General features: G+C 71.6%; 52 protein-coding genes. 29 read left to right on the top strand and 23 right to left on the bottom strand.

Annotation, left to right across the window (positions count from 1 at the left end):
• Window positions 1-117 precede the first annotated feature (117 nt).
• The 3 genes from BMX97_RS32420 to ribB all read left to right on the top strand — a co-directional run bounded on the left by BMX97_RS32420 (window position 118) and on the right by ribB (window position 2873).
• Window positions 118-372: a hypothetical protein gene (locus tag BMX97_RS32420; RefSeq protein WP_143074727.1), complete on the top strand. Its 255-nt coding sequence runs from the start codon at window positions 118-120 to the stop codon at window positions 370-372.
• Window positions 362-1504: a chorismate synthase gene (gene aroC, locus BMX97_RS27865; RefSeq protein WP_091754419.1), complete on the top strand. Its 1143-nt coding sequence runs from the start codon at window positions 362-364 to the stop codon at window positions 1502-1504. Before BMX97_RS32420 ends, aroC begins: the two co-directional genes overlap by 11 nt.
• A 280-nt stretch (window positions 1505-1784) precedes the next feature.
• The gene (gene ribB, locus BMX97_RS27860; protein ID WP_091754450.1) at window positions 1785-2873 is read left to right on the top strand and encodes a 3,4-dihydroxy-2-butanone-4-phosphate synthase; all 1089 of its coding nucleotides are present in this window, start codon (window positions 1785-1787) and stop codon (window positions 2871-2873) included.
• Between the two features lie 130 nt (window positions 2874-3003).
• On the opposite strand, the gene BMX97_RS27855 is transcribed toward ribB, so the two are convergent.
• Window positions 3004-3933 carry a histone deacetylase family protein gene (locus BMX97_RS27855; RefSeq protein WP_091754418.1) on the bottom strand — a complete coding sequence of 310 codons (930 nt, stop codon included), beginning with the start codon at window positions 3931-3933 and terminating at the stop codon, window positions 3004-3006.
• 196 nt (window positions 3934-4129) lie between these two features.
• Here BMX97_RS27855 and BMX97_RS27850 point away from each other — a divergent pair, with 196 nt between their 5' ends.
• Entirely contained in the window at window positions 4130-4729 is a 600-nt protein-coding gene (locus BMX97_RS27850) for a L,D-transpeptidase (protein WP_091754417.1), read from the top strand.
• A 248-nt stretch (window positions 4730-4977) separates the two neighbouring features.
• Complete coding sequence (locus BMX97_RS27845; protein WP_091754416.1) at window positions 4978-5427, top strand: hypothetical protein; 450 nt, start codon at window positions 4978-4980, stop codon at window positions 5425-5427.
• Between the two features lie 76 nt (window positions 5428-5503).
• Here BMX97_RS27845 and BMX97_RS27840 read toward each other — a convergent pair whose 3' ends face one another.
• A complete protein-coding gene (locus BMX97_RS27840) occupies window positions 5504-5908 on the bottom strand; it encodes a type II toxin-antitoxin system VapC family toxin (RefSeq protein WP_091754415.1) in 405 nt (134 codons plus the stop codon).
• The gene (locus BMX97_RS27835; RefSeq protein ID WP_091754414.1) at window positions 5905-6162 is read right to left on the bottom strand and encodes an antitoxin; all 258 of its coding nucleotides are present in this window, start codon (window positions 6160-6162) and stop codon (window positions 5905-5907) included. Before BMX97_RS27835 ends, BMX97_RS27840 begins: the two co-directional genes overlap by 4 nt.
• Before the next feature lie 260 nt (window positions 6163-6422).
• Between BMX97_RS27835 and BMX97_RS27830 the strand changes: the two genes are divergently transcribed.
• The 3 genes from BMX97_RS27830 (at window position 6423) to BMX97_RS27820 (ending at window position 9572) form a co-directional block, all read left to right on the top strand.
• Window positions 6423-6872 carry a hypothetical protein gene (locus tag BMX97_RS27830; protein ID WP_091754413.1) on the top strand — a complete coding sequence of 150 codons (450 nt, stop codon included), beginning with the start codon at window positions 6423-6425 and terminating at the stop codon, window positions 6870-6872.
• A gap of 269 nt (window positions 6873-7141) precedes the next feature.
• On the top strand, window positions 7142-9145 hold the full coding sequence (locus tag BMX97_RS27825) for an acetyl-CoA carboxylase biotin carboxylase subunit (RefSeq protein WP_091754412.1): 2004 nt from the start codon (window positions 7142-7144) through the stop codon (window positions 9143-9145).
• A 10-nt stretch (window positions 9146-9155) separates the two neighbouring features.
• Window positions 9156-9572 carry a gamma-glutamylcyclotransferase family protein gene (locus BMX97_RS27820; RefSeq protein ID WP_091754411.1) on the top strand — a complete coding sequence of 139 codons (417 nt, stop codon included), beginning with the start codon at window positions 9156-9158 and terminating at the stop codon, window positions 9570-9572.
• 236 nt (window positions 9573-9808) lie between these two features.
• Here the strand turns inward: BMX97_RS27820 and hisI are convergent, their stop codons facing one another.
• Both hisI and folE read right to left on the bottom strand, forming a co-directional pair.
• On the bottom strand, window positions 9809-10231 hold the full coding sequence (gene hisI / locus BMX97_RS27815) for a phosphoribosyl-AMP cyclohydrolase (protein WP_091754410.1): 423 nt from the start codon (window positions 10229-10231) through the stop codon (window positions 9809-9811).
• Window positions 10228-10887, bottom strand: a complete 660-nt coding sequence (gene folE / locus BMX97_RS27810; protein WP_091754409.1) for a GTP cyclohydrolase I FolE — start codon at window positions 10885-10887, stop codon at window positions 10228-10230. The genes hisI and folE overlap by 4 nt, the downstream gene beginning before the upstream one ends.
• 275 nt (window positions 10888-11162) lie before the next feature.
• On the opposite strand from folE, the gene BMX97_RS27805 reads away from it, so the two are divergent.
• The 3 genes from BMX97_RS27805 (at window position 11163) to thrS (ending at window position 14113) form a co-directional block, all read left to right on the top strand.
• The gene (locus BMX97_RS27805; protein WP_091754408.1) at window positions 11163-11609 is read left to right on the top strand and encodes an iron-sulfur cluster assembly scaffold protein; all 447 of its coding nucleotides are present in this window, start codon (window positions 11163-11165) and stop codon (window positions 11607-11609) included.
• Window positions 11606-11920 (top strand): membrane protein insertion efficiency factor YidD, encoded by a 315-nt coding sequence (yidD, locus tag BMX97_RS27800; RefSeq protein WP_091754407.1) that lies wholly within the window; start codon window positions 11606-11608, stop codon window positions 11918-11920. The genes BMX97_RS27805 and yidD overlap by 4 nt, the downstream gene beginning before the upstream one ends.
• Window positions 11921-12100: 180 nt before the next feature.
• On the top strand, window positions 12101-14113 hold the full coding sequence (thrS, locus tag BMX97_RS27795; protein WP_091754449.1) for a threonine--tRNA ligase: 2013 nt from the start codon (window positions 12101-12103) through the stop codon (window positions 14111-14113).
• Between the two features lie 317 nt (window positions 14114-14430).
• Here the strand turns inward: thrS and BMX97_RS27790 are convergent, their stop codons facing one another.
• From BMX97_RS27790 to BMX97_RS27770, 5 genes are all read right to left on the bottom strand, one after another.
• Window positions 14431-15867 carry a pilus assembly protein TadG-related protein gene (locus BMX97_RS27790; RefSeq protein ID WP_091754406.1) on the bottom strand — a complete coding sequence of 479 codons (1437 nt, stop codon included), beginning with the start codon at window positions 15865-15867 and terminating at the stop codon, window positions 14431-14433.
• A complete protein-coding gene (locus BMX97_RS27785) occupies window positions 15861-16577 on the bottom strand; it encodes a TadE/TadG family type IV pilus assembly protein (RefSeq protein ID WP_091754405.1) in 717 nt (238 codons plus the stop codon). The genes BMX97_RS27790 and BMX97_RS27785 overlap by 7 nt, the downstream gene beginning before the upstream one ends.
• Window positions 16577-17125: a TadE/TadG family type IV pilus assembly protein gene (locus BMX97_RS27780; RefSeq protein ID WP_091754404.1), complete on the bottom strand. Its 549-nt coding sequence runs from the start codon at window positions 17123-17125 to the stop codon at window positions 16577-16579. Before BMX97_RS27780 ends, BMX97_RS27785 begins: the two co-directional genes overlap by 1 nt.
• A 205-nt stretch (window positions 17126-17330) precedes the next feature.
• Entirely contained in the window at window positions 17331-18278 is a 948-nt protein-coding gene (locus tag BMX97_RS27775; RefSeq protein ID WP_091754403.1) for a hypothetical protein, read from the bottom strand.
• Window positions 18250-20673: a glycosyltransferase family protein gene (locus BMX97_RS27770; protein ID WP_091754402.1), complete on the bottom strand. Its 2424-nt coding sequence runs from the start codon at window positions 20671-20673 to the stop codon at window positions 18250-18252. Before BMX97_RS27770 ends, BMX97_RS27775 begins: the two co-directional genes overlap by 29 nt.
• A gap of 164 nt (window positions 20674-20837) precedes the next feature.
• On the opposite strand from BMX97_RS27770, the gene BMX97_RS27765 reads away from it, so the two are divergent.
• Window positions 20838-21401: a nitroreductase family protein gene (locus BMX97_RS27765; protein ID WP_091754401.1), complete on the top strand. Its 564-nt coding sequence runs from the start codon at window positions 20838-20840 to the stop codon at window positions 21399-21401.
• 74 nt (window positions 21402-21475) lie between these two features.
• Window positions 21476-22099: a flavin reductase family protein gene (locus BMX97_RS27760; protein WP_091754400.1), complete on the top strand. Its 624-nt coding sequence runs from the start codon at window positions 21476-21478 to the stop codon at window positions 22097-22099.
• 299 nt (window positions 22100-22398) lie between these two features.
• Here BMX97_RS27760 and BMX97_RS27755 read toward each other — a convergent pair whose 3' ends face one another.
• Entirely contained in the window at window positions 22399-24066 is a 1668-nt protein-coding gene (locus BMX97_RS27755) for a Na/Pi cotransporter family protein (RefSeq protein ID WP_091754399.1), read from the bottom strand.
• A 141-nt stretch (window positions 24067-24207) separates the two neighbouring features.
• A complete protein-coding gene (locus BMX97_RS27750; RefSeq protein ID WP_091754398.1) occupies window positions 24208-24906 on the bottom strand; it encodes a hypothetical protein in 699 nt (232 codons plus the stop codon).
• Window positions 24907-25130: 224 nt separating this feature from the next.
• Between BMX97_RS27750 and BMX97_RS27745 the strand changes: the two genes are divergently transcribed.
• The 4 genes from BMX97_RS27745 to BMX97_RS27730 all read left to right on the top strand — a co-directional run bounded on the left by BMX97_RS27745 (window position 25131) and on the right by BMX97_RS27730 (window position 31158).
• The gene (locus BMX97_RS27745; RefSeq protein ID WP_048430904.1) at window positions 25131-25682 is read left to right on the top strand and encodes a DUF4337 domain-containing protein; all 552 of its coding nucleotides are present in this window, start codon (window positions 25131-25133) and stop codon (window positions 25680-25682) included.
• Between the two features lie 403 nt (window positions 25683-26085).
• The gene (locus tag BMX97_RS27740; protein WP_244538673.1) at window positions 26086-26724 is read left to right on the top strand and encodes a TetR/AcrR family transcriptional regulator; all 639 of its coding nucleotides are present in this window, start codon (window positions 26086-26088) and stop codon (window positions 26722-26724) included.
• Entirely contained in the window at window positions 26721-28016 is a 1296-nt protein-coding gene (locus tag BMX97_RS27735) for an efflux RND transporter periplasmic adaptor subunit (RefSeq protein ID WP_091754397.1), read from the top strand. The genes BMX97_RS27740 and BMX97_RS27735 overlap by 4 nt, the downstream gene beginning before the upstream one ends.
• 4 nt (window positions 28017-28020) lie before the next feature.
• A complete protein-coding gene (locus BMX97_RS27730; RefSeq protein WP_091754396.1) occupies window positions 28021-31158 on the top strand; it encodes an efflux RND transporter permease subunit in 3138 nt (1045 codons plus the stop codon).
• A gap of 53 nt (window positions 31159-31211) precedes the next feature.
• Here the strand turns inward: BMX97_RS27730 and BMX97_RS27725 are convergent, their stop codons facing one another.
• From BMX97_RS27725 to BMX97_RS27715, 3 genes are all read right to left on the bottom strand, one after another.
• Entirely contained in the window at window positions 31212-31715 is a 504-nt protein-coding gene (locus tag BMX97_RS27725) for an SgcJ/EcaC family oxidoreductase (RefSeq protein ID WP_210187687.1), read from the bottom strand.
• A gap of 181 nt (window positions 31716-31896) precedes the next feature.
• Window positions 31897-33729, bottom strand: coding sequence for an aminopeptidase P family protein (locus tag BMX97_RS27720; protein ID WP_091754394.1), 1833 nt, complete (start codon window positions 33727-33729; stop codon window positions 31897-31899).
• A 167-nt stretch (window positions 33730-33896) separates the two neighbouring features.
• Window positions 33897-35033, bottom strand: coding sequence for a DUF2125 domain-containing protein (locus tag BMX97_RS27715; RefSeq protein ID WP_091754393.1), 1137 nt, complete (start codon window positions 35031-35033; stop codon window positions 33897-33899).
• Window positions 35034-35189: 156 nt separating this feature from the next.
• On the opposite strand from BMX97_RS27715, the gene BMX97_RS27710 reads away from it, so the two are divergent.
• The 5 genes from BMX97_RS27710 (at window position 35190) to BMX97_RS27690 (ending at window position 39155) form a co-directional block, all read left to right on the top strand.
• On the top strand, window positions 35190-35732 hold the full coding sequence (locus tag BMX97_RS27710) for a gamma-glutamylcyclotransferase (protein WP_060848586.1): 543 nt from the start codon (window positions 35190-35192) through the stop codon (window positions 35730-35732).
• Window positions 35733-35970: 238 nt separating this feature from the next.
• Window positions 35971-37278, top strand: a complete 1308-nt coding sequence (locus BMX97_RS27705) for an MFS transporter (RefSeq protein WP_091754392.1) — start codon at window positions 35971-35973, stop codon at window positions 37276-37278.
• A 98-nt stretch (window positions 37279-37376) separates the two neighbouring features.
• Window positions 37377-38219 carry a universal stress protein gene (locus tag BMX97_RS27700; protein ID WP_091754391.1) on the top strand — a complete coding sequence of 281 codons (843 nt, stop codon included), beginning with the start codon at window positions 37377-37379 and terminating at the stop codon, window positions 38217-38219.
• Between the two features lie 9 nt (window positions 38220-38228).
• A complete protein-coding gene (locus BMX97_RS27695) occupies window positions 38229-38642 on the top strand; it encodes an HIT domain-containing protein (protein WP_091754390.1) in 414 nt (137 codons plus the stop codon).
• An 87-nt stretch (window positions 38643-38729) separates the two neighbouring features.
• Window positions 38730-39155, top strand: a complete 426-nt coding sequence (locus BMX97_RS27690) for an acyl-CoA thioesterase (RefSeq protein WP_091754447.1) — start codon at window positions 38730-38732, stop codon at window positions 39153-39155.
• Between the two features lie 595 nt (window positions 39156-39750).
• Here BMX97_RS27690 and BMX97_RS33965 read toward each other — a convergent pair.
• Window positions 39751-40146, bottom strand: a complete 396-nt coding sequence (locus tag BMX97_RS33965; protein WP_244538672.1) for a hypothetical protein — start codon at window positions 40144-40146, stop codon at window positions 39751-39753.
• Window positions 40147-40176: 30 nt separating this feature from the next.
• Here BMX97_RS33965 and BMX97_RS27685 point away from each other — a divergent pair, with 30 nt between their 5' ends.
• The 5 genes from BMX97_RS27685 (at window position 40177) to BMX97_RS27665 (ending at window position 45522) form a co-directional block, all read left to right on the top strand.
• Window positions 40177-42129: a M48 family metallopeptidase gene (locus BMX97_RS27685; RefSeq protein WP_244538671.1), complete on the top strand. Its 1953-nt coding sequence runs from the start codon at window positions 40177-40179 to the stop codon at window positions 42127-42129.
• Between the two features lie 48 nt (window positions 42130-42177).
• Window positions 42178-42690, top strand: a complete 513-nt coding sequence (locus BMX97_RS27680; protein ID WP_091754388.1) for a hypothetical protein — start codon at window positions 42178-42180, stop codon at window positions 42688-42690.
• Window positions 42691-42850: 160 nt separating this feature from the next.
• The gene (nudC, locus tag BMX97_RS27675; protein ID WP_091754446.1) at window positions 42851-43765 is read left to right on the top strand and encodes an NAD(+) diphosphatase; all 915 of its coding nucleotides are present in this window, start codon (window positions 42851-42853) and stop codon (window positions 43763-43765) included.
• A gap of 2 nt (window positions 43766-43767) precedes the next feature.
• On the top strand, window positions 43768-44676 hold the full coding sequence (locus BMX97_RS27670; RefSeq protein WP_091754387.1) for a dihydrodipicolinate synthase family protein: 909 nt from the start codon (window positions 43768-43770) through the stop codon (window positions 44674-44676).
• 48 nt (window positions 44677-44724) lie between these two features.
• The gene (locus BMX97_RS27665) at window positions 44725-45522 is read left to right on the top strand and encodes an inositol monophosphatase family protein (protein ID WP_091754386.1); all 798 of its coding nucleotides are present in this window, start codon (window positions 44725-44727) and stop codon (window positions 45520-45522) included.
• Window positions 45523-45953: 431 nt separating this feature from the next.
• Here BMX97_RS27665 and BMX97_RS27660 read toward each other — a convergent pair whose 3' ends face one another.
• The 7 genes from BMX97_RS27660 to BMX97_RS27630 form a co-directional block, all read right to left on the bottom strand.
• The gene (locus BMX97_RS27660; RefSeq protein ID WP_091754385.1) at window positions 45954-46280 is read right to left on the bottom strand and encodes a DUF3325 domain-containing protein; all 327 of its coding nucleotides are present in this window, start codon (window positions 46278-46280) and stop codon (window positions 45954-45956) included.
• Window positions 46277-47836, bottom strand: a complete 1560-nt coding sequence (locus tag BMX97_RS27655) for a PepSY-associated TM helix domain-containing protein (RefSeq protein WP_091754384.1) — start codon at window positions 47834-47836, stop codon at window positions 46277-46279. Before BMX97_RS27655 ends, BMX97_RS27660 begins: the two co-directional genes overlap by 4 nt.
• Window positions 47833-48141: an iron transporter gene (locus BMX97_RS27650; protein ID WP_091754383.1), complete on the bottom strand. Its 309-nt coding sequence runs from the start codon at window positions 48139-48141 to the stop codon at window positions 47833-47835. Before BMX97_RS27650 ends, BMX97_RS27655 begins: the two co-directional genes overlap by 4 nt.
• Window positions 48142-48149: 8 nt before the next feature.
• The gene (locus tag BMX97_RS27645; RefSeq protein WP_091754382.1) at window positions 48150-50498 is read right to left on the bottom strand and encodes a TonB-dependent siderophore receptor; all 2349 of its coding nucleotides are present in this window, start codon (window positions 50496-50498) and stop codon (window positions 48150-48152) included.
• Window positions 50499-51132: 634 nt separating this feature from the next.
• The gene (gene poxB, locus BMX97_RS27640; RefSeq protein WP_091754381.1) at window positions 51133-52866 is read right to left on the bottom strand and encodes a ubiquinone-dependent pyruvate dehydrogenase; all 1734 of its coding nucleotides are present in this window, start codon (window positions 52864-52866) and stop codon (window positions 51133-51135) included.
• 419 nt (window positions 52867-53285) lie between these two features.
• On the bottom strand, window positions 53286-53564 hold the full coding sequence (locus BMX97_RS27635; RefSeq protein ID WP_091754380.1) for an adenylosuccinate synthase: 279 nt from the start codon (window positions 53562-53564) through the stop codon (window positions 53286-53288).
• 23 nt (window positions 53565-53587) lie between these two features.
• On the bottom strand, window positions 53588-53842 hold the full coding sequence (locus BMX97_RS27630) for a hypothetical protein (RefSeq protein ID WP_060849884.1): 255 nt from the start codon (window positions 53840-53842) through the stop codon (window positions 53588-53590).
• 330 nt (window positions 53843-54172) lie between these two features.
• Between BMX97_RS27630 and BMX97_RS27625 the strand changes: the two genes are divergently transcribed.
• Window positions 54173-54463 carry a hypothetical protein gene (locus BMX97_RS27625; protein ID WP_091754379.1) on the top strand — a complete coding sequence of 97 codons (291 nt, stop codon included), beginning with the start codon at window positions 54173-54175 and terminating at the stop codon, window positions 54461-54463.
• Window positions 54400-55932 (top strand): alkaline phosphatase PhoX (locus BMX97_RS27620; protein ID WP_091754378.1); only part of this gene is annotated, 1533 nt, incomplete at its 3' end. The genes BMX97_RS27625 and BMX97_RS27620, both read left to right, overlap by 64 nt.

Raw genomic sequence — 55932 nt, 5'->3', positions numbered from 1 at the left:
CCGCGTCTCTCTTGCGGGCGCCGAATCGCGGTAGCCTGAAGAGATTCATGTCGCCCCTCGTCGTTGTCAGTCGTGCCGTAGAATTGTTATATATTTTGCTGTTTCATAGCTTGATCGATGGATCGCAGATTCAACGTTGTGATCGTCATCGACATTTTCACGGAACAATATTTTTCGCACTGCAAAAACAAGCGGATGTACGAGCCGGGCCGTCGTGCTGTCAAGCAGCCGGGATCGGCGTGCGCCGACCGGCTCGCCACGGCCGGGCCGCGCGGCGGCCGATCCGGCACGGCCCGCCAGGCGATTTCCCGTGCGGCGCAAAATGCTCTAGAGCGGCGGCGCCATTTCTCGCAGACCCACGATGTCGCATAACAGCTTCGGCCACCTCTTCCGCGTCACCACCTTCGGCGAGAGCCACGGTCCGGCCCTCGGCTGCGTCGTCGACGGCTGCCCGCCGCTGATCCCGCTCGACGTGGCGGAGATCCAGGCCGACCTCGACCGGCGCCGGCCGGGCCAGTCGCGCTTCACCACCCAGCGTCAGGAGCCGGACCAGGTCCGCATCCTCTCGGGCGTCTTCGCCGACGAGCGCACGGGCGGGCGCCAGGTCACCACCGGCACGCCGATCGCGCTGATGATCGAGAACGTCGACCAGCGCTCGAAGGACTATTCCGAGATCCGCGACAGCTACCGGCCGGGCCACGCCGACTACGCCTACGATGCCAAGTACGGCATCCGCGATTATCGCGGCGGCGGCCGCTCCTCGGCCCGCGAGACCGCGGCGCGGGTGGCGGCCGGGGCCATCGCCCGCAAGGTGCTGGCCGGGGTCACCATCCGCGGCGCCCTGGTGCAGATCGGCCCGCACGCGATCGACCGCGCCCGCTTCAACTGGGACGAGGTACCGAACAACCCGTTCTTCTGCCCGGACGCGACCGCGGCGGCGGAGTGGGCCGTCTACCTCGACGGGATCCGCAAGGCCGGCTCGTCGGTCGGCGCGGTGATCGAGGTGGTGGCCGAGGGCGTGCCCGTCGGTCTCGGCGCGCCGATCTACGGCAAGCTCGACGCGGATCTGGCCGCCGCCATGATGTCGATCAACGCCGTTAAGGGCGTCGAGATCGGCGACGGCTTCGCGGCCGCCGCCCTGCGGGGCGAGGAGAATGCCGACGAGATGCGGCCCGGCAACGACGGCCGGCCGTTCTTCGTCGCCAACCATGCCGGCGGGGTGCTCGGCGGCATCTCGACCGGCCAGCCCCTGGTCTGCCGCTTCGCCGTCAAGCCGACCTCCTCGATCCTGACCCCGCGGGCGAGCGTCACCCGCGACAACCGGCCGGTCGACGTGCTGACCAAGGGCCGGCACGACCCCTGCGTCGGCATCCGGGCGGTGCCGGTGGGCGAGGCGATGATGGCCTGCGTGCTCGCCGACCACCTCCTGCGCCACCGGGCGCAGGTCGGGACCGAGCCCGGCACCGTACCGGTGTTTCAGCCCGGGTTGTTTCAGCCTGAGTGAAATTACGGCGATTTCAGTTTGACTGAAATCGCCGCGGGTCTATGACGGGGGCGTGAAACTCGGCGACTGGCTCCGGCAGCAGGGCGTGACCCGCATCGACTTCGCGCGGCGCTGCGGGCTCTCTCCGGCGGCGGTGACGGGGTTGTGCAACAATCCCGAGCCCTGGCTCTCGCGGGAGACGGCCGCCGCCGTGGCGCAGGCGACCGGCGGCGCCGTCACCCCCAACGACTTCCTGGGGCTCGTCCCCTCGGGGCTTGGCCCCTCGCGGCAGGAGATGCCCGTGTCCCACGCATCGATCATCGAGGCCCTCGACGCCTTCGCCCGCGGCGAGATCGTGGTCGTCACCGACGACGACGACCGCGAGAACGAGGGCGACCTCGTCGTCGCCGCCTCGCTCTGCACGCCGGAGAAGATGGCGTTCATCATCCGCAACACCTGCGGCATCGTCTGCGCGCCGATCACGGTGGCGGAGGCCAAGCGTCTGCGCCTCGAGCCGATGGTGGCCTCGAACGACGCGCCGCTCGGCACCGCCTTCACGGTCACGGTCGACGTCAAGCACGGGCTGACCACCGGCATCTCGGCCGAGCAGCGCTGCAACACCGTGCGGGCGCTCGCCAACGGCAACATGGGCGCCGCCGACTTCGTGCGCCCGGGCCACGTCTTCCCGCTGATCGCCAAGGACGGCGGCGTGCTGATGCGCTCCGGCCATACCGAGGCCGCCGTCGACCTCTGCCGGCTGGCCAAGCTCCCGCCCGTCGGGGTGATCTGCGAGCTCGCCAACGACGACGGCACCGTGATGAAGGGGCCGCAGATCACGGCCTTCGCCGAGAAGCACGGCCTCAAGCAGATCTCGGTCGCCGAGCTGATCTCCTACCGCCAGGCGCGCGAGAAGCTGGTCGAGCGGGTCGGTACCTTCCCGGTCAAGACCGAGTGGGGCGAGATGACCGGCTACGCCTACACCACGCCGTTCGAGCCGATGCAGCAATTCGCCTTCGTGCACGGCCGCATCGGCGAGGGCCGCGACGTACTGGTGCGGCTGCACCGCTCGAACGTGGTGGCGGACGTGATCGAGGGCGGCCGCACCATCGAGGCGGTGATGCGCCGCTTCGCCCAGGAGGGCCGCGGCGTGCTGGTCTACCTGCGCGACGGCACCGCCGGCGTGCCGCTGTCGCAGCTGCCCGACGGGGCCGGCGAGGACGGCGCGGAGGCCGCCCGCGTCCGCCAGTGGCGCGAGGTGGGCCTGGGCGCCCAGATCTTGCGCGACCTCGGCGTGGTCTCGATCCGCAACATCTCGAGCGCGGCGCGGTCCTATGTCGGCCTGTCCGGCTTCGGCATCGAGATGGTCGGCGACGAGCCGCTGGAAGGGTAGGGGGCGTCCGTCCCCCGCTTGCCGGTCATCGCGCCGCGTCCGTCGTCCCGGGGCCGCCATGGTGAGCCTTGGGCCGACCTTGCGGAAGTTCAGCGAAGGTCCGGACCCGTCGCGGGCCCGGGTCCGCCGCTCACCGCCCCATCAGCGTCTCGACATGGGCGGCGACCGACTTCGACAGGCCGACGAGGTCATAGCCGCCCTCGAGCAGCGAGACGACCCGGCCGCCGCAGCGGCGGTCGGCCACCTCCATCACCGCCCGGGTCGCCCAGGCGAAGTCGGCCTCGGTCAGCTTCAGGTTGGCGAGCGGGTCGCGCCAATGGGCATCGAACCCGGCCGAGATCACGATCAGGTCGGGCCGGAACGCTTCGAGACGGGGCAGCACGCCGTGGCTGAAGGCCTCCCGGAAGGCGTCGCCGTCGTCGCCCGCATGCAGCGCCACGTTGACGATGGTGTCGTGCTCGCCGCGCTCGGAGGGTGCGCCGGTGCCGGGAAACAGCGGCATCTGGTGGGTCGAGGCGTAGAGCACGCTCGGATCGTCCCAGAAGATGTCCTGCGAGCCGTTGCCGTGGTGGACGTCCCAGTCGACCAGCGCGACCCGGGCGGCGCCGTGGTGCCGGCGCGCATGACGCGCCGCGACGGCCGCGGTGTTGAACAGGCAGAAGCCCATGGCCCGCTCGCGCTCGGCGTGGTGGCCGGGCGGGCGCATCGCCGCGAAGGCGTTGGCGACGCGGCCCTCCATCACCTCGTCGACGGCGCGTACGGCGGCCCCGAGCGCTCGGCGCGCCGCCTCCAGCGAGCCCGGGGACATCACCGTGTCGGAATCGATGCCGACCAGCCCCTCGTCCGGTGCTACCGCCGCGATCGCCGCGACGTAGTTCTCCGGATGGGCGAGCCCCGCGACCGACAAATCGGCGAGCGGCGCCTGCTCGCGTACGAGGGCCGCGAAGCGCTCGTCCTCCAGGGCCCGCTCGATCACCCGGATGCGGTCGGCCCGCTCGGGGTGGCCCGGCGGCGTGTCGTGGTCGAGGGAGGCCGGATGGCAGAGATAGAGCGTCGTCATCGTGCCCGCTTCGCGCGTTCCCCCGGGCCTGTCGTGCGACGGCCCATCCCTGGCCGGCACCGTGGCAGGGCCATGGCCCGGACGCAACACACGGCCGGCATCGTGCACAGCGGCGCGGGTCCGCGCTTCGCGGCCCAACGGCCACGCTTTACCGTCGAGGAAGACTGATTCGCCTGCTCGACAAGGTTCTCTCCCGATGCGCCGCCCCCGCCCCGCCCTCGCGCTCGTTCTGACGGGGGCCCTCCTGGCGCTGCCGGGCTGCATGTACAAGGCCACCCCCGATCCCGAACTGTCCGCCAAGGACAAGGAGTGGATGGCGATGGTGCCGGAGCCCGAGGTCGACCGGCGCTTCGCCCGCTACATGATCGAGGACCCGACCGGCGAGGCCCCCGGCACCATCGTGGTCGAGACGAAGGAGCGCCAGCTCTACTACGTCCTGCCCGACCGCAAGGCGATCCGCTACGGCGTCACCGTCGGCGACGAGGCCTATGGCTGGAACGGCACGGCGCGGATCTTCCGCAAGGCCGCCTGGCCCGACTGGCACCCGCCGGCCGAGATGATCAAGCGCTGGCCCCACGTCCACGCCATGCAGGGCGGCCCCGCCAACCCGCTCGGCGCCCGCGCCCTCTACCTGGCGGACGGCTCCGGCAAGGACACGCTCTACCGCATCCACGGCACCAACGAGCCGGAGCGCATCGGCCAGGCGGCGTCCTCGGGCTGCATCCGCATGCGCAACATCGACGTGGTCGACCTGTACAACCGGGTCGGGGCGGATGCCCGGGTGATCGTGCGGTAGGCCGGCCCCTCTTGACCGGGCCCCGTATGGGGCCGCTTCCCGGCAGACGATCCGGTCTGCCGGGGACCATGCCGGCTCGCATTCGCCCGGTCGTCGCAACGCTTTGGCAACGCCGTCCCGTTGCCGGGCTTTAACCTGAACAGGGATTCAGATCCCCCCGTTAACCTGTCGAAGCCCACCCGCCCCGCATAGTCCTCCTCATACAGGGACAAGCACCGGCACAACAAAGGCCGGGGAGGCATGGACAGATGATCAACGCTTCGCTGCAACACTTCTGCAACCGTATCATCGCCGCCGGCACCCTCGGCCTGGAGGACGTGCGCGAGCTCGGCCGGACCGTGCTGCCCGACGGTCTGACTTGCCGCGACGAGGCCGACATGCTGTTCGGCCTCGACCGCGCGGTCCAGGCTGCCGACGCCGCCTTCGCCGACTGGCTGGTCGCCGCGGTCGTCGACTTCGCGGTCTGGGGCGAGCGCCCGACCGGGCATATCGACGCCGACACCGCCCACTGGCTCGCCGCCTCGCTGGGCTGCGGCCGCGGGCCGACCGCGATCGGCGCCCGCATCGCCGTCGAGGTGGTGCGCGAGGCCGAGACCAACGACGCGGTGCTGATCGGCTTTGCCCTCAAGGCCAACCGGGCGCGGGCCGGGGGCGACGAGGCGGTCGAGGAGATCCTGGCCTACGCGGTCGCTGCGTGAAGACGGGCGCCGCCCTTCTGGGCCGCGTGAAGACGGGCTCCGCCCTTCCGCGCCGCCGTGACGGCATGCCGATGCGTTAAAGCCAGTTCTCGACTGTCAGCCCGCCGACCCGCCGAAACTCCGCCTCGTTCGCCGTCACGAGCGGGATCTCGAGCGCGAGCGCCTGAGCGGCGATGAGGAGATCGTTCGGCCCGATCGGCCGACCTGCAGCCTCGAGATCGGCGCGAATTCTTCCGTAGATGACATCGGCGGGAGTCTCGAACGGCACCACGTCGATCGCCTCCAGGACGGCTTCGACCTGACGGAGAAGGCGAGCCGACCCCCGCTTCGCGCAACCGTAGCGGAGTTCCGCGACCGAGACGATGCTCGTCGCGATGCCTTTGCCGCCGACCCGGGCGATCTGCCGGGCCACGGCACCGGACGGGTTGCGAATCAGATCGGACAGGATGTTCGTATCGAGCAGGAAGCGTGGGCCGCTCATAGCGGATCATCGTCCAGGGGCGGCAGCGTCTCGTCGAAGTCCGGGAAATCCTCCTCGATCGGCTCCAGGGTCGCCAGGACATCCAGAAGGTCCTTCTTGCCGATCGGCTCCAGGATGAGGCGGTCGCCATCGCGGCTGATGCGGACCCGGTCTCCGGGCAAGGCGAACTCGGCCGGGATGCGCACGGCCTGGCTGCGATTGTTGCGAAACAGCTTCACCTCGCGCGGCTGCGGTATCGGGGTCGGTCTCGCCATGCGGGCACCTCGGATTGGCATATGCCAAGCATATGCCTCCCGCTCGTCGCTCTCCAGAGCTTTCGCGTTGGGATCATGCGATCCGCGTCTCGCGTCGATCCATCCTCGCAACGTTTTGGCAACGCCGTCCCGTTGCCGGGCTTTAACCTGAACAGGGATTCAGATCCCCCCGTTAACCTGTCGAAGCCACCCCGCCCCGCATAGTCCTCCTCATACAGGGACAAGCACCGGCACAACAAAGGCCGGGGAGGCATGGACAGATGATCAACGCTTCGCTGCAACACTTCTGCAACCGTATCATCGCTGCCGGCACCATCGGCCTGGAGGACGTGCGCGAGCTCGGCCGGACCGTGCTGCCCGACGGGCTGACCTGCCGCGACGAGGCCGACATGCTGTTCGGCCTCGACCGGGCGGTCCAGGCCGCCGACGCCGCCTTCGCCGACTGGCTGGTCGCCGCGGTGGTCGACTTCGCGGTCTGGGGCGAGCGCCCGACCGGCCACATCGACGCCGACACCGCCCACTGGCTCGCCGCCTCGCTGGCTTGCGGCCGCGGGCCGACCGCGACGGGGGCTCGCATCGCCGTCGAGGTGGTGCGCGAAGCCGAGACCAACGACGCGGTGCTGATCGGCTTTGCCCTCAAGGCCAACCGGGCGCGGGCCGGGGCCGACGAGGCGGTCGAGGAGATCCTGGCCTACGCGGTCGCTGCGTGAAGACGGGCTTCGGCCCGCTGTGCTGCAAAGACGGGCTCCGCCCCGCTGTGCTGCAAAGACGGGCTCCGCCCTTCTGGCCGCATGAAGACGGGCTCCGCCCTTCCGGGCCGCGTGAAGACGGGTTCGCCCTTTTGCGCCGCGTGACGGGGTTCGCCCCTTTGGCCGAGAACAGCCGGCTTTGCGCCGCGCGCGCCATGCTTTAACGGGGATGAGCTTGGGTGTGTCCCACCCCGGCCCGGCTTCTCCTCAAGGCTCGAGTGCGCGCTCCGATGTTCGACAAGATCCTGATCGCCAACCGCGGCGAGATTGCCTGCCGCATCATCAAGACGGCGCGCCGGATGGGGATCAAGACGGTGGCGGTCTATTCCGACGCCGACCGCGACGCGCTGCACGTCGCCATGGCCGACGAGGCGGTGCATATCGGCCCGGCCGCCGCGGCCCAGTCCTACCTCGTCATCGACAAGATCGTGGAGGCCTGCCGGCAGACCGGCGCCCAGGCCGTGCATCCCGGCTACGGCTTCCTCTCGGAGCGCGAGGCCTTCCCGAAGGCGCTCGAAGCCGCCGGCATCGTGTTCATCGGCCCAAACCCGGCGGCAATCGCCGCCATGGGCGACAAGATCGAGTCGAAGAAGGCGGCCTCCGCCGCGCAGGTCTCGACCGTGCCGGGCTTCCTCGGGGTGATCGAGTCCCCCGAGCACGCCGTCACCATCGCGGACGAGATCGGCTATCCGGTGATGATCAAGGCCTCGGCCGGCGGCGGCGGCAAGGGCATGCGCATCGCGCACTCGGCCGACGAGGTGGCGGAGGGCTTCGCCCGCGCCCGTTCCGAGGCCGCCTCGTCCTTCGGCGACGACCGGGTCTTCGTGGAAAAGTTCATCACCGATCCGCGCCACATCGAGATCCAGGTCATCGGCGACAAGCACGGCAACGTCGTCTATCTCGGCGAGCGCGAGTGCTCGATCCAGCGCCGCAACCAAAAAGTCATCGAGGAGGCGCCGAGCCCGCTCCTCGACGAGGCGACCCGGCGCAAGATGGGCGAGCAGGCGGTGGCGCTGGCCAAGGCCGTGAACTACGATTCCGCCGGCACCGTCGAGTTCGTCGCCGGCCAGGACAAGTCGTTCTACTTCCTCGAGATGAACACCCGGCTCCAGGTCGAGCACCCGGTGACCGAGATGATCACCGGCCTCGATCTCGTCGAGCTGATGATCCGGGTCGCCGCCGGCGAGACGCTGCCGATTGCCCAGAACGACGTGAAGCTGAACGGCTGGGCGGTGGAGAGCCGCGTCTACGCCGAGGACCCGACCCGCAACTTCCTGCCCTCGATCGGCCGGCTCACCACCTACCGGCCGCCGGAGGAGGGCGAGTTCGGCGAGGCGATCGTGCGCAACGACACCGGCGTCGAGGAGGGCAGCGAGATCGCGATCCACTACGATCCGATGATCGCCAAGCTCGTCACCTGGGCGCCGACCCGCGCCGAGGCGATTTCCTCGCAGGCCCAGGCCCTCGACGCCTTCGCGATCGACGGCATCCGCCACAACATCCCGTTCCTCTCGGCGCTGATGCACCATCCGCGCTGGCAGGAGGGCCGGCTCTCCACCGGCTTCATCGCGGAAGAGTTCCCGAACGGGTTCGAGGCCCCGAAGCCCACGGGCGAGGTGGCGCGCCGGATGGCGGCGGTGGCCGCCGCGATCGACCACCTGCAGAACGAGCGCAAGCGCGGCATCTCGGGCCAGATGCGCGAGCCCTACCTGCTGCGCTTCGAGCAGGAGCGGGTGGTGCGCCTCGGCGACGAGCGCTTCGAGGCGACCGCCGAGACCACCAACGACGGGGTCGTGGTCGCCTTCGCTGACGGCACCGAGTGGATGGTCGAGAGCGACTGGCTCCCGGGCGAGCCGGTCTGGGCCGGCACCATCGGCGACGAGCCGGCGGCGGTCCAGGTCCGCCCGCTCCTCAACGGCGTGCTGCTGCACCATGCCGGCGCGGCCGCCGAGGCCCGCGTCTACACCAGGCGCGAGGCCGAGCTCGCCGCCCTGATGCCGGTCAAGGAGGTCGCCGGTTCGGGCAAGCAGCTGCTCTGCCCGATGCCGGGCCTGGTGAAGAGCATCATGGTCACCCCCGGCCAGGAGGTGAAGGCGGGCGAGCCGCTGGCGATCGTCGAGGCGATGAAGATGGAGAACGTGCTGCGCGCCGAGCGCGACGGCACCGTCCAGACCATCCAGGCCAAGGAGGGCGACAGCCTGGCGGTGGATGCGGTGATCCTCGAATTCGCCTGACCGGTCGTTCGTGCCGCTCTACTTCGCCTACGGCTCCAACATGGACCGGGCTGCCATGGCCCGGCGCTGCCCCGCCTCGCGGGTCATCGGCCTCGGCCGGCTCAACCGCCACCGCCTGGTGATCATGCGGGAGGGCTACGCCTCGGTGGAGCGGTTCCCCACCGGGACGGTCTGGGGCGTGCTCTGGGACCTCGCTTTGAGCGACGTGCCTGCCCTCGATCGCTACGAGGGCGTGGCGAGCGGGCTCTACGTCAAGGCGCAACAGCCGGTCTCGACCGAGGGCGGGGTGCGGCGGGCTTTGGTCTATCTCGGGCGCGGCAACGGCGGGGTGCCGCGGCCGGGCTATCTGGAGGGCGTGATCGCGGCGGGCCGGGAGAACGGGTTGCCGGAGATGTACCTGAAAGGGTTGGCGGCACTGAAGCGGTGAAGAACCCGCGACGCCCGAACCCTCCCCCCTCTGCGGGGGAGGGTGCCCCACGGCGAGTGCGAAGCACTCGCACCGGGGCGGGAGAGGGGACGCCGCTTCCGGAGAGGCCGCGAGTGTGGTGACAGGCGCCCGCTGGATCAGCGTCCCGCCGCCCCTCTCGGCGGGACTTCATCCCGCTGCGCTCGCTTCGCTCGCCACCCTCCCCCGCAGAGGAGGGAGGGTTGAGCGGCGGTGCTTTACGAAGCGTGGGGAACCAGCTTCACCGCCCCGCTCTCGGCGTCGTACACGACACCCCGATAAAAGCAGTCCCGCCGCCCGGTATGGCAGCACCCGCCATCACCGCCGACGCGCACCCGCAGCAGGAGCGCGTCCTGGTCGCAATCGACCCGCATCTCGACAAGCGTCTGGATCTGTCCGCTGGTGGCGCCCTTGTGCCAGAGCTCCCCGCGCGAACGCGACCAGTACCAGACCTCGCCGGTCGCGAGCGTGCGCGCCAGCGATTCGGCGTTCATGTGCGCGAGCATCAGGACCGCGCCCGTGTCGGCATCGACCGCCACCGCGGTGATCAGGCCGTCCGGGCCGAAGCGCGGCGTGAAGGTCTCGCCCTCTTCCAGCTCGCGCTTGGGACCGGGTGCGGCGAAGGTCGGAAGCGCGGTCATCGCCGGTCGCGGACCAGGGTGAGGAAGCGGACCTGCTCGGTCGGGTCCTGCTTGAACACGCCGGTGAACTGGGTGGTGATGGTCGAGACGCCGGATTTCTGCACGCCGCGCATCGCCATGCACAGGTGCTCGGCCTCCACCATCACGGCGACGCCGCGGGGATGGAGCACCGAATCGATGACGTCGGCGATCTGGGCGGTCATCGTCTCCTGGGTCTGGAGCCGGCGGGCGAAGGTGTCGACCACCCGGGCGAGCTTCGAGAGCCCGACGACGCCGCGGCGCGGGTAATAGGCGATGTGGGCGTGGCCCATGAACGGCACCATGTGGTGCTCGCAGTGCGAGTGGAACGGGATGTCGCGCACCAGCACGATGTCGGAATAGCCCTCGACCTCCTCGAACACCCGGTCGAGGATGGCGTCTGCGTCCTGGCGGTAGCCGCCGAAAATCTGCTCGTAGGCCTTCACCACCCGTTGCGGCGTCTCGATCAGGCCCTCGCGTTCCGGGTCGTCGCCAGCCCAGCGCAGCAGGGTGCGCACGGCGTCCTCGGCCTCCTGGCGGGTCGGCCGCTCGGTGACGCGATCCGGCCGGGGGGCGTCGCTGCGCTTGTCGGCCGCCTCCGGGGCCCGGACCGACAAGGACTTCAGCACCGCGTCCATCACGCCTCCAAGATCGTGGCCAGGGTCGGGGCGACCCGGATCTCCGGTTCGTCGGGGCCGCCCTGCCGTCGCGCGCACCGCGCCGCGACCCGGCGGCGTCTCGCGGAGCCGGGCCTCGGTGCCTATATCACGGGCTCGGCTCGGCCGCGCAATGCACCGGGGGCGCGGCAGGTCCTTGCGCTCCGGGGCATCCGCCCGTCAAGCCAAAGTCGGACCGGTCCGGTCAAGCCCGATTCGTCAGTCCGGTGGCCCCTCTCGCCCAAAGTACGACTGCCATGCTCGACGACATCTACAACGCCCGCATCCTCGCCCTCGCGGCGGACATCCCGCGCCTCGGGCGGCTGCCGGCGCCGGGCGCGAGCGCGTCCAAGCATTCGAAGCTGTGCGGCTCGACCGTGACCGTGGACCTCGCCACCGAGGGCGATACGGTCACCGACTTCGCCCACGACGTGAAGGCCTGCGCGCTCGGCCAGGCCGCCTCCTCGCTGATGGCCCGCCACGCCGTCGGGGCGACCGGGGCGGAGCTGCGGGCCCTGCGCGACACCGTGCGGCGGATGCTGAAGGAGGGCGGACCGGCGCCCGAGGGCAAGTTCGCCGATTTCGCCGTGCTGGAACCGGTGCGGGACTTCAAGGCCCGCCACGCCTCGACGCTGCTCACCTTCGACGCCGTGGTCGACGCCCTCGACCAGATCGCCGCCAAGACAGAAGCGGTGCCGGCGTGAGCCCGGCCCGCCGCGCGGCGCACCTCGCCATCCGCGGCTACCAGCTCTCGCTGTCGGGCCTCGTCGGGCGCCAGTGCCGGCACTGGCCGTCCTGCTCGGTCTATACCGACGAGGCGATCCAGCGCCACGGCCTGTGGGCCGGCGGCTGGATGGGGTTCGCCCGGATCTGCCGTTGCGGTCCTTTCGGCACCCACGGCATCGACCTCGTGCCCGAGACGCTGCCCCCCGGCGCCTGGCACCGCCCCTGGGCCTATGCCCGCTGGCGCGGGGTCAACGCGCCGCCGCCGCTCTGCGAGAGCGTCGAGGGCTGACGGCGTCGAGGGTCGAAGCCAGGGGCGCGAAGGCGCGGAACTGTGTCTGACATGTCCCGTCATCGCTGGTATAGGGCGCCGGTCCGGTGCGCGGCCCGTTGGCCCGCCGGACTTCGTGTCCGCCACCCGGCTTACCTGCACCGTGCGCAGGAGTGAGCCCCGAGGAGTCTTTTGAAGACCATGCCGATCCTGACCTTCCCCGATGGCGCCACCCGCTCGTTCGACGGCGCCGTCACCGGCCGCGCCGTCGTCGAGGGCATCGCCAAGTCGCTCGCCAAGCGCACCGTCGCGATGGCGCTCGACGGCACCGTCCGCGACCTCGACGACACGATCGCGCAGGATGCCCGCATCGAGTTCCTCGACCGCGCCGACCCGCGGGCGCTCGAGCTGATCCGGCACGATTGCGCCCACGTGCTGGCGGAAGCCGTGCAGTCGCTGTGGCCGGAGACGCAGGTCACGATCGGCCCGGTGATCGAGAACGGCTTCTACTACGACTTCCACCGCGAGACCCCGTTCTCGCCGGACGACTTTCCGGCGATCGAGGCGCGGATGCGCGAGATCATCGCCCGCGACGCCCCCTTCACCAAGGAGGTCTGGGCGCGCGACGACGTGCGCAAGCTGTTCGAGGAGAAGGGCGAGGCCTTCAAGGTCGAGCTCGTCGACGCGATCCCGCCGGGCGAGGACCTGCGGATCTACCGCCAGGGCGAGTGGTTCGACCTCTGCCGCGGCCCGCACATGACCTCGACGGCCAAGGTCGGCAGCGCCTTCAAGCTGATGAAGGTGGCGGGCGCCTATTGGCGCGGCGATTCGACGAAGCCGATGCTGAGCCGGATCTACGGCACGGCCTGGGCCAATCAGGCCGACCTCGACGCCTACCTGAACCGCCTCGCCGAGGCCGAGCGCCGCGACCACCGCAAGCTCGGCCGCGAGATGGACCTCTTCCATTTCCAGGAGGAGGGGCCGGGCGTGGTGTTCTGGCACCCGAAGGGCTGGACCCTGTTCCAGTCGCTGATCGCCTACATGCGCCGGCGCCTCAAGGGCGACTACGCCGAGGTGAACGCGCCGCAGATCCTCGACAAGGCGCTGTGGGAGACCTCGGGCCACTGGGACTGGTACCGGGAGAACATGTTCGTCACGAAGACCGAGGACGACCGCGTCTTCGCGATCAAGCCGATGAACTGCCCCGGCCACGTCCAGATCTTCAAGCACGGCCTGAAATCCTACCGCGACCTGCCGCTGCGCATGGCCGAGTTCGGCGCGGTCTCGCGCTACGAGCCGTCCGGCGCGCTGCACGGCCTGATGCGGGTGCGCGCCTTCACGCAGGACGACGCCCACGTCTTCTGCACCGAGGACCAGCTCGCCGCCGAGTGCCTGAAGATCAACGACCTGATCCTCTCGACGTATGCCGATTTCGGCTTCGACGAGATCGTCGTGAAGCTCTCGACGCGGCCCGAGAAGCGCGTCGGCTCGGACGCCCTGTGGGACCACGCCGAGGAGGTGATGACCCGGGTGCTGTCCCAGATCGAGGAGCAGTCGGGCGGGCGGATCAAGACCGCGATCAATCCCGGCGAGGGCGCCTTCTACGGCCCGAAATTCGAGTACGTGCTGCGCGACGCCATCGGCCGCGACTGGCAATGCGGCACGACGCAGGTCGACTTCAACCTGCCCGAGCGGTTCGGCGCCTTCTTCGTCGATGCCGACGGGCAGAAGAAGACCCCGGTGATGGTCCACCGGGCGATCTGCGGCTCGATGGAGCGCTTCACCGGCATCCTGATCGAGCATTTCGCCGGCCACTTCCCGCTCTGGCTGGCGCCGCTGCAGGTCGTCGTCGCGACGATCACCGGCGAGGCCGACCCCTATGCCCGCGAGGTCCTGAAGGCGGCGGATGCCGCGGGGCTGCGGGCCGAGGCCGATCTTCGCAACGAGAAGATCAACTACAAGGTCCGCGAGCATTCCCACGCCAAGGTGCCGGTGATGCTGGTCGTCGGCCGCAAGGAGGGCGAGGAGCGCACCGTCTCGATCCGTCGCCTCGGCAGCCCGCAGAGCCGCACCCTGCCGCTCGACCAGGCCTTGGCCGAACTGGTGGCGGAGGCGACCTTCCCGGACCTGCGCCGGGCGCAGGCCGTGGCCGACAGCGTGCCGAGCGAGGCCGCGACGCTCGACGGGCAGCACGGGGAGACGCCGGTTCCGTAAGGGCCGTTTGGACCTTCCTCCCACGGAACTCGGGCCCGCCCGAGTTCCACACCCCGTCCCAAGTCGGCCTCGCCCGACTTGGGACGAGGGTAGGGGGCCCGCACCTCGGTGAGGGTGCCGGTGGCGTTCTTACGGCGGCGGCAGGGCGAATCGCGCCCCAGGGCCGGAGAAAAAAGCTCTCGATCCTGCCGCGAGACTCGACCTCGTGCTCGGCAAGGCCTCGCGTCGGGCGCTCTACGGCATCGCCGTCGACCCGCAGGCGCAGGAGGTGCGCCGCCGGGCTGCGGTGGCGTCGGTCCCCGCGGGCCTGCGGCCCGTCATTGCGTCAGGCGGGCGACCTTGAGCGCCTGGTCGAACATCGCCTTGAGGGCGGCCGTGATGTCGTCGGGCGAATTGGCGGTCCTGAAGTAGCCCGACGATGCGCAGGACTGGAGCGCGGCGCCGAGCGTCGGGCTGAAGCCGTTGACCCGCTTGTTCTCCCAGGCGATGCCGCCGCCCTTATCGGTGAACGAGATCTGGTTGTACGGGATGTAGAGGACCGAGATCGTCGCCCCGGCGGCCTTGAGGGCATCGCAGTTCTTCGCATCGATCTGGGAGGGCTGCGAGCCGTCCCACCAGGCATCGCCCCAGCCTGGGAACTTCGACGGATTGCCCGGATAGGCGTATTGCGTGCCCGGCTTGACGAAGAAGTGCTGCCCGTTCTGCATCCCGTCGGTGACGAGGAACACGAACGGCTTGCGGTTCGTGCTCGTCGATCCGTCGCCGACGCCGTTCTGGGTCACGATCGTCTTCATCTGCGGGAAGGCGACCTCGAAATGGGTGCCGCCCGCGCCGACGCCGGTGGTCGGGTCGTTGGGACTGTTGAGTTGGGTCGACCCGGTATCGAGGAGGTTGGTGAAGGCGAGCGGCCAGGAATTCGCGCACTGGGCGGACGTCTTCAGCGAGTTCACGTCGCTGGTGAGGCCGGCCAGGGTCGCGAGCTGGTTGATGAACGGGTAGATGCCGATCCGGTACTGGTTCGGCACGGTCGGGAAGCCCGCCCTCTGCAGGAGCGCGCAGACCGCGTTGTTCACCGCGTCAGACCGTAGCTGGATCTTGCCCGCCGCCAGGCCCCAGCCCTTGTAGCCGGGGAAGTGGCAGGCGAACTGGCAGCCCTGCTTGTAGTCGCTGTACATGTCGTCGTTGTCTTTGGCGAGCTGCGTCATGCCGCTCGCCGTCGTGGGCAGGCCCATCGATCCCGACACGTCGACCATCAGGTAGAAGTCGAGGTAGCTCGGCAGGTCGACCGAGGCGGTCACCGTGTTGCCCACCGTGGTGGTCGGTACCAGGAAGAGCTTCGAGAAGCTGTTCTGGATCGTTGCCGTGTAGGTGATCTTGGCAGTGATGGTCTGGCCGGCGATCTGGACGTCCGGCGTCTGCAGGTTCGCGCTGCCGAGGGGTACGTTGCCGATGTTGACGTTGAAGCTGTTGACCGCCTGGGTCCGGCCCGCCGCCTTCGCGGACTCGATCACGCCGCTCTGCGACGAGTTGGCGGCGATGTAGGTCTTGGCGGTCACGATCGCGGCGAGGGCGGCGGCATCGGCCGCCCGGTCGAGCCGCGAGCGGTTCGTCACCGCGACGCCGTAATCGATCCCGAGCCCGATCAGGCCGACCATCGGGATCAGGCTGAGCCCGAACAGCATGTTGATGCCGCCGTTGCGGCAGCGGCGGAACGACGCCGACGCGGCGGCGAACCGGGATGCGGAGATCAGCATTTCGAGGCGATTCCGTCGTTGTTGGTGGTGTCGTAGTCGACGAGCGTCGCGTAGCGCGGCTGGATGAAGGCCGTGCGCGCGATCCGCAGCGAGGGCAGGTAGTTGGCGCCGAAGGTCGGTGTGAAGGTGAATGCCACGTCGATCACGACGGCCGCGGCGGGGCCGAACAGGGAGCGCGGCAGGGCGGTGCGGCTCGGGGGCGCGGTATTCGACGCCGCGATCTGCGGCGTGCCGCAGGGCCGGTAGGCGACCCCGGTCGCGGGCTGGGTCGTGCCCGTGCTGGTCCAGACCACGTCGGCGCGGTAGCAGGCCGACAGGTCGCTCGCATCCGTGCAGGTCGTCGCCGTCTGGGTGAACTTGATGCTGGCATAGTTGATCGTGATGACCTGCCACCACGCCTGGCCCCGGCGGCGTCCCTCGGACATCAGGTAAGGGAACAGCACCAGCGCGGAATCGTAGCTGAAATGCAGGTCGCCCGCGTTGACCATCGCGACGGTCGAGCCGCTCGGCGGCTGGGTCTGCGAGATGATCTGGCTGATCGAGCGGACCACCAGTTCGACCTTGCGCACGGCGTTGATGTACGAAACGACCTGGATGCCGCCGAGCATGATCACCAGGATGACCGGCATGATCAGTGCCAGTTCGACGGCGGCGAGGCCGTCCTCGGCGTCTCGGAAACGCCGGATGCGCGGCAGGAGGACGGACCGCATCAGTAGCTCTCGACGCGAAAGGCGGCGGTCGAGATGATCAGGTAGGCCGGCTTGCCGTTGTACATCGTCGAAGCGTCGAGCCAGGCGGTCATGAACGACGGCAGGAAGGTGATCGGATAGATGACCTGCAGGTACTGGTAGTCGCCCTGGCTGCCGAGGGTGAACTGGCCGCTTCCGGGTGTCAGCGCCGGCAGCGTCAAGCCGCTCTGGTCGGACTTGACGTAGGCGTAGTAGCCCGGTGCCGTCGCTTTCGGGACGACGTAGAGGTTGACGATCACGTCGCTGCACGACATCGCGGCGGGGAGTTGGGCGCAAAGGGACTGGGTGAAGCCCGCCAGGGTGGGCGGCGTCGTCTGCGTCTGCGCCTTGCCGACGATGATCTGCCGGGTCGCCTGCTCGGTGGCGAAGTCGAGCTTCTGCCCGAAGTACAGGATCTCGGCCACGACCATCGTGAACAGGATGACGGACATGAACATCATGCCGACCAGGGCGAACTCGACCGCAGTCGATCCCTTCTCGTCACGGATGAGGCCAAGCGGATGTCGCATGGCGCGACCGTAGGGTCAGGCCGTTAAAAGCCGGATAACCGATCCGGCTAAACCCTGGGGTTCCGCCGCCGCATTGTGGGCCGCGCCGCCCGTGACGCCGATGGGCTTAACGGTTAGTGGATCGATTCGCCGACAACCGGTCCATGACTCGTGCGGGTGCGGCCGAGGATCCCCGTACGGGCTCCGTGCCGGGGCCCTCCGGCGCTCACGGATCCTTGGCGATCGCCTCGATGTCGCGGTCGACGCCGCTCTCGACCTTGAAGTCCTGGGTGTAGACCTTGCCGTCGTGGCGGGCGATGAGCTGGTACTCGCCCTCCGCGAGCGTCACCTGCGGGAAGGCGCCGATCGCCTCGCGGATCGTGTCGCCGCCCGGCGTCAGCACGCTGAAGGCGGTGCCTGCGAAGGCCTCGGTGCCCGGCGAGGCGACGAGCTTCAGGGTCACGGTGGCGGCGCGGTGGTTGAGGGTCGCGTCGGTCAGCCGGCCATTCTCGACCTTCAGGTCGGCGCGCTGGATCGCGTTCGAATCGCCCCAGGTCGAGACGACGTGGTAGGTGCCCTCGGGCAGGCGCACGATCTCGCCGGCCTTGACGCCGTCGCGCACGAGCCGCCCCTCCGGGTTGTTGCCGATCGGCACGAAGACCGAGAAGGCGAGCTGGCCGGGCTGGATTCGCGCCTCGCCGACCGCACCCGACAGGCGCAGCGCCCCGGCATTGACGACGAGCTGCTCGCTGCCCGCGCCCGAGTTCAGGGTCACGCGCTTCGAGGTGCTGACGAAGCCGTAGGTGACGTTGGCGAGGTAGCTGCCGGGCGGCAGCCGGAAGGTCGGCTGCGCCTCCTCGGAGCGGGCGAGCACCACGGGCTTTCCGCCCTCCGGCCGGTCCTCGTAGATCCGCCAGGTCAGGCCGCCGCGCAGGGGTTTTGCCTCGCTCGTCAGCACCGCCCGCAAGGACAGGCTGGCCTCGGCGGGCGCGGGGGCCGGGGGCGGTCCCTGCGTCACGCCCTGGGGCGCGACGCCTTGCGGTGCCACGCCGGGGGGCAGCGCGGGGACGGATGCAGGAGCGGGGGCAGGACCCGGGGACTGCGCCGCGGCGGGGCCGCCGCAGAGCACGGCCAGCGCCAGGGCCTTACCGAACCGCCGTCTCGCCCGCGTCATCGTCCCTCGCCAACAATTCGCTCGCCGCCGCCACCAGGTTGTCGACCGAGAGCGGGCGGAACCTGAACTCGACCACGTGCTTGCCCGCCGGCACCTCGACCCCGCGGAAGAGCAGGTTGGTGCGCAGGATCGGGCGGCGGGCACCGTCGACCCGGGCCTCCCAGCCCGGATAGAAGATGTCGTGCAGCACCAGCACGCTGTCGCGGTCGGTCTCGACCTCCACGGTGACGACATTGCGGCGGTAGGCCAGGATCGTCGCCGTGCCCTTGGCCGCGACGACGGGCGCTGCCGGGTCCTTGAGGCCGAACTCGCCCTTGATCTTCGGCACGCTGTCGCGGTCGACGAGGGCGGTCTCGCTGCCCTCGAATTCGGGCAGCTCGTCCTGATCGAGGACGCTCTCGGAATCGACCGGGACGAGGCGGGTCGCCAGGTAGGCCCGGGGCTTGGCCGGATCGAGGCGGTAGATCCACATCTGGCCCGAGCCGTACAGGAGCTTGGCGCCGGTCAGCTGCGGGAAGTGCTTGGGCAGCCGCTCGGCCGGCCGGTCGAGGACGAGGTATTCGAGGCCGAGCAGGCTGGCGAGCCGCGAGCGGTAGCCGCGAAAGAGGCCCGGGAACTGGCGCAGGTTCGGGTCGGCGGCGTTCTCGCCCGGGCCGACGGCGCGCTCGTAATCGGCGAGCCGCAGCGGGTTGTAGCCGATCGTGTCCTCGAGCCCGAGCACCATCGAGGCGTTCTGCCAGGCACCGCCCAGGCCAAGGATCTCGACCCGCGGGTGCTCGCCCTTGGCGTGGCGCGCGTCGAGCTCGGCCTTGAGGGCCGTCAGCCCCTGGAGCTGCTCGGGCGGCAATTGCTGGAACACCGCGTAGCGCCCCGCCGGCTCGGCGTTGAGCGAGTTGCCGGCGTTGCGCCAGACGAGCTCCGCGCCGAGCAAAGCGACGAGGCCGGCGGCGGCGAGCGCCCGCCGGCGCGGATCGGCCCACAGCATCGCCGCGACGGCGGCGAGCGCGATGCCGGTGCCGACCAGGCCGTCGCGCAGCGCGTCCGGCAGGTGGTGGGCCTTCGCCGCGTAGGCGTAGGACACGAACAGGATGCCGCCGAGGCCTGCGACCGCCAGGGCCGGCAGGGCGACGCGGAGGGCGGGGAGGCCGGAGCGCAGCCGGGGCGCGCCCTCCATGACGTAGCGGTGGACGAGGTAGCCGGCGGCGAGCGCGAGGCCGATATTGACGACGAAGGTCGCGTCGGCGGGCCGGCGGTAGAGGTCGACGCCGGGGAAGTGGTCGAAGATCGGCGCGAAGACCGGGGTGTAGCGCCCGAGCGCGTACAGGGTCGCGGCGGCGAGCACGATCACCGGATAGCGCACCTCCCGGGCGGCGAGGCGCCCGCCGGCGATGCCGTGCCAGAGGATCAGCACCGCCGGCAGGGTGCCGGCGAAGAGGTAGTTCACCGCCCGGTCGGTCCAGGTGTTGCCGTCCATCGACTGCCAGTCGGGACCCCAGTAATCGTAGGTCCAGCGCAGCGAGCCGAACACGTCGGCGAAGAGGGCGGTGGCGAAGCTCGAGGGCGGCAGCGAGCCCATGATGGCCGCGCCGTAGCCGAAGGACGGCCGGGTCGAGGTCATCAGGAACTGCATGGTCAGGAGCGAGGGCACGGCGAGCAGCGCGCCCCCGACCACGCCCATCGCGGCGAGCACCCCGATGCGGGCGCGCAGGTAGGACAGGGGCGCCGGCGCCGTCAGGATCGCGTGGACGGCGACGCCGATCAGGCTCAGGCCGCACAGGAACGCCACCTGGTCGCGCCCCACCGTCATCACGGCGGCCACCACCGCGAAGGCGAGCCCGAAGGCGTAGGAGCGGCGCGCCAGCGCCTCTTCCAGCAGCCACCAGGCCAGAGGCACGAAGCCGTACGAGATGATCATGCCGGTATGCTGCAGCCGGGCCGAGGCCGAGCCGCCGAGCACGAACACCATCGCGGCCGCCACGGCGCCGACCGGGTGCCAGCCGCGGCGGCGAAACAGCAGCAGCGTCGCGACCGCACCGGGGATCAGGTGGGCGAACACCACCGCGTCGAACAGCTCCATCGACGGGGACGGGTCGAGCCACGCGAAGAACAGCATGGTCGGGGTGAAGAGGAGCGATTGCGGATCCGCCACCGAGGGGTGGCCGGCGAAGTGGTAGGGGTTCCACAGCGGCAATTCGCCGTTCGCCAGCGCCGCGCCGAGGTAGCGCAGCATCGGGTAGAAGTGGTTCTTGGAATCCCACGGCACCACCGCGCCGGTGAGCGGCCAGACCGCGGCCGCCGCGGCCCAGAACAGCATGACGGCGGCGAGCGCCAGCCAGAAGTCCCGGGCGGTCCAGGCGTGGAGCGGGTGGGGGGAAGGGAGGGCTGAGCGCGTCATGGTGCAGTCGGCATCCTCGACACCGGGAGGGCCCGGGGCGTCTCGTCACGGCCCGGCCGTGGCCGACCGGGGCGGAATGGTGCTTAAAGGGGGCATCGGGGCGCCAGGATGGCAGCCGCTCCTCCACCGTCCCGCACGATGTAGCTCAAGCCACTGAAGCCGAGATGAACGCGACCCTCGACCTTCTCCATACCCGCCGCTCGGTCCCGCCAATCCAGCTCGCCGGCCCCGGCCCCGCGCCGGAGGAGCTGGACGCCATCCTGGCGGCCGCCTCCCGGGTGCCCGACCACGGCAAGCTCGCGCCCTGGCGCTTCGTCCTGATCGAGGGCGAGGGCCGGGAGCGCATCGGCCGGGTGATCGCCGAGACCTACCGGGCCGACCACCCCGAGGCCGACGAGGCCCGCCTCGCCCTCGAGGCCAAGCGCCTTGCCCACGCGCCGCTCGTCGTCGCGATCGTGTCGCGGGCCGGGCCGCACGCCAAGATCCCGGACTGGGAGCAGGTGCTCTCGGCCGGGGCCGTGGCGATGAACCTGACCGTGGCGGCCAATGCCCTGGGGTTCCGCACGGCCTGGCTCACCGAGTGGATGGCCTACGACCGCCGCATCCTCGACGCGCTCGGCCTCGACCCGACCGAGCGCCTGGCGGGCTTCGTCCATGTCGGCCGGGCCGGGCAGGTGCCCCCCGACCGGCCGCGCCCGGCGCTCGCCGAGATCGTCACCCGGTACTGACGCCGGGCCCCAGGATGCTCTAACTGGCGCCGGCGAGCCCGCGAGCGACGGGCCGCCGCCGAGAGAGGCCGCCGATGCATTACGACGCCGAGACCCGCACCCTGCCGCACAACCCGTTCAAGGCGCTGGTCGCGCCCCGCCCGATCGGCTGGGTCAGCGCGATCGGCGCCTCCGGGGCGCTGAACCTCTCGCCCTACTCGTTCTTCAACGGCATCGGGGACAACCCCGAGATGGTGATGTTCTCGTCCTTCGGCCGCAAGGACGCGCTCACCTTCGCGGAGGAGGGCGGCGAGTTCGTGTGCAGCCTCGCCACCTTCGACACCCGCGAGGGGATGAACCAGTCCTCGGCGCCGCTGCCGCGGGGCGAGAGCGAGTTCGACTTCGCCCATCTCGCCACCGCCCCCTCGCGCAAGGTCCGCCCGCCGCGGGTCGCGGACGCCCCCGCCGCCCTCGAATGCAAGTGGCTCCAGACCATCCCGCTGGTGCCGGCCGGGGGCGGCGAGGCCGCCTACTTCATGGTGATCGGCCAGGTGGTGTCGATGTACATCGACGACCGCTTCGTCACCCCGGAGGGCCGGGTCGATACGGGGGCGATGCGCCCGATCATGCGCGGCGGCTACTTCGACTACTTCACGGTCGAGTCCGAGAACCGCTTCGAGATGCGCCGCCCGACCGGTGGGGGCGACGTGCCGCGCTGAGGATCCGACCGTCTCGCCTCCCCCGTCTACGACCGGGTCTGCCGTACCGAGCTCGTTCTCCTGCCCGCCCTGGTGCGTGGCAGCGCGGCGCGGCTGGCTCCGGTTATGACGGCGGAAGGCACCCGGCCAGCCGCCCCGGCCGAGATCGCGTCGCAGGAGCGTCCGGGCGTCGACATCGGTGACGGGGACGAGCCTGTCGAGCGCCGCGCGGTATCGGTCGCCGTCGAGCGCGACGGCGACCGAGGCCGCGCCGCGGCTCTTGGCCGGTTTAAACGCGGCGCAGGCACCGCGCCGAGCCCTCAGGGGGATTCGAGGCGGCTGGCGCGCAGCGCTCCCCGGCTCTCCAGGATCGGGTAGGCGGCACCGGCCACCAGGTGGTCGTTGACCCGCTTCAAGTCGCGCACGAGGTCGGGATAGAGGGCGCTCGCCTCGGCCGGCCCCGCCCCGGCGCTCCCGCCGGCCTCGCGCAGGCGGCGAAAATGCGCCTCGGTCGAGCGCGCCTCGAGGTCGCGGAACACCGCCTTCTCGTCGGCGAGCCGCCGGGCGGCGCGGGGATCCTCGGTCAGGAAGGCGGCGCCCGCCGCGCCGAGATTCGCCTGGAGCCGCGCCAGCAGCGCCTCCACCTCCCTCCTGCCCTCGGACGAGAAGGCGAGACCGCGCTTCAGGCGCTTGGCGGCGTGGGTCATCACGTTGCGCGAGAGGATGTCGCCGGCGTGCTCCAGGTTGGTGGTGAAGGCGACGAGCGCCGCGATCCGCCGCTCGTCGTCCTCGCCCAGGGCCTCGGGGTCGAGGCGCACGAGGTAGGCCTTGATCGCGCCGTTGAGCCGGTCGAGCGTGTCGTCCATCCGGCGGATCTCCGTGACCTTGGCCCGGTCCCCGCCGGTCAGCGCCTCGCCGGCGCCGGCCATCATCTCGGCGACCACGTCGGCCATGCGCAGGGCCTCGCGGCCGGCGGCGCCCAGCGCCACCGGCGGCGTCTCCAGGGCCGCCTCGTCGAGGTGGATCGGCCGGCCCGGGTCGTGCGCGTCGATCCGCTCCGGCACCAGCCGGCGCAGGAGGGCCGCGAAGGGTCCGAGCAGCGGCAGGAAGACCAGCGCCAGCGCGAGGTTGAAGGCGGTGTGGAAATCCGCCACCGCCCGCGACAGGTCGGGCTGCCAGGTCACCGCGAGCGGCCCGATCAGCCCGAGGCAGGGCAGGGCGACGGCGCAGCCGGCGGCCCGGGTGAGGAGGTTGCCGAGCGCCACCCGGCGCCCCGCCGCCTCGCCGTCCCGGGCGCCCTCCAGCACCGGGTTGAGGGCCGAGCCGAGATTGGCCCCGAGCACCAGCGCCATCCCGGCCTCGAAGGGCAGCACCCCGGCATGGGTGAAGGACATCACCAGGAGCACGATCGCGACGCTCGAATGCGCCGCCCAGGTCAGCACCGCGCCGAGCATCAGGGCGATCAGCCTGTCGGTCGCGACCGCGCCGAGCAGCACGCGCAAAGCCGGCACGTCCTCGTAGGGCGTGATCACCTCGACGAGGCGCGAGAGCGCCATCAGCATCAGCCCGAGCCCGATCGCCGCCCGGCCGAGGTCGCGGGTGCGCGGCTCGGAGCCGCGGCGAAACAGGATCACGCCGACCAGCACCAGGACCGGCGCCACCCGGGCGACGTCGAAGGACAGGACCTGCACGATGAGCGTGGTGCCGATATTGGCGCCGAGCATCACGGCGAGCGCCGGCACCACCGCCACCAGCCCGGCGCCCGCGAAGGAGGCCACCATCAGCCCGGTCGCGGTGCTGCTCTGGAGCAGCGCCGTGACGCCGAGACCCGCCGCCAGGGCCTTCACCCTGTTGCCGAGCGCCACCCCGAGCAGGCGCCGCAGGTGCGGGCCGAGCGCACGCTGCACCCCGGTCTGCACCATGTGGATGCCCCAGAGCAGCAGCGCGACCGCGCCGCACAGGTCGAGCAGGGTCAGGGTGGTGTCCATCCGCGTCGGTCGTCCTCCGTCCGGGTCCAGGCTCTGACATAGGGCGCCGGAGCACCGGGGTTCCCGCCCCCGATGCAAGTCTCCCGATGCAAGTCTGCTGCCTGCTTCGTGTCTGCTGCCTGCTCACGTCGGCGGAGGATGTCAGGGCTTGGGGCAGGCCGGGTCCGCCGGGCGCGGCGCACGCCGGAAGTCGAGGACCGCGCGGGTGTAGGTCTCGACCACCTCCGAGAAGGGCTGCCGCTCGCCCGTGAACAGAACCGCACGGTGGCTGAACAGGTGCTCGGGCACCTCGAGCGTGCCGCAGGACGGGGCGGGCGGGGCCGCCTGGTCCCACCCCTCGGGCAGGGGCTGCCAGTGCGGTTCGGACCCGACGGTCTGGCGGGTGGTGCCGAGCGCCGAGACCGCCCGGCCGAACGGGGTGTCGCTGGTCTCCAGCACCCGGTTCATCTCCGGGGTCAGGCGGGCCGGCACGTACCAGTTGTCGGCCTCCGACAGGACGTGCTCGCCGCAGGCGAGCCGCACCCGGCGGTAGCGCAGGGGCTCGTCGGGGCCGACCGCCAGGCGCTTGCGGGTCTCGGCGGAGGCCGGCTTGTCGACGCCCCGGTCCAGCCGGGCGACGAGGCGCGGCGCTTCGGCCATGCGGTGGGCGCCGCACCAGCCTTCCAGCGTCGCGGTGGCGCTGCGGCTCGCGAGCAGGGTGGCGTTGAGGCTCTGCACCACAGCCACCGCCTCGACGCGGGAGAGATAGGTGTCGGGCCAGTCCGGCCCCGCGGCCCGGGCGGGCGGAGCGGCCGCGGCGGCGGCGGCGAGGAGGAGGGCGGTGGACAGGGTTCGGCGCATGGTCGGGCGTCTCTTCGGGGCCGGCCCTCGGGGCGGGGCCGTGGGGCAGGCCTGCCCGCTCCCCGGCGGCCCTGCAAGCGGGGGCTGGCGCCGCCCGGCGACCCGGCTATGAAGGCGCGGGCGCCGCCGGCTCCATCGAGCGGGCGCGCCCCCGGTTCTTCGTCCTGTCGCAGGGTTTCGCCAGACGAGGCCGCGCCTGTCGGATTGGTTCGGGAGAGACGACGATGTCGGGTGGTCACGGGGCGGTGGACAGCTCCAACAAGAAGGTCGCGTTGCTGATCTCGGTGCTCGCGCTGTTTCTCGCCCTCGGCGAGACCCTGGCGAAGAGCGCCCAGACCGACGCGCTCGGCGCCAACGTCGAATCCGCCAACCAGTGGGCGTACTTCCAGGCCCGCACCATCCGCGGCACGGTGCTGAAGACCGCCGGCGAGCAGATCGCGCTGGAGCCGAACGCCTCCCCGGAGGCGGTCAAGAAGCAGATCGAGGAATGGGCCAAGACCATGGCCCGCTGGGACTCGGATCCGGCCTCCGGCGACGGCCGCAAGGAATTGGCCGCCAAGGCCAAGGCGGCCGAGGCCAAGCGCGACCTCTCGCTCGCCCGCTACCACCATTACGAGCTCGGCTCGGCCGCCTTCCAGATCGGCATCGTGCTGGCCTCCGCCCAGGTCATCACCGGCATCGCCGCGCTCGCCTTCGCGGGCGGCGCCCTGGGGATCGCGGGGATCGGCATGCTGGCGATCGGGCTGTTCGCCCCGCACGCGATCCATCTGTTCTGATGCGGGATGCCGGAGGCCCGGCTGGGCCTCCGACCGATGACGGTCGCACTCCATGATGTTGTCTCGGGTCCGCGCGGCGGTGCCCGGGACCTGCAACAGGAACAGTCGAGACGACGACGCGGACAGTGTCGACATGTCCTGTCCGGACCACTCGACTGCATTTCTGATCACGAGGCGCCGCCGCCGACTGACGCTGGGGCGGGATGAGGCGGGCACGTGATTGGTCCGGATTGGACGGTGCGCGGGGCCTGCCCCGTTTCCACTGCGCGGCCCGATCCGCCCGGATGGTGCGGGGCGCCCGGTGGCAGCGCTTTCTTATCGTGCTATTATGTCGCGGAAACCTGCGCTTGCCAGCGCGGCGCCCCACCCCGCTAACTGAACCCATCAGTTCAGTTAGGGCTTCATGAGCGACGCCGCACGCCACGCCGATCGCCCACACGTCGCGCATGCCGCCGCGGCGCGCCCGCTCGATCCCGCGCGGCGCCGCCGCATCCTCGAAGCCGGGATGGGGCTGTTCTCGGGCCTGCCCTACGCCGCCGTGCACATGGATGCGGTGGCCGCCGCCGCCGGCGTCGCGAAGCCCACGCTCTACCGCTACTTCTCGACCAAGGAGGCCCTGTTCATCGCCGGCCTCGCCTGGACGCTCGCCGATCTGCGCGAGGCGATCGGGGCGATCCGGGCGATCGACGCGCCGGCCCGCCTGCGCGCCGCCGTCGCGCTGGTGCTGGAGCGGGTCGGCGCCCTGTCGCCGGCGCTGACCGCGATCGAGGGGCGGGGCGCCGAGTTCGGCGAGCGCAGCCGGCGCGTCCTGCGCGAGGGGTTCGACGGCCTGCGCGGCGCGCTCGCCGACCTGTTGCGGGCGGGGGTCGAGGCCGGCGAGCTCGCCGTCCCGGACGTCGAGCTCGCGGTGCTGATGATCCTCGGCGGCATCCGCATGGCGGTGCACGGCACCGGCCGGCGCGCGCCGGCTTCCGCTGCGGTCGCCGATTTCTTCCTCCACGGCCTCGGCGCACCGGCGCCGCCCACAGGAGCCACGCGATGATCCGCCTCGTCCTCCTTCTCCTGGCGCTCGTCGCGGCCGGGGCGGGCTGGTTCGTGCAGCGCCACGGCGGCGACACCCACGCCGCCTGGACCACGGCCCGGATGGCGCTGCCGCCCGACCTCGCCCGCTACCTGCCCGAGCGCCCGCCCGGCGCGGTCCCCGCGCAGCTCCCGTTCGCCGCCCTGACGCCGGCCCCGGCGGCGAGGCCCGCCAACCCCGCCGCCTCGCTCCCCCTGGTGACCACCGTGGCGGCGGGCGTCACCGACCTCGCCCTGACCCGCTCGGCGGTGGGCTGGATCGAGCCGATGGCGAGCGTGGTGGTGCGCCCGCGCATCGACGGCGTCATCGTCGAGCAGCTCGCCCGCGACGGCCAGGTGGTGAAGGCGGGCGACGTGCTCTACCGCCTGGACGACCGCGAGCTTCGCGCCCAGATCGCCCGCGACGAGGCGGCGCTCGCCCGCGACCAGGCGACCCAGGTCCGCACCCAGAACGACGTGCGCCGCGTCGGCGAGCTTCTCTCCCGCTCCTCGGCCTCGCAGGCGCAGTTCGACGTCGCCTCCGCCGAGGCCAAGGTGGCGGCGGCGAACGTCGCGGCCTCCCAGGCCGCGATCGACGCCGACAAGGTCCGGCTCGACTACACCGTCGTGCGCGCGCCGATCGCCGGCCGCCTCGGCCGGGTGCTGGTGACCGCCGGCAACCTCGTGAAGGGCAACGAATCGGCCGGCACCGGCCTCGTCACCATCACGCAGATGCGGCCGCTGCGCGCCACCTTCTCGCTGCCCGAGCGCGACCTCGACGGCCTGCGCGCGGCGCTCGCGCGACCCGGCACCGCGCCGGTCCGGGTCTTCTCCAGCGGCGGCGAGGCGGTGCTGGCGGTAGGCCGGCTCTCCTTCGTCGATTCGAGCGTCGACCAGGCATCCGGCACCGTCACCGCCTGGGCCTTCTTCCCCAACGAGGACGACCGGCTCTGGCCCGGCCAGTACGTGCGGGTCGAGGTCGATCTCGGCTCGCGGCCCGGCACCGTGACGGTGCCGCAGGCCGCGGTGCAGCCGGGCCAGGAGGGCAGCTTCGTCTGGGTGGTGCGGCCCGACCGCACCGTGGAGCGCCGCACCGTCGAGGTCATCACCTCCCGCGACGGCCGCGCCGCCCTGAGCCTGGGCCTGCGCCCCGGCGAGCGGGTGGTGGTCGAGGGCCAGTTCCGGGTCCGCCCGGGCCTGCCCGTCAGCGAGCGCCAGCAGGACGCCGCCGAGGCGCAGGCGTCCGTCCCCGGCACCCCCACGCGGATCGAGTGACCCGATGAACCTCTCGGCCCCGTTCATCCGCCGGCCCGTCGCCACGATCCTGCTGTCGATCGCGCTGACGCTGTCGGGGCTGTTCGCCTACCGCTTCCTGCCGGTGGCGGCCCTGCCGACCGTGGATTTCCCGACCATCTCGGTCACCGCGCAGCTCCCCGGCGCCTCGCCGGAATCGATGGCGGCCTCGGTGGCGACGCCCTTGATCAAGGAGTTCTCCACCATCCCGTCGATCGCCACGATCTCGGCGACGAACTACCAGGGCTTCACCTCGATCACCGTCGAGTTCGAGCTGTCGCGCAACATCGACCAGGCCGCCGCCGACGTGCAGGCGGCGATCACCCGGACCCTGCGCCGGCTGCCGATCGAGCTGACCATCCCGCCAAGCTTCCGCAAGCTCAACCCCGCCGACGCGCCGGTGATCCTGCTCGCCCTGTCGAGTGAGACGACGCCGCTGCCGACGCTCGACGCCTTCGCCCAGACGGTAATCTCGCCCTCGCTCTCGACCATCACGGGTGTGGGCCAGGTGCTGGTCTACGGCAGCCAGAAATTCGCCGTCCGGGTCCAGCTCGACCCCAACGTGCTCGCCGCCCGCGGCATCGGCGTCGACGAGGTGCAGGCCGGTATCCAGAACGCCAACACCTCGACCCCGGTCGGCGTGGTCGAGGGGAGGGGGCAGAACCTCACCATCCAGACCAACACCCAGTTGATGAACGCCGACGCGTTCCGCGACGTGATCGTGGCGGTCCGCAACGGCCGGCCGGTGCGCCTCGGCGAGGTCGCCCGCGTCATCGATTCGGTGGAGAACAACCGCATCGCCTCGTGGAAGGACGGCACCCGCGCCCTGGTGCTCGCCGTCCAGCGCCAGCCGGACGCCAACACGGTCGACGTCGTCGACAGGGTCCGGGCGATGCTGCCGAAGTTCCAGGAGCAGCTCGGCGCGAGCGGCACCATCGACGTCGTCAACGACCGCTCGGTGTCGATCCGCGAGGCGGTGCACGACGTCCAGTTCACGCTGGTGCTGACCATCGTGCTCGTCGTCGCGGTGATCTACCTCTTCCTCGGCCGGCTCGCCGCGACGCTGATCCCGTCGGTGGCGGTGCCGATCTCGATCATCGCCACCTTCGGGGCGATGTACCTTCTGGGCTACTCGATCGACAACATCTCGCTCCTGGGTCTCACCCTGGCGGTCGGCCTCGTCGTCGACGACGCGATCGTGATGCTGGAAAACATCGTCCGGCACGTCGAGGAGGGGATGAAGCCGTTCGAGGCGGCGCTGAAGGGCGCGGGCGAGATCGGCTTCACCATCCTGTCGATCACCATCTCGCTCGTCGCGGTGTTCATCCCCGTGCTGCTGATGGGCGGCGTCGTCGGGCGCATCTTCAACGAGTTCGCCATCGTGGTGACGATCGCGATCATCGCCTCGGCGGTGATCTCGCTGACGCTCACCCCGATGCTCGCCGCCCGCCTGCCGGCGGATGCCGCCGGCCACGGCCAGAAGAAGAACCTGTTCGAGCGCGGCTTCGCGCGCATCCAGGCCTGGTACGAGCGCGGCGTCGATCTCTGCCTGCGCTGGCCCTTCGCGGTGCTGATGGTGTTCTTCGCCTCCGTGGCGCTCACCGCCTGGATGTTCGTCGTCATCCCGAAGGGCTTCTTCCCGTCCGAGGATATCGGCCAGCTCCAGATCGCGACGGAGGCCGGCCAGGACGTGTCCTTCGACGCGATGAGCGCGCTCCAGCACGAGGCCGAGGTGATCCTCGCCCGCCATCCGGCGGTGGCCCACGTCGTGAGCCGCGCCGGCTCGAACGGGTTTTCCGGCACCCTCAACCAGGGCTCGTTCTTCGTCGAGCTCAAGGACCGCGACCAGCGCCCGCCGCTGCCCAAGACCATCGCGGAGCTGCGCCAGCAGCTCGCCGCGGTGCCGGGCCTGACCTCGTTCATCACGCCGGTGCAGAACCTGCGTCTCGGCGGGCGCCAGTCGAAGAGCCAGTACCAGTACGTCGTGCAGGGCCTCGACCGGCCGGGGCTCGAGCGCTGGTCCGAGCGGCTGACCGAGGCCCTGGCGAAGGACCGTGACACCTTCGCGGGCGTCACCAGCGACCTGCAGAACGCCGCGCTCCAGGCCAAGGTCACGGTCGACACCGACAAGGCGCAGGCGCTCGGCATCACCTCCGACCAGATTCGTCAGACCCTCTATACTGGTTTTGGCACCCGCCAGGTCTCGACCATCTACGGCACCGCCGACAGCTACCAGGTCATCACCGAATTCGACCCGCGCCTGAACTGGACCGCCGACCGTCTCGACGAGATCCGCCTGCGCGCGTCGGGCGGCAAGCTCGTCCCGCTCTCGGCGGTGGCGGGCATCACCCGGGTGCCGGGCCCGCTCTCGATCAACCAGCTCGGGCTCCTGCCGGCGGTGACGATCTCGTTCGACCTCGCCCCCGGCGTGGCGCTCGGCCAGGCGGTCAACCGCATCGCCGAGATCAAGGACGCGCTCGGGGTGCCGGGCACCATCACCACGACGTTCGCCGGCACCGCCCAGGTGTTCCAGGACGCGCTGGCCAACCAGGGCCTGCTGCTGGCCGCCGCCGTCATCACCATCTACCTCGTGCTCGGCATCCTGTACGAGAGCTTCATCCACCCGCTCACCATCCTCACCGGCCTGCCGGCGGCGGCGATCGGGGCGCTGGGGGCCCTCCAGCTCTACGGGATGGACCTCTCGGTCATCGCGATCATCGGCGTGCTGATGCTGATCGGCATCGTGAAGAAGAACGCCATCATGATGATCGACGTCGCCCTGGTGCTCCAGCGCGAGCAGGGCTGGAGCCCGGCGGCGGCGATCCGCGAGGCCTGCGGCTTACGCTTCCGCCCGATCATGATGACGACGGCTGCCGCCGTGATGGGCACCCTGCCGATCGCCATCGGACACGGCGCCAGCGCCGAGCTGCGCCAGCCGCTGGGCGTCGCGGTGGTGGGCGGGCTCCTGGTCTCGCAGCTCCTCACCCTGTTCATCACGCCGGTGCTCTACCTCTACATGGACCGGCTCGGGACGGGCGTGACCCGGGCGGTCCTGGCGCTGCGCCGCGGCCGCCGGGCGGCGGCGCCGGCCGAAGAGGCGGAGGGGCGGCTGCCGGCGGAGTGAGCCGGGCGTTGTGGGCCGGGCGTTGTGGGCCGGGCCTGGGACCCGGCCGGGCCTCAATGCTCCTTGGCGGCCGCCGTGACGGTGACGACCGGCTCGGGCATCGCCGAGGAATGGTGGTGGGCGATCAGCCACTCGCCGTCCCTGAGCACGTAGACGAAGCTGTAGCGGGCCGGCACCACGACGTGCTCGCCCGGCTTCTTGCCGTCGACCAGGAAGGTATAGGTGCCGACGTCGGTCGCCAGGTTGCAGCCGATGCGGATCGTGTGGGTGTTGACGACCCCCTGCGGGTGCTTCTCCAGGAAGTGCACGAAGTAGTCCTGGATCATCGCCCGGTCGGTGCGCGGGGTGTTCGAGACGGTCGGCAGCAGCACGGCGTCGGCGGCGTAGTTCGCCGTGACCTTCGCCGGGTCAAGGGTCGCCAGCGACGCGTTCCAGCGGTCGAACAGGCCCTCGATCTGGCGCTCGCTCACCGCGGCGCAGTCCATCGCCTCGGCCCGCGCCGGCGCCGGCGCCGTGCCGAGCAGCACCGCACCGACCGCCAGGGCGGCCGCCCGCATCCTCGTCGTCATCCGATCGTCCCCCTGCCTGAGAAGCAGCGGAACGGTACGGCGGCCGTCGCGCGCAATCGACGTTAAATCCGCGCGGTTCCGAGGGGACTTCGAATTCTTCCGATATAGTTCGAATGACCGGGGCAGGATGCCCCTCTGCTAACGGTTAGAAGATTGCGCGATCGCGGAATCAAGCCTCAGAGAGCGGCCGCGTCGCCGTCGCCAGCCACGTCCGGGTCTCCGGGTCGACGAGGTCGTCGAGGGCCGCGCGCACCCGGACGTGGTAGGTGTCGAGCCAGGCCGTCTCCGCCGGGGTGAGCAGCTCCGGCGCCACGAGGGCGCGGTCGAACGGCGCGAGCGTCAGGGTCTCGAAGCCGAGCATCGGCCGCTCGGCGCCCGGCAGGCTCGTCTCCTCGACCAGCACCAGGTTCTCGAGGCGGATGCCGAAGGCCTGTGCCTTGTAGTAGCCGGGCTCGTTCGAGACGATCATCCCGGGCTGGAGCGCCACGGTGCCGGTCTTGGCGATGCGCTGCGGCCCCTCGTGCACCGACAGGAAGGCGCCGACGCCGTGGCCGGTGCCGTGGTCGAAGTCGAGGCCGGCCTCCCAGAGCGGGCGGCGGGCGAAGGAATCGATCTGCGCCCCCGTGGTGCCGCGGGGAAACACCGCGGTGGCGATGGCGATGTGGCCCTTGAGCACCCGGGTGAAGCGGTCACGCATCTCCGGGCTCGGGGTGCCGACCGCGACCGTGCGGGTGATGTCGGTGGTGCCGTCGGCGTATTGCGCGCCGGAATCGATCAGGAACAGTTCGCCGGGCTGCACCCGGCGGTCGGTGCCGCGCGAGACCCGGTAATGCACGATGGCGCCGTTCGGGCCCGAGCCCGAGATGGTCGGGAAGGCGATCTCGCGCAGAAGGCCGGTCTCGGCCCGGAAGGCCTCGAGCCGCACCACGGCGTCGATCTCCGAGACGGCGCCCCCCGGGGCCTCGCGGGCGAGCCAGGCGAGGAAGCGGGTCACCGCGGCGCCGTCGCGCCGGTGGGCGGCGCGGGTGCCGGCGATCTCGGCGGCGTTCTTCGCCGCCTTCATGGCGGTGATCGGGTCGGGCCCGACGTCGACGCTGCCGCCCGCCGCCTCGATCCGCCGGCGCAGGGCCACGGCGCCGGTCACCGCGTCGAGGCGCACCCGGGCCTTGCCCGCGCCGAGTCCGTCGAGCGCCTCGGTCAGCGCTTCCGGATCGTGGCGCTCGGCCAGGCCGTCGAGGGCGGCGAGCGCCTCCGCCGTGACCTTGCGGGCATCGAGAAAGAGGCGCGGCAGGCCGTCCCGCGGGATCACCGCGTAGCCGAGCGGCAGGGGGGTGTGGGAGACGTCGCCGCCGCGCAGGTTGAACGCCCAGGCGAGGTTGTGCGGGTCCGACACGACCAGCGCGTCGAGCCGCGCCTTGTCGAGGGCGGCGCGCACGCGGTCGAGCTTGGCCGCCGCCGCCTCGCCGGCGAGGTGGTCCGGATGGGGCACCACCGGGGCGCGGGGCGCAGCCGGGCGGTCGATCCAGACGAGGTCGACGAGGTTGAGCGCCGTCGCCTCGACGCGCCCGCCCGCGGCCTGCGCGGCCCGCTCCAGCCGGGCGAGGCCGTCCGGCGTGTGCAGCCAGGGATCGTAGGCGAGCACCCCGCCCGCCGGGAGGTTGGCCTCGATCCAGGCCTCGACGCTGGTCTCGGCCAGCGGCACCGGGGTGACGATCGCGGTGTCGACCTGCTCGGCCGCCTGGAGCGTGTAGCGTCCGTCCACCACCAGGGCGGCCTTGTCGGCGAGCACGATCGCCGTGCCGGCCGAACCGGTGAATCCGGTGAGCCAGGCCAGCCGCTCGGCATTGGCCGGCACGTATTCCGACTGGTGCTCGTCGGCCCGCGGCACGACGAACCCGGCGACGCCCCTCTGCGCCATCGCCGCCCGGAGCGCCGCGACCCGCGCCGCGCCCTCCCGGTGGCTGGGATCCTCGAAGCTCTGGAAGCGCGCGGTCTGGCTCATGCCCCCTGGGGTACGACGACGGCGGCGGGGCGGCAACCGCCCCGCCGCGTCAATTCGGCGGGCCCATACGAATCCGATTGATTGCTTCGCAATGCGGATTTCGGCTTCGCTCGAGCGCCGCGCGGGCCGGTGATATGGGATCCGGAAGCAATCTTCCGGATCCCATATCAATACAGCGGTTGCAGCCGGACGTTCGGCACCGCGAACGGCCCGACCACCACCCGCCCGCCGGCGAGGCGCACGGTCGGCAGCACCTTGAGCGGCGGCTCGCCCGGCCGGTCGCCGGCCCCCTGGCCCGGCGCCGGCTCCTTGCGGCGCCCGCCGAGGAACTGGCCGACGATGTTGCCGATCAGCGCCGCGCCGTCGCCGCCCAGGCGCGCGCCGAGCTGCTCGCTGATCAGCGGGGCGATCACCTGCTCGAGCCCGGCGGTGCGCACGTCGAGCTGCCCCGAGGGCCGGTGCAGCTCGTCGAGGGCGAGCACACCCTGCGCCCGCAGCCGCCGGCTGCCCTTCTCGGCGGCGAGGCTGGTGATCTCGACGGTGCCGCCGGCCTCGCGCCAGCGCTCGAGCTCCTGCGCCAGGGTGCGGGTGCGGAAGCCCGCCGCCCGGGTCACGGTGGCGTCGAGCGCGAGGTCCGCCGGCTCGGTGCCGCCGAGCACCGGGTCGAGCATCGGCACGGCGGCCTGCCTCACCCGGGCGCTGAGGTCGACGGCGCCGTCGGTCTCGAAGCGGCCCGGGGTCGGGCGGGCATGCAGCTCGAGATGCTGGGTCGAGAAGTCGATCGGCGAGGGGTCGGCGCCGGTGACGCTGCCCTTCAGGCCGTCCGCCACCACGGAGGCGCGCTGGAAGCCGTCGCTCGTGGCGTGCAGGCTCGCCTCCAGGCTCGTCCAGGTCACGTCGGCGTCGAGGCCGCCCTGCTGCACCTTGAACGGCCCGGTCGCCTCCAGGATGACGTGGCGCGGCTGGTAGACCTGCGCCACCGCGACGAGCGGCCCGGTGGTGAAGCGCACGTCGGAGCGGGCGAAGCCGAGCGAGGCGCAGCGCAGCTCGAACCGGAACGGGAAGCCGGTCAGCGAGCGGTCGGTGCAGGTCCATTGCCGCCCGGCCTGGGCCTCGCGGGCGAACCACCGGTCGATCTCGCCCTCGGCCTTGCCCCGCAGCCAGAACCACCCCGCGCTCCAGGCGAGCGCCAGGAGCAGGAGCAGCACGAACGGCGCGAACAGGCCGAGGCGCAGGCCCGGCCCGCGTCCTCCGGTCGTCCGCCCCGTCTCGGTCGTCGGCCCCGCTTCCGTCGGCCTGTCCATCGGCATGATCCCGGTTCTGCGGCGATCCTGAGGGACCGCCCGGATTGAACCGCGCTCCCGTAGCTGCTACCGGCCGCGCCCGGCAAGTGAGACCGGCGGGTGACACCGACTGGGTGAGGCACGCTCTCGCGGTCGTGCCGGGGGAGGATACGGGCGATGGAGGCGGGCGAGCCGTCGGATCTCTGGGTGTTCGGCTACGGCTCGCTGATGTGGCGGCCGGGCTTTCCCTTCGTCGAGAGCGGGCCGGGGCGCCTGCGCGGCTATCACCGCTCGCTCTGCGTGCTCTCGCACGTCCATCGCGGCACGCCGGAGCGGCCGGGCCTGGTGCTCGGGCTCGACCGGGGCGGCTCCTGCCGCGGCATGGCGTTCCGGGTCGCGGGCCCGGACGCGGCGTCAACGCTCGCCTACCTGCGCGAGCGCGAGCAGGTCACGGCGGTCTACGTCGAGCGGGTGCTCGGGGTCACCCTGGACGACGGCCGCCGCATCGCCGCGGTGACCTACCTCGTCGACCGCCGCCACCCGCAATATGCCGGCCGCCTGCCGGAGGCCGAGCTGGTGCGGCTGGTGCGCCAGGGCCTCGGCCGCTCGGGCGCCAACCCGGATTACGTCCGCCACACCCACGACCAGCTCGTCGCCATGGGCATCCCCGACCCGATGCTCGCCCGCCTCGCCGCCGCCTTCGCGGTGCCGAGCCCGTGATGCCTCGCTCCTCGGCAGGTCGATGCCGAGGATCGAGGACCGAGAGGGCGGGCGCGTCGGCGCCGACGCCCGTCCGGGCTCGGCCCGGCACCGTCGAACGGATCGGTTCGACGGCGCTGCGGTATGGGGCCGGGTGGTTGCCGCCGCGCGATCATTCCCCGTTCAGGTGCGGTAGGCCGTGTGGGCCCGGACTTTTGGACGACGGCCCGAACGGGCAAGCCGGAGCGCTTCCGCGTTGATGAACCCCACCACCCACCTCGCCCTGATCAATGTCTTCGTGGGCGACATCCAGGGCGGGCTCGGCCCTTTCCTCGGCACCTGGCTGGCGCAGGCCGCGAAGTGGGGCCCGAGCGAGGTCGGCCTCGTCACCACCATCGTGGGCTTCGCCACCCTGGGCCTGAGCGGGCCGCTCGGTGCCCTGGTCGACCGGCTCGGCCGGCCCCGGATGCTGATCGCCGCCGCTTGCGCGGCGATCCTCCTCGGGACCCTGCTGCTCCTGCCGGCCCGGGCGTTCATGACGGTGCTCGCCGCCCAGTTCATCGCCGCGGTCGGCGGCACCCTGGTGGTGCCGGCGGTGACGGCGCTGACGCTCGGCATGGTCGGCAAGCAGGCCTTCCCCAGGCAGCAGGGCCGCAACCAGGCCTGGAACCACGTCGGCATCCTGGGGGCGGCGCTGGCGATCAGCTTCGGCACGCCGTACATGGGCCCGAGCATCGCCTTCTGGATCCTCGGCGGGCTCTCCGCCTGCGCCATCGTGGCGGCCCTGACGACGCCGAAGCAGGCCTATAACGGCCGCCGCGCCGTCGGCTGGAAGGAGGACGACCCGGACGACAAGCCGGAGCGCTCCGGCATCCTGAAGGTGCTGTCCGACCGGCGGCTCCTGATCCTCTCGGCGGCGCTCGCCCTGTTCAACCTCGCCAACGGCTCGATGCTGAGCCTTCTCGGCCAGAAGCTCGTCGCGGCGGGGGAGGACGGCACCGGCTGGACCGCTCGCTACGTCATCGTCGCGCAGGCCGTGATGATCCCGGTGGCGCTCTTTGCCGGCTCTCTCGCCGACCGGCGCGGCCGGCGCCAGCTCCTCCTCGTCGCCTGCGCGGTGCTGCCCGCCCGCGCGCTCCTCTCGGCCTTCCTGTCCGATCCGTACTGGCTGATCCTCGCCGAGGTGCTCGACGGCGTCGCCTCGGGCGTCATCGGCGTCGCGGTGCCGGTGGTGGTGGCCGACCTCACTTGGGGCTCGGGCCGCACCCAGACCGCGCTCGGCACCGTCGCGGCGGTGCAGGGGGTGGGCGGCGCCCTCTCGGGCTGGGTCGGGGGCCTGCTCGCCCTCCATCTCGGCTGGACCTGGGCCTTCCTGGCGCTCGCCGTGCCGGCCGGCCTCGCCCTGATGATGGCCCTGTGGCTCGAGGAGACCTGCGCCCCCGGCGGCCAGGACGGGGCGGGCGCCGCCTGCAGCCAGTCCAACCCTCCGGAGGAGGAAGATCCGCCGGAGGAGGCCGGGGAGGCGGAGCCGCACCGCGGCGCGGTGGAGGCCTCGGCACGATCCTGACGCTCCGCCGTGGAGGAGCCGTCCTGCCCCCTGGACAGGGCGGAGGCCGCCGTGATGCTATCGCGGGGTCCCGAGGCTCCAGAGGTGAGTGCGCCGCCATGAAGACGCTTCTCGTTCCGGTCGCCCGCCACACCCTGCTCGATTCGGTGCTCGACACCGCCGTGCTCGCCGCCCGCCGGTTCGACGCCAGCATCGAGGGGTTCGGCCTGCGCCCGGCGCTGGCCGAGTACGTCCCCGTCGACATGGTCGGCGGCATGACCTGGGTGCGCGACGAGGAGACCGACCTCGTCGAGGCCCGCGATTGCGGCGGCCTGTTCACCGCGGCGATGGACCGCCACGGCGTCGCCCGCGACAGCGCCGATGCCGGCCGCAGCGGCCCGCGCTACCGCTGGCGCCCCGACGCGCCTCCCGGCGACGGCTTCCTGGCCCAGCACGCCCGCCTGTTCAACGCCACGATCGTCGGCCGGCCCGGGAGCGGGGAGGGCACGCCCCGGATGACCACCCTGGAGGCGGTCCTGTTCGAGAGCGGGCGCCCGCTGATCATCGCCCCGCCGACGACGCCCGCCAGCATCGGCGAGACCGTGATGATCGCCTGGAACGGCTCGACCGAGACCGCCCGCACGGTCGCCTTCGCGGCGCCGTTCCTGCGCGCCGCCTCGCGGATCGAGGTGCTGGGGGTCGATGCCGGCATGGTGCCGGGCCCGAGCGCCGAGGAGATGGCCGCCGCCCTCAACCGCGAGGGCCTGTCGGCGCAGGGGCGCACCCTCGCGGCCGGTCGCCGCACCGTCGGCGAGGTCTTCCTCACCGAGGCCGAGGCGATCGGCTGCGACCTCCTGGTCAAGGGCGCCTACACCCAGAGCCGACTGCGCCAGATGATCTTCGGCGGCGCCACCAGCCACATCCTCGCCCACGCCACCATGCCGGTGCTGATGGCGCATTGACGGACCCCGATGACCGATTTCTCCCTCGACCCGCGGCTCTCCGCCGACACCATCGCGCTCGGCGACCTCGCCCTGTCGAGCGTGCTGCTCCTGAACGACAAGCGCTTCCCCTGGTTCGTCCTGGTGCCGCGGCTTCCCGGCACCTCCGAGCTGACCGACCTCTCGCCGGAAGATGCCGCCCGGCTGATGGAGGAGACGCGCCTGGCGGTCGGGGTGATGCAGGCGCTCGCCCAGCCCGACAAGGTGAATGTCGGGGCGCTCGGCAACGTGGTGGCGCAGCTCCACGTCCACGTCGTCGGGCGGTTCCGCTCCGATCCGGCCTGGCCCGGCCCGGTCTGGGGCCACGGCACCCGCGAGCCCTATCCCGCGCATGCGGCGGCGCAGCTCGTCGAGCGGGCGCGAGGGTTGTTCGCGGCGGCGTGACGAAGCGCCGGCTCGCTGCTTACCTTGGGCGAGGAACGGGATAGGATGGCCATCCCGTCCCGTCCCGAATCGTGCTGGCCCATTCCGATGACCGACGACCCGTCCGCCCCGCTCGCCGCCTGGGGCCCCCCGGTGATCCGCACCATCGCGATGCCGGCCGACACCAACCCGGCCGGGGACATCTTCGGCGGCTGGCTGATGGCGCAGATGGACCTCGCCGCCGGCAACGTCGCGGCGCGGCGCGCCCGGGGGCGCTGCGCCACCATCGCGGTCGAGGGCATGACCTTCCTGCAGCCGGTGGTGGTCGGCGACGAGGTCAGCCTCTACGCCCACATCGTCTCGGTCGGCCGCTCCTCGATCCGCATCCAGATCGAGGCCTGGCGCCGCGCCCGCGAGAGCGAGGAGACGATCAAGGTCACGCAGGCGCTGTTCACCTTCGTGGCGATCGACGAGAACCGCCGCCCGCGAGCGGTGCCGCCGGATTCGGCCGCGGTAGCGCCCGGCGTGGTTTGACGTCGAGGGAAACTTCGTCTCGCGCGGCAAATCCTGAAAAATTACCCATGCCGCGATCTGGGCTTCATCCCGAGGTTGTGGCCCGGCGACGATAGGTCGACCTGGAGGGACGCTTGCGGTCGGCGCCACGATTTCCGTGTCGCTCAAAGCCTGTTTGACCGATCGACATGCTCTATCCCACCAGCAACCTCATCCTGAGGTGTCGGCGATCGGAGATCGCACGCAATCTTTGATCGACTGACCTCGAAGGAGAGCTCCAGAAGCCTCCGAGATCGCTGGACCCCTCCTTCGAGGCTCAGCGATCTTCGATCGCCCGCGATCCATGATCGCCAGCGTCTCAGGATGAGGTGGAGGGTCGGATAGGAAATCCCCCCGCGATTCTGGCGCCGCAAGTCAAACGGGCGCTCATGCGAGGTCGGCCGATCTTCCGTCGGGTGACGCGTCGGAACGAGGCCCGGCACAGGACAAACCTGCGAGGCCTGTCGGGCCGGCTGCCAACGCGCAGGCCCGGGAACCGGCCTCCGAAACACCCCGGCGACCCAGCCCCGACCCCATCCGGTTGACCTTCTCGCCCATACCGGTAGAAATCCTGCCGTCAGCCGAGATGTCGGGCGCGGTGCGTTCGATCTGTCTCCATTGAGCCGGCACTTCGATCGATGTGCCGCGGAGGACGATGCCCGATCGTCTTGCGATCGTCCGACGTGCCGTGCGTTGCGTCGGCCTCTGATCTCCCGCGCGTCAGGAGGCGACCATTCCCGAGGCAACGATTCCACGCGCGCCGTCGCGTCCCCGCGCCCTGGCCGGCCTCGTCGCGGCCACCATCCTGCTGCCGCTCGCCCTGCTGCTCTGTGGCCTGTGGGAGTGGCAGCGCGGCCTCGACGACCGGGCGGCCTTCGCCGCCGAGCACCGGCGCCTCGCCGAGGTCGTCGCCGACCTGGAGGCCCGCGCCCCCCGCGACGGCCGCGTCGATTTCCGCCTGCAGTTCCGCCATCACGGCCAGCTCTACGGCGGCCCCCTCGCGGTGACGAAGGCGCGCGAGGCCCGGGATTCCGCCGGCACCCTGGTCACCGTGATGGAGTGGCGCCGGCTGCTGCCGCCGGTGGCGATCGGCGGCGGCGCCGTCGCCGCCGGGCTCTCGCTCCTCGTGCTGCTCGCCGGCGCCGGCCTCGGACGGCTCGGGCGCGGCTCGCGCGACGCGCTGGTGCGGGGCTTCGCGCTGATGCGCCGGCTCCTGCCGGCCGCGCTAGCGGTCCAGATCCTGGCGGCGACCGCGGCCTTCGTCGCCGTCGTCACGTTCGAGGCCGGGATGCTGGTCCAGGGCGGGCTGACCGGCGACGGGATGAAGCTCCTGGCGGTCGCCGCCGTCGCGGTCGGCGCGACGCTCATCGCCGCGGGCGGCGCCGTGCTCGGCCTGCGCCGCGCCCTCGACGCGTTCGAGCCCGATCCCCTGCCGATCCTCGGCCGCGCGATCTCGCCCGCCGAGGCGCCGGGGCTCTGGCGCCTGGTCGAGGGGCTGGCCGAGCGGATGGGCGCGCTCAAGCCCGAGGCGGTGGTCGTCGGCCTGACCGACGGGTTCTTCGTCACGGCGGGCCCGGCGGTGCTGGAGCCCGGCGAGCGGCCGGTCTCGGGGCGCATCCTCCACGTGCCGCTGCCCCTCCTCGCCCTGATGCGGGGCGACGAGGTCGCGGCGATCGTCGCCCACGAGCTCGCGCATTACGCCGGCGGCGACACCGCCTACAGCCAGCGCTTCCTGCCGATCTATGCCGGGGTCGGGCGCTCGCTCGAGGCGGTGGCGGCGCGCCGGGACGGGGCTCTCGGCGTCCTCGGGCCGTCCCTGCGCCTCGGCGTGTTCGTGATGGAGCGCTTCCATCTCGCCGTGCGCCACTGGAGCCGCAAGCGCGAGTTCGCCGCCGACGCGGCCGGGGCCGCCGTGACCTCGACCGACGCCTCCGCCCGGGCGCTCCTGCGCAGCGGCGCCGTCGGGCCGCGGGTCGCCGAGACCCTGGCGGCGGCGGCGGAGGCGCCGGACGCGGCCCCTCCCGACCTCGTGGCCGCCGTGCTCGACCGCGCGGTGGCGCGGGGCCTCGACGACCCGGCCGCGCACCTCGAGACCGGGCAGGCCCACCCGACCGACACCCACCCGCCGACGAGCGAGCGCCTCGCCGCCCTGGGCCGGGCGGTCGATCCCGAACTGCTGGCCGCCGCCGGGATCACGCCGCCGCCCCATGCCCTCGGCCAGCTCGCGGCCTACTTCGCCGACCCGGCCGGCCTGTGCCGGGCGGCGAGCGCCGACTTCCTCGGTGCGGTGCGGGCCCGCGACGCGGCGTTCCGCGCCGACCTGGAGGCGGCCGTCGCCGAGATCGGCACCGGGGAGCGGGTCCTGCGCGCCAACCACCGGCCCCGGGGCCTCGTCCTGGTCGTGGCCGGCGGCCTCTTCGCGATCATCGCCCTCGCGATCGTGATGTTCGGCGTGCCCGGCATCCTGCCCCGTCAGATCGTCGTCGTGGCCGGCGCGGCCTTCGCCCTCGCGGTCCTGTTGGGCGGGGCCGGGGCGCTGGTCCTGTCGCGCGGCGCGCCCGTCACCCTGGTCCTGAGCCCCGGGAACCTGGCCTCGCCCGGGCTCGACCGGCCCATCGCCTGGGACGAGATCGCCGACCTCGACATGACGGCAAACCATGCCGGCGTGGTCACCCGCGTGCTGCTGCCGCCGGGCGCACCGTTTCCCGCGCGGCGCCCGGGCCGCCACGGCGTGCGGCTCGACGCCAAGCGCCGCATCGTCACCCTGGCGATCCCGATGCCGCGGGGCATGAACCCGCAGGGCTTCGCCGACCTGATCGCCGCCTACCGGACCGCCGCCGAGGCGCGCCGGATCCTCGCCGAGGCCGCCGCGTCGCGGCCGGCCCCGGCCCGGGCCGAGACCGCCGGGACCCTGCCGACCGAAGCGTCCCGGCGGCCCGAAGCGCAGCCCGCCTGACGCCCGGCCCGCCCGTAGCCCGATCCGTCCGAGCAACCCGAGAGCCCCATGACCCGACCGCCGGAGACCGCCACGCCCCCCGAAACCCTGAGACTGCCGCCGCGGCGGCAGGGCTGGCTCAACACGTTCTGGATCCTGTTCGGCGTCGTGGCGCTCGGGGGCATCCTGGTCGCCTGCGCCGTCTACACCGCCCCGGCGGTGATCTCGGACTGGCAGGTCCAGGCCGCCGCGAAGCCCGCCGCCGAGGCGCGGGTCAGCGACGGCAAGTGCAGCGCCAAGCTGTTCATCCATATCTGTGACGCCACCCTGGCGTTGCGCACGCCCCAGGGCACGGTGACCCGGCGGGTCAACTACGTCTTCTCCGGGCTCGAGGCCGGCGATTACCGCGTCGGGGTGATGGCCGACCCCGCCCGCCCCGATCTCGTCACCACCGATCTCGGCCTCGACCGGCTGTGGAACCGCACGATCACCCTGCTCGTCATCGCCGGCCTGACCGCGGCGACGATCGTCGGCGCCCTGCTCTCGATGGTCCGGGCTCGGCGCGGGGCGGCCGCCGCCTGAAGGGGACGGCGCCTGCGCCGGAAGCATGGCGGCGTGCCCGGGGCCGGGTGCCACGCGCCTCGCCGCCTTGCTTTCGCATCAATTTGACTGCCCATGCTGGGATTGCCGCGAGGGGCCGCGCCGGGCTTTTCGCACGACGCTGCATGAGGTCTTGACCGCCGTGACCGCCTCCTTCGATCGCCTCGGCTACGCCCACAGCCTGCTCGAGCGCCACTCGGCCGAGCGCACCGGCCCGACCCCGACGCTCGCCGATACGCCGGATGCGAGCCTGCTCTTGTTCTGCGGCGACGTGCCGGTGCTGCGGGTGACGGAGGCCGGGGCGACCTGCCTGCTCGCGCCCGAGGATGCCGCCCGGGCCGGCGCGCTCTCGCCCGAGCTGTTTCTCGGCCGGGTCGGCGGCCGGCCGGCCTTCGCGGGCGCGCTGCCGGCGGATGCGGCGGGGCTCTTCGCGGACGATCCGGCCTACCGGGTGCTCGATGCCCGCGCGGTCGCGGTCGAGGGGGCGGTGCCGCCCCCCGAGATGGGGGTGATGGCCACCGCGAAGTCGCTGCTCGGCTGGCACGCCCGCCATGGCTTCTGCGCCAATTGCGGGAGCGCCACCACGCTCTCCTGCGGCGGCTTCCGGCGCGACTGCGCCGCCTGCGGCACCGAGCATTTCCCCCGCACCGATCCCGTGGTGATCATGTTGGTGACGCACGGCGACCGCTGCCTCCTCGGCCGCCAGGCCCGCTTCGCGCCGGGCGTCTATTCGTGCCTCGCCGGCTTCCTGGAGCCCGGCGAGACCATCGAGGACGCGGTGCGGCGCGAGACCTTCGAGGAGGCGGGCGTACGCGTCGGCGCGGTGCGCTACCATCTCTCGCAGCCCTGGCCGTTCCCGTCCTCGCTGATGATCGGCTGCGAGGGCGAGGCGCAGGGCGATGCCCTGGTGCTCGACCGGACCGAACTCGAGGATGCACGCTGGTTCACCCGCGACGAGGTGCGGCGGATGCTGGAGCGCACCCATCCGGACGGCCTGATGACCCCGCCCCCGATGGCGATCGCCCATTCGCTGGTGCGCCTCTTCGCGGAGCGCTGAGGATGGCGCGGTTCCACGGCATCATCCCCTACCTCGTCACGCCCCTCGACACCGAGGGGCGGATCGAGGCCGGGGTGATGGCGGCGCTCTGCGACGACCTGATCGCGGCGGGCGTCCACGGCCTGACGCCGCTCGGCTCGACCGGCGAGTTCGCCTATCTCGACGAGGCGCAGAAGCGCGAGGCCGTGGCGGCGGTGGTGGCCGCTTCGGGCGGCCGGGTGCCGGTCCTGCCGGGTGTGGCCGCGACGGCGATCCGCGGCGCGGTGGCCCAGGCGAAGGCCTGCCGGGCGGCCGGGGCCGACGGGATCGTGCTGATCCTCGACGCCTACTTCCCGCTGACGGAAGGGGAAGTCGAGCGCTACTTCCTGAGCGTCGCCGACGCCACCGATCTGCCGATCATCCTCTACACCAACCCGAACTTCCAGCGCGCCGACCTCTCGGTCGCCTCGATCGCGCGGCTGTCCCGCCACCCGAACATCGTCGGCATCAAGGACGCCTCGACCAATACCGGGCGGCTGCTCTCGATCCTCAACCGCGTCGGCGACGACCTCGACGTCTTCGCCGCCTCCTCGCACATCGCCGCGAGCGTGATGATGCTCGGCGGCAAGGGCTGGTTCGCCGGTCCGGCCTGCGTCATCCCGCGGGAATGCCTGGCGCTCTACCGGTTGTGCCGGGAGGAGCGATGGCCGGAGGCGGTCGCGCTGCAGAAGCGGGTCTGGGCCTTCAACGAGGTGTTTGCCCGCTACAACCTCGCGGCTTGCGTCAAGGCGGCGCTCCAGATGCAGGGCTACGCCGTCGGCGATCCCGTGCCGCCCCAGAGCCCGGCCTCGCCGGAGGCCCGCGCCGCCATCGCGGCGGCGCTCGCCGCCGTCACCGGCGCGGACGGGTCCGGCCCGCCGTCGCATCACTGAGACGAGCGGCCGTGTAGGACGGCCGCGATCCCGTTCGAAGGAATCCCCATGACCACCGAGACCGCCCGCGCCCGCTACGACGCCGCCCTCGCCATCGCCCGCGCCGCCGGCGAGACCGCGCTCGGGTTCTTCGACGCCCGCGACCGGCTGGTGATCGAGCAGAAGTCGGGCGCCCAGGACCTCGTCTCGCAGGCCGACCGCGAGGTCGAGCTGCTGATCCGCGCCCGCATCGCCGAAGCCTTTCCCGAGGACGGCGTGATCGGCGAGGAGCACGACCCGGTCCCGAGCCGGTCGGGCTACGTCTGGGTCGTCGATCCGATTGACGGCACCAGCCCGTTCCTCAACGGCCAGCCGAACTGGTGCGTGTCGATCGGCGTGCGCGGTCCCGAGGGCCTGGCGGCCGGCGTGATCGAGGCGCCGGTGATGCGCGAGACCTACGCGGCGCTGGCCGGCGCGGGCGCGACCCTCAACGGCCGGCCCCTGCGCGTCGACCCTTCGGCCTCGCTCGCCTCCGCCAATATCGGCTTCGGCGCCACCCAGAAGACCCCCGCGGCGGAAGCCGCCGCCTTCGTGCGGGGCCTCTACGAGGAGGGCGGCGTGCTGTTCCGCAACGGGTCGGGCGCCCTGATGCTGGCCTACGTCGCCGCCGGTCGTCTCGCCGGCTACTACGATCCGGGCCTCAATTCCTGGGACTGCTATGCCGGCCTGCTGCTGGTGCGCGAGGCGGGTGGGGTCGCGGACTATCTCGGCTCCGACGACATGCTCACCGGCGGCCTGCTCTATGCGGGCACCCCGGCGGTGGTGGCGGACCTGCGCCGGCTTGGCGAAGCGTCGCGGCGGGGGTGAGCGAGCGGGCCGTTGCGAGCGAGGGGCTTACGCTCGCCGACAGGCGATCCGCAGCGTAGGGCCTGCGCGAGGCGTCGGATCCCGCCCTCGACCTCGTCCTAGGGTGTTGCAGCCCATTTGACCTGATCGACATACTCTGTCCCACCACCGACCTCATCCTGAGGTGTTAGTCGATCAGAGATCGACTAACCTCAAAGGAGGGCTCCAGAAGTCTCCGAGATCACTGGATCCCTCCTTCGAGGCTCAGCGATCTTCGATCGCCCGCACCTCAGGATGAGGTGGAGGGCGGGACAAGGAACATTTGGTGCAGTTCATGCATATTATTGATTGAATTAATTTTATGATATTCACTCCGGCGTTCTTGGCGGTTCTGGTCCCGGCGTGGTCGTTCCAAGGCCAAGCAGCGAAACCCGGAGGCCGGCCTTTCCGCGTCAGGCCAACGCCGCCCCGAGCGTGACCACCACCACGAGCGCGGCCATCCAGACGAGCGCCCGGGGCCGGTACGACAGCGTGACGACGAGGAGCAGGGCCGCGCCGATGAGAGACCCGAGCCAGTGCACCGGGCCGAAGACCCCACCGTCGAGGTGCAGCGCGGAGGCGAGCGAGAGGGCGATCAGCCCCCATCCCGCGACGCGAAGGCCGATCGCGCGCCGTCGCGTCGGCGGGGTGGGCCCTAGCGCCCGGTGATGCCGGCCGAGGCTCAGGCAGAGGGCGGCGAGCCCGAGGAAACCGAGGCCCCCGGCGACGAGGAGGGTCATGCCCGCTCCATCTCCGGCATGCCGGCGGGGGCGGCGGCCTCCCGGCGTGCCCACCCGGGCGCCCGGAAGCGGTCGACCTTGTGCGAGATCAGCGCGAAGCCGGCGGCGACGGCAAGCAGCGCGGCGTCGAAGCCGAGGAACCAGGCCGGATCGTCCCACACCCCCCGGGCGAGGACGAGGTCGGCGAGCGCCGCGGCGACGAACAGGCCCGCGACCGCGGCGAGCGCCCCGCGCCAGGCCCGCCGCGGCGCCGGCCAGGCCCCCGCGACGGCGACGAGGAGCCAGATCGCGAAGAAGGCCTGGACCTCGCGCGCGGACCGCCCCGCGAGGCCGGCGGGCAGGAGCCGGTTGGCGAGGAGGTAGGCCGCGATCCCCGCCGGCAGGCCCGCGATCGTGCCGAGATTGAGCGTGTGGACGAGGCGCCAGCCGAACCCGGCCGCGGCGCCGGCCTTCGGCAAGCGGGCCACGGTCCACAGCACCAGCCCGCTCCCGACCAGGGCGCAGCCCATCAGGCCGCAGAGAAAGAACAGGATCCGCAGGGCCGGCCCGGCGAAATGGGCCTCGTGCAGGCCCACCATCGTGGTGAAGGTCTTGGCGGCGGGGCGCAGGCCGCCGGACAGGACCTCGACGACCTCGCCGCTCGTGCCCGCGAAGGCGACCTGCGGGTGCTCGTGCGAGAGACCGTGCGGCTCCTCGAACACCGCGACGACGGTGGAGTTCGCGTCGCGCGGGTTGGCGACGACGAGCCGTTCCAGGGGCTCGGGGATGGTCGCGAGCGCCCGGACCACCATCGGCCCGACCGGGGCGAGGGTGCCGGGCTGCCCGGCAGCCGGGCGGGCCTGCGTGATCTGGCCAGTCTCGGCGAAGTAGGCGGCCTGATCGCCCTTGTACGCGGCGGTGACGCCCCAGGGCATGTACATGATCGCCAGGGTGACGACGCCCGTATAGGTGATCATCAGGTGGAACGGCAGCGCCAGCACGCCGCTGACGTTGTGGGCGTCGAGCCAGCCGCGCTGCGCCGCCTTGTCCCGCCGCAGGGTGAAGAAGTCGGAAAAGATCCGCCGGTGGGTGACGATGCCGCTCACCAGGGCCACGAGCATCACCATCGCGCAGATCCCGACGATCCAGCGGCCCCAGAGCGGCGGCAGATGCAGCTCGAAATGGAAGCGATAGAGAAGGTCGCCGCCTCGCGTCTCCCGCATCGCGGCCGGCGCACCGGTCCGCGGGTCGAGGAGGACGTGGCCCGGCGCCGTCCCGGGCCGCGTGCGCCAGAACAGCTCGACGAGCGGCCGCTCCGGCGTCGGCAGGCCGACGAACCAGCTCCGCGCCTCGCCCGCATGGGCCGTGAGATGCGCCACCGCGAGGTCGGCGGAGCGGGCCAGGGCCTCGGGCGCGATCGCCGCCTCGCGGTGCAGCTCCGGCTGCATCCAGCGCGTGATCTCGGTCCGGTAATAGGTGGCGGTGCCGGTGACGAAGACCGCGAACAGCACCCAGCCGACGACGAGGCCGGACCAGGTGTGCAGCCAGGCCATCGACTGGCGGAAACCCTGCTTCATGAGCCGAATCCGAACGGGAACGATCCGGCGACGAGCCGGAGGGCGAGCGCGAGCGCGAGGGCGACCCCGCCGAGGATCGCCGCGGCGCGCCCGAGCGAGCGGGCCGCGAAGGCGGCGACGACGACCGCCACCATGACGGCGAAGCTCGCCAGCGTCGCCGCCGTCACGGCCTCGGCCCGGGGGAACGGCAGGGTCAGCGACAGGAGGATCGTGGCGAGCGCCGCGATGCCGTAGCCGCCCCCGACCGCCAGGACGACGCGGGCCGCGACCGCGGCCCGTGCCGCGAGGGTGAGCGATCGACTCATGGCCCCCCTTACCAGCGGTAGCGCAGGGTCGCGTAGACCGTGCGCGGCAGGCCGTAGAAGCAGGAAGCGTAGGAGAAGCAGCCGGTCACCGTGCGCTGGTCGAGGAGGTTCTGGGCGTTGACCTGGAGGTTGAAGCCGGTGAGCTTCGGATCGACGTATTTCAGGTCGTAGCTCGCCACCGCGTCGAGGAGCACGTTCTCGGGGACCCGGAAGGTGTTGGCCGGGTCGCCCCAGGAGCCGCCGAGGTAGCGCAGGCCGCCGCCGAGGCTGAGGCCCATGAGCGGGCCGGACTGGAACCGGTAATCGACGAACAGCGAGGCGGTCCGGTCCGGCACCTGGACCGGGCGCAGGCCCACGATCGGCACCTGCTGGCCGGTGACCTGGTTGAAGGTCGTGGTGGTGTCGCGGGTGTTGCGGATGTCGAGGAACGAGACGCCGCCGACGAGGCTCAGCCCTTCCGCCAGGGTGGCGCGGGCCTCGAACTCGACCCCCTGCACGCCGACCTCGCCGGTCTGGAGGCTGAAGTTGATGTTGTTCGGGTCCGGCGTCAGGGAATTCGAGCGCTTGATGTCGAAGGCCGCCGCGGTGAGCAGGATGTCGGTGCCGGGCGGCTGGTACTTGATGCCGGCCTCGTATTGCCGGCTCGAGATCGGTTCCGGGATCCGCCCGGCGGTGCCGAAGGCCGGATCGAAGATGCGCCCGTTGACGATCGGCTCGAACGCCTCGCTGTAGGAGACGTAGGGCGCGATACCGCTGTCGAAGAGGTAGAGCAGGCTCGCCCGGTAGGTCAGCGCGTCGGCCGGCACGTCCTGGGTGGCGACGGCGCCGGTGGCGAGCGTCCGGGTCGGGCCGGACTGGCGCGCGGTGTCGTAGCGGCCGCCCAGCGTCAGCACCAGGCGGTCGAGCTTGATCTGGTCCTGCAGGTAGACGCCGGTCTGTTCCGCGGTGATGCGGGCATCCGTGGTGTAGGCCGGCACCGCGAAGTTCTGATCGTAGTTCGGCGCCAGCGCGTTCAGCGCCGCGGTGGCCGGGAACGGACCCGATAGGGTGCGGGTGCGGATGGTCTGGTGGTCGACGCCCAGGAGCGCGGTGTGGCCGATGATCCCGGTGTCGAACTTCGCCTCGAAGTAGTTGTCGATGGTGTAGGCGTCGACGCCGACCTGGGTCGAGATCCGCGAGCGGCCGATCAGCGGCCCGGTCGTCAGGGAGGTCGGCGGGAATAGCGGCGTGTTGGAGCTGAATGCGGTGTAGACGCTGCGGTAATCGCCCTCGGTGCGCAGGATCCGGCCGGCGGAATGGAACCGGAACGCGTCGCTGAAGCGGTGGTCGAGGATGTAGGTGACCGAGCCCTGCGTGCGGTCCGACTGCTCGAAGCCGCGGTCGCCGTCGTAGAAGTTCACCGGCAGCCGTCCGACGATGCCGTTGCCGAAGTCGCGCGGGAAGACCGTGCCGTAGGCCGGGAAGCTGCCGTAGAAGCCCGAGAACGGATCGCGCTCGTAGGCGCCCAGCACCGTCAGCGAGGTGTCGGCGGAGGGGCGCCAGGTCAGGCTCGGGGCGATGAAGGCGCGCTCGACGGTCGTCGTCACCGCCGGGCCGTCGCCCTTCCAGCCGAGCCCCGTCACCCGGAAGGCGAATTCTTCCGTGCCCGGCACCGTCGTTTCGGCGGCGATCGGCCCGCCGACGTCGAACCCGCCCCGGACCTCGCTGAAGCCGCCGCCCTGGACGAAGACTTCGCCGTGGCGGACGAATTGCGGCATCTTCGACGTGAAGTTGACGATGCCGCCGGGGCCCGACTGGCCGTAGAGCACCGAGGCCGGGCCCTTGACCACGTCGATGCGCTCGATCCGGTACGGGTCGATCGACGGCGCCGCGTCGCGGCCGCCGGGCAGCCGTAGGCCGTCGAGGAAGAGCGGCGCCTGGAAGCCGCGGATGTAGAACTGCTCGAGCCGGGTGGCGCCGGCGCCGCCGCGTTGCTCGGTGGTGACGCTCGGACTGTAGCGCAGGGCCTGGTTGATGGTGAGCGCGTTCTGGTCCTCGATCTGCTTGCGGCCGATGACGGTGATCGACTGCGCGGTCTCGAGGATCGGGGTGTCGGTCTTGGTCGCCACCACGCTGCGCGAGGCGACATAGCCCGGTACCGGCCCGCGGGCGCCGCCCGGCTGCGTTCCGGCCGCGGTGGCCGTCACCGGCCGCACCGCGCCCTCGACCGTGATGGCGTCGAGCGCCAACTCCGCCGCGTCCTGGGCCTGCGCCGCGCCGATCCCTGCCGACAGAACCACGCCCGACAGGAGCGACCGGGTCAATCGACGCCCCGCGAGACGAGGGGACGGGACACGACGCGGCGACGGAACGGGCATGACGGAATCCGGGAGGCGAACGGGAATACTGGCGATGGCCGAAGGCTCTGCATCGAAAGCGGCGACGGCCGTGCCTGGAAACCAAATGGCAAAACTATCAGGATCGAACAAGAACTATGTTTTATAGCTATTACAATGAGAGTATTGATCTGAAGCGTGCGATATTATGACGGTTGCGCCGCGAGGACGGCGCTTCGATTTATGTTTCGTGATCGGATGTCGTCGATGGACAAGATGCCGAGCTCACGACCGGATGGACTGGTACCGGCGTCCCACCGACGCAGGGTCGCGGAAGGTTTAGGCCGAACGGCTTAGCTAGAGTCGAGCGCGCGCCGGCCCTTGCGAGGTCGCGATCAGGCTCGCTCAAGACACGCGCGGGATCCCCTCTCCTGTCCGGGAGAGGGGGCGGGGCGAGGAGAACGTTTTCGAATCGATCGCGAGTATCGGGCTGCCGACACGACGGTCCGAGCCCGTTATGAAAACGCAGCATCATCATGGGCGATCGTCGATCGCAAAGCCCCACTCCCACACGGGAGAGGGGGAAATGTTGCGCTTTACTGGAGAGCGCGCGACGAACGGACGCGATGCCCGCGTGCATCGCCCGGCACCGGGCTGTGGACGAGGGCGGGCGGCCTCAGCGCCACAGGTTGGTCTTGGCGAGGTCCAGGATCTCGTCGCCGCGGCCGTTCATCACCGCGCGCATCACGTAGAGGCTGAAGCCCTTCACCTGCTCGGCCTGGATCTTGGGCGGCATGGCGAGCTCCTGGCGGTTCGTCACCACGTCGAGGAGAGCCGGGCCGTCATGGGCCAGCATCTCGGCGATGGCGCCCTCCAGCTCGCCCGGATCCTCGACCCGGCGGCCGTGCAGGCCGGCGGCGCGGGCGATGGCCGAGAAATCGGGATTCTGAAGCGCAACGCCGGTATCGAGGTAGCCGGCGGCCTTCATCTCCATCTCGACGAAGCCGAGCGTGCCGTTGTTGAACACCACGACCTTCACCGGCAGCTTCTCCTGCACCAGGGTGAGGAGGTCGCCCATCAGCATGGTGAAGCCGCCGTCGCCGGCGAGCGCGATCACCTGGCGGTCGGGCAGGGCGGCCTTGAGGCCGATCGCGTGCACCATGGCATTCGCCATCGAGCCGTGCGACCAGGAGCCGATCAGGCGTCGGCGTTCGGTCATCTTGAGGTAGCGCGCCGCCCAGATGGTCGGCGTGCCGACATCCGCCGTGAACACCGCGTCGGGGGCGGCCGCCTCGCTCACCAGCCGGGTCAGGTATTGCGGGTGGATCGGCGCGCGGCCGGGGGTGCCGGTGGCCATCTCGTCCAGGCCCTCGCGCGCCTTGGCGTAGTGCTTGAGGCACTTGTCGAGGTGGCGCGAATCCTCGCGCGGCGTGAGCCGGGTCAGCAGGCCGGCGATCGTCACCCCGACATCGCCGACGAGGCCGAGATCGAGCCGGCAGCGGCGGCCGAGATTCTCCGGCCGGATGTCGACCTGCGCGATCCTGGCCTTCTCCGGGTAGAACTGGCGGTAGGGGAAGTCGGTGCCGAGCAGCAGCAGGGCGTCGCAGGATTCCATCGCGGCGTAGCCGGAGGAGAACCCGATCAGCCCGGTCATGCCGACGTCGTAGGGGTTGTCGTGCTCGACGTGCTCCTTGCCGCCGAGCGCGTGGACCACCGGCGCCTTCAGGGTCTCGGCGAGGCGCAGCACCTGCTCGCGCGCCCCGGCGCAGCCGCGGCCGCAGAACAGCGTCACGGCCTTCGCACCGTCGAGGAGGGCGGCGAGCGCATCGAGCTCGGAGGCCGGCGGCAGGACGATCGGGGCCTGCGGCGCCAGGGTGGCGGGGGCGGCGAGCGCCCGCTCGGGCGCCTCCTTGAGGGCGACGTCGCCGGGGATCACCACCACCGAGACGCCGCCCTTCGCCACCGCCGTGCGGATCGCGATCTCGAGCACGTAGGGCAGCTGCGCCGGGTCCGAGACCATCTCGCAATAGTGGCTGCATTCCCGGAAGAGCGCCTCCGGGTGGGTGGCCTGGAAGTAGTTGGTGCCGATCTCGGCCGAGGGGATGTGGGCGGCGATCGCCAGCACCGGCGTGCGCGAGCGGTGGGCGTCGTAGAGGCCGTTGATGAGGTGGAGGTGGCCCGGGCCGCAGGAGCCGGCGCAGACCGCGAGCCCGCCGGTGCCCTGCGCCTCGCCGGAGGCCGCGAAGGCCGCCACCTCCTCGTGGCGCACGTGCACCCAGCGGAGGCTGCCTCGTGCCCGGATCGATTCGGTGAGGCCGTTCAGGCTGTCGCCGACGACGCCGTAGACGCGCTCCACGCCGGCATGTTCGAGGGTCTCGACGACGAGGTCGGCAACGGTGCGGCTGGCCATGGCAGTCTCCTGAGCGCGAGGCCGCGGCGGGGGCCTTGAGGCGGCCGATCCGGCGCGGGCGAGAACGACGTCTCTCCCGGGCGCCTCCTTCCCGAGGCGGGATCTAGGGCGCGTCCGCCGGAAGGGGACGAGGACCGGAGCGAGGGGAGGGGCGTGAGAGGCGCCGTGTCGCGCAAAGGGGGCAGCCGCGGCATCGGCGGCGCACGCGAGCGGTCGGCTGCACCAAGAAAAAAGGCCACTCTCGCGAGTGGCCCGAAGTCTAGGGAGGAAACGCCCAAGAGGGCTGGCAAGTCCGCGACGCCATCGCGTCCTTGCGTGCCTCTTGTCTCGCACGCTCTTCCGCACTGCACAATCCGGGATCGCCGCCGGGGCTGGCATGCGCGCGGCGCATGAACGGCGAAGCCCGGCGCCGGCCATCCTCAGCCGTCGACGCCGATCTCGAATTCCATCCCGCGGCCGGGTCCCTGGTCGGCATAGTCGACGAGCGTGTAGCCGCGCTCGGCCAGCGCCGCCTCAAGGTCGTCGCGGTGGCGGCGGAAGAGCTGCCCGATCGCCAGCGGCGTCAGGCGCGGGCTCGCCCGGCGCAGGGTCTCGACGCCGATCTGGAGCGGCGCGCCCTCCCGGTCCGCGATGCGCACCAGCGCCGAGGCCAGTTCCGCCGCCTTGGTCTCCGCCGCCGATTTCGCCTTGAAGGCCATGGTCGTCCTCCTCGTGTGACGGGTCAGCCGCCGGTCAGCTGCTCGGCGAAGTCCTCCGGGATCTCCCCGAACTGACCCAGGATCTCGACGCTCTCGAGTTCGCCGGTCTCGTCGTCGGCGACGATGCGCAGGGCCGCCGCCCCCGGCATCCGGCCGGCGATCGCCTCGGCGCGCTTGAGCGCCCCGCTCTCGGTCGGCGCCACGTCGCGCGCGCCGGGGCGCAATCGCTTGCGATGCACCTCGAAGGTCTGCACCACGAAGGTCGTCCGCATCGCCATGTCCCGCGTCTCCCGTTCCCGTCGCCCCCTGCCCGATACCGGCACGGAGACCCGACCGGAAGCCGCCGGCCCAACGTTCTTCGTCCGTTCTAGAGCATCTTCCAACGAAGTGGGTACCGGTTCGTCGAAAGAAAATGCGGCATAATCAAAGGCCTGGAGATCGAGGACCCTGAGCGGCGCCCGGTTCCCGCGCGATCGGGCGCCGCCCGGCCTACCGGCCGACGCGCCAGGATTAAGCCGAGCGGTCGAACGTATGGTGACGTCCGCGTCACCGAACTGTTGCCCGCCCACGTCTATGTGCCGCCTTGGAAACATTCCAAGACTTTCCCCATGGCCATCGGCTCCTCGACGACCCAGACCCCCTACCTGGTGCCGAGCACCGGCAATGTCGACTTCACGTCGCTGCTGAGCGTCGGCGACACCGTGCCCGGCTCGGTCAAGGCGGACGGCACGCCCTGGCGCTTCGTCGGCATCCCGGACGGCATCGGGGCCTTCGACAACGGCGACGGCACCGCCACGGTGCTGGTCAACCACGAGACCGGCGCACGTCGGGCGTCGTGCGGGCGCACGGCTCGGCCGGCGCCTTCGTCGACCGGCTGGTCGTCGACAAGGCGAGCCTGAAGGTCCTGTCGGCGGGCGACCTCGGCACCAGCTATTACGGCTTCAACGCCGCCACCGGCGCCTACGTTCAGGGCACCACGGCGCTCGCCCGGCTGTACTCGGCCGACCTGCCGGCGGTCTCGGCCTTCTACGACGCGTCGACCGGGCTCGGCACGAAGGCCCGCATCTTCATGAACGGCGAGGAGACCGGGGCCGAGGGCCGGGCGCTCGCCTGGATGGTGAACGGCCCCGAGGCCGGCCGGATCTACGAGCTGCCGCGCCTCGGCAAGTTCTCGATGGAGAACTCCCTGGCGAACCCGGCCACGGGCGCGAAGACGGTGACGATCGGCACCGACGATTCCGCGACCGGCCAGCTCTACGTCTATGTCGGCACCAAGCAGGCGACCGGCTCCGAGATCGACAAGGCCGGCCTGACCAACGGCAAGCTCTACGGCATCAAGGTGCCGTCGGTGCTGGTCGAGACCAACGCGACCTCGGTCGCGGCGGCCGGCGCCGCCTTCTCCCTCCAGGAGATGGGCCCGAACGGTGATGTCTCGCGGATGACCGGCGCCCAGCTCCGGGCCGAGAGCGACGCCGAGGGGGTCACCACCTTCCTGCGGCCCGAGGACGGCGCCTGGGATCCGAGCAACCCCAACCGCTTCTACTTCAACACCACGAACGCCATCACCAGCCCGTCGCGGCTCTGGGCGCTCGAGTTCACCGACGTCACCCGGCCTGAGCTCGGCGGCACCGTCAAGGAGGTGCTGCGCGGGACCGAAGGGCAGGTGATGCTCGACAACATGACGGTGACCGCCGACGGGAAGGTCATCCTGCAGGAGGACCCGGGCAACAACGCCCGCATCTCGAAGGTCTTCCAGTACGATCCGGCCAACGGGTCCCTGACCGAGCTTGCCCAGCACGATCCGGTCCGATTCGGCACGCCGCCGACCGCGCCGTTCAACCAGGACGAGGAATCCTCCGGCATCGTCGACGTCAGCACGATCTTCGGCGGTCCGGGCCGGCAGGCCTTACTGCTCGACACCCAGGCGCACTACACCCTGGGCGGCGAGCTGGTCGAGGGCGGCCAGCTGATCCTGATGACCCAGGACCGCTCGATCCGCGGCACCGACGGCAACGACACGCTGACCGGCAGCGCCATCGACGACCTGATCGACGGCGGGGCGGGCGACGACACCATCGTCAACTCGGCCGGCAACGACCTCCTGCTGGGCGGCCGGAGCGCCAACGGGTCGACCGGCACCGACACCCTGGTGTTCGGCTCGAAGCTCGCCGATACAACCGTCACCCGCGACGGCGCCTACACGCTGATCGTCGGGCCCGAGGGCCGCGACCGCGTCGCCGGCTTCGAGCGCTACCAGTTCACCGACGCCACCGTCGTCACCGGCGACGGCGCGCCCCTCGTCGACGACCTGTTCTACCTCGCCGCCAACAAGGACGTCCTCGCCGCCGGCCAGGACGCCGACGCGCAC

Origin of the sequence: Methylobacterium sp. ap11 (assembly GCF_900110515.1) — a bacterium.
GTDB classification, from domain to species: Bacteria; Pseudomonadota; Alphaproteobacteria; order Rhizobiales; family Beijerinckiaceae; genus Methylobacterium; species Methylobacterium ajmalii.
Note: the sequence above shows the minus strand (reverse complement) of the source record. Positions and strands in the feature narration are given on the sequence as shown.

Excerpts from the sequence above, each read along its gene's own strand:
- BMX97_RS32420 (WP_143074727.1), top strand. The coding sequence starts at position 118 with ATGGATCGCAGATTCAACGTTGTGATCGTCATCGACATTTTCACGGAA.
- aroC (WP_091754419.1), top strand. The coding sequence starts at position 362 with ATGTCGCATAACAGCTTCGGCCACCTCTTCCGCGTCACCACCTTCGGC.
- BMX97_RS27855 (WP_091754418.1), bottom strand. The coding sequence starts at position 3,933 with ATGACGACGCTCTATCTCTGCCATCCGGCCTCCCTCGACCACGACACG.
- BMX97_RS27850 (WP_091754417.1), top strand. The coding sequence starts at position 4,130 with ATGCGCCGCCCCCGCCCCGCCCTCGCGCTCGTTCTGACGGGGGCCCTC.
- BMX97_RS27845 (WP_091754416.1), top strand. The coding sequence starts at position 4,978 with ATGATCAACGCTTCGCTGCAACACTTCTGCAACCGTATCATCGCCGCC.
- BMX97_RS27840 (WP_091754415.1), bottom strand. The coding sequence starts at position 5,908 with ATGAGCGGCCCACGCTTCCTGCTCGATACGAACATCCTGTCCGATCTG.
- BMX97_RS27835 (WP_091754414.1), bottom strand. The coding sequence starts at position 6,162 with ATGGCGAGACCGACCCCGATACCGCAGCCGCGCGAGGTGAAGCTGTTT.
- BMX97_RS27830 (WP_091754413.1), top strand. The coding sequence starts at position 6,423 with ATGATCAACGCTTCGCTGCAACACTTCTGCAACCGTATCATCGCTGCC.
- BMX97_RS27825 (WP_091754412.1), top strand. The coding sequence starts at position 7,142 with ATGTTCGACAAGATCCTGATCGCCAACCGCGGCGAGATTGCCTGCCGC.
- hisI (WP_091754410.1), bottom strand. The coding sequence starts at position 10,231 with ATGACCGCGCTTCCGACCTTCGCCGCACCCGGTCCCAAGCGCGAGCTG.
- folE (WP_091754409.1), bottom strand. The coding sequence starts at position 10,887 with ATGGACGCGGTGCTGAAGTCCTTGTCGGTCCGGGCCCCGGAGGCGGCC.
- BMX97_RS27805 (WP_091754408.1), top strand. The coding sequence starts at position 11,163 with ATGCTCGACGACATCTACAACGCCCGCATCCTCGCCCTCGCGGCGGAC.
- thrS (WP_091754449.1), top strand. The coding sequence starts at position 12,101 with ATGCCGATCCTGACCTTCCCCGATGGCGCCACCCGCTCGTTCGACGGC.
- BMX97_RS27790 (WP_091754406.1), bottom strand. The coding sequence starts at position 15,867 with ATGCTGATCTCCGCATCCCGGTTCGCCGCCGCGTCGGCGTCGTTCCGC.
- BMX97_RS27785 (WP_091754405.1), bottom strand. The coding sequence starts at position 16,577 with ATGCGGTCCGTCCTCCTGCCGCGCATCCGGCGTTTCCGAGACGCCGAG.
- BMX97_RS27780 (WP_091754404.1), bottom strand. The coding sequence starts at position 17,125 with ATGCGACATCCGCTTGGCCTCATCCGTGACGAGAAGGGATCGACTGCG.
- BMX97_RS27775 (WP_091754403.1), bottom strand. The coding sequence starts at position 18,278 with ATGACGCGGGCGAGACGGCGGTTCGGTAAGGCCCTGGCGCTGGCCGTG.
- BMX97_RS27770 (WP_091754402.1), bottom strand. The coding sequence starts at position 20,673 with ATGACGCGCTCAGCCCTCCCTTCCCCCCACCCGCTCCACGCCTGGACC.
- BMX97_RS27765 (WP_091754401.1), top strand. The coding sequence starts at position 20,838 with ATGAACGCGACCCTCGACCTTCTCCATACCCGCCGCTCGGTCCCGCCA.
- BMX97_RS27760 (WP_091754400.1), top strand. The coding sequence starts at position 21,476 with ATGCATTACGACGCCGAGACCCGCACCCTGCCGCACAACCCGTTCAAG.
- BMX97_RS27755 (WP_091754399.1), bottom strand. The coding sequence starts at position 24,066 with ATGGACACCACCCTGACCCTGCTCGACCTGTGCGGCGCGGTCGCGCTG.
- BMX97_RS27750 (WP_091754398.1), bottom strand. The coding sequence starts at position 24,906 with ATGCGCCGAACCCTGTCCACCGCCCTCCTCCTCGCCGCCGCCGCCGCG.
- BMX97_RS27745 (WP_048430904.1), top strand. The coding sequence starts at position 25,131 with ATGTCGGGTGGTCACGGGGCGGTGGACAGCTCCAACAAGAAGGTCGCG.
- BMX97_RS27740 (WP_244538673.1), top strand. The coding sequence starts at position 26,086 with ATGAGCGACGCCGCACGCCACGCCGATCGCCCACACGTCGCGCATGCC.
- BMX97_RS27735 (WP_091754397.1), top strand. The coding sequence starts at position 26,721 with ATGATCCGCCTCGTCCTCCTTCTCCTGGCGCTCGTCGCGGCCGGGGCG.
- BMX97_RS27730 (WP_091754396.1), top strand. The coding sequence starts at position 28,021 with ATGAACCTCTCGGCCCCGTTCATCCGCCGGCCCGTCGCCACGATCCTG.
- BMX97_RS27725 (WP_210187687.1), bottom strand. The coding sequence starts at position 31,715 with ATGCGGGCGGCCGCCCTGGCGGTCGGTGCGGTGCTGCTCGGCACGGCG.
- BMX97_RS27720 (WP_091754394.1), bottom strand. The coding sequence starts at position 33,729 with ATGAGCCAGACCGCGCGCTTCCAGAGCTTCGAGGATCCCAGCCACCGG.
- BMX97_RS27715 (WP_091754393.1), bottom strand. The coding sequence starts at position 35,033 with ATGGACAGGCCGACGGAAGCGGGGCCGACGACCGAGACGGGGCGGACG.
- BMX97_RS27710 (WP_060848586.1), top strand. The coding sequence starts at position 35,190 with ATGGAGGCGGGCGAGCCGTCGGATCTCTGGGTGTTCGGCTACGGCTCG.
- BMX97_RS27705 (WP_091754392.1), top strand. The coding sequence starts at position 35,971 with ATGAACCCCACCACCCACCTCGCCCTGATCAATGTCTTCGTGGGCGAC.
- BMX97_RS27700 (WP_091754391.1), top strand. The coding sequence starts at position 37,377 with ATGAAGACGCTTCTCGTTCCGGTCGCCCGCCACACCCTGCTCGATTCG.
- BMX97_RS27695 (WP_091754390.1), top strand. The coding sequence starts at position 38,229 with ATGACCGATTTCTCCCTCGACCCGCGGCTCTCCGCCGACACCATCGCG.
- BMX97_RS27690 (WP_091754447.1), top strand. The coding sequence starts at position 38,730 with ATGACCGACGACCCGTCCGCCCCGCTCGCCGCCTGGGGCCCCCCGGTG.
- BMX97_RS33965 (WP_244538672.1), bottom strand. The coding sequence starts at position 40,146 with ATGGCGGAACTGCAGGCGGAAATCGACGCGGCCGTCGCGGGGGGCGCG.
- BMX97_RS27680 (WP_091754388.1), top strand. The coding sequence starts at position 42,178 with ATGACCCGACCGCCGGAGACCGCCACGCCCCCCGAAACCCTGAGACTG.
- BMX97_RS27670 (WP_091754387.1), top strand. The coding sequence starts at position 43,768 with ATGGCGCGGTTCCACGGCATCATCCCCTACCTCGTCACGCCCCTCGAC.
- BMX97_RS27665 (WP_091754386.1), top strand. The coding sequence starts at position 44,725 with ATGACCACCGAGACCGCCCGCGCCCGCTACGACGCCGCCCTCGCCATC.
- BMX97_RS27660 (WP_091754385.1), bottom strand. The coding sequence starts at position 46,280 with ATGACCCTCCTCGTCGCCGGGGGCCTCGGTTTCCTCGGGCTCGCCGCC.
- BMX97_RS27655 (WP_091754384.1), bottom strand. The coding sequence starts at position 47,836 with ATGAAGCAGGGTTTCCGCCAGTCGATGGCCTGGCTGCACACCTGGTCC.
- BMX97_RS27650 (WP_091754383.1), bottom strand. The coding sequence starts at position 48,141 with ATGAGTCGATCGCTCACCCTCGCGGCACGGGCCGCGGTCGCGGCCCGC.
- BMX97_RS27645 (WP_091754382.1), bottom strand. The coding sequence starts at position 50,498 with ATGCCCGTTCCGTCGCCGCGTCGTGTCCCGTCCCCTCGTCTCGCGGGG.
- poxB (WP_091754381.1), bottom strand. The coding sequence starts at position 52,866 with ATGGCCAGCCGCACCGTTGCCGACCTCGTCGTCGAGACCCTCGAACAT.
- BMX97_RS27635 (WP_091754380.1), bottom strand. The coding sequence starts at position 53,564 with ATGGCCTTCAAGGCGAAATCGGCGGCGGAGACCAAGGCGGCGGAACTG.
- BMX97_RS27630 (WP_060849884.1), bottom strand. The coding sequence starts at position 53,842 with ATGGCGATGCGGACGACCTTCGTGGTGCAGACCTTCGAGGTGCATCGC.
- BMX97_RS27625 (WP_091754379.1), top strand. The coding sequence starts at position 54,173 with ATGGCCATCGGCTCCTCGACGACCCAGACCCCCTACCTGGTGCCGAGC.